Raw genomic sequence first — 57394 nt, forward strand, 5'->3', positions numbered from 1 at the left:
GCACCGAGCATCAGGCCCTGATCGCTCCGACAAGTACGCCACCGTCGCAGCACCCGCCGCCAGGTACTGATCAGGCCGATCACCGCGCGCCGCGTCCCGACCAGCAGCGTCGACCACGGGCGAACGGGCGTGATCGGCGATCGACCGACCACCGTGTGCCGTGATCGACGCAGCGTCCGCGGCGCGGGCCGTGACCGACTCGGCAACAGACCCATCTGTCGTGCTCACACCACTCCTGGCGGTCACCCCGGCGAGGCGGTGCGCGAGAAGCACGTGAGCGTGGTGGCAAGGACCCTGACGTGCGGATCGCACCGACCAACCGTACGAACGTGGAGAACGCGCCCGTGTCCGCAGCGAACGCCGGCAACGCTGGGCGGCCCCGCGCCGCCTGATCGGACGTGGCGGACGTACGTGGTCAGCGCACCGACGTGGAGGCCTCCGTGCTCACGCCTGCTGCTCCGCGGGTTCGGGCTCGAGCAGCTCCTCCACCTCTGCGAGGGGCAGCCCGGCGAGCCGGGCCAGCTGCGCCGGGCGCAGGCCGGCGGCGGTGAGCCTGTGCAGGACGTTGCGGAGCACGCCGCGCTCGTGGCGCACGGCTTCGGAGAGTCGGTCCAGTTCGCGGAGGCAGTCCTCCAGCTCGACGGCCGCACCGACGGCCCGCTCCGGGTCGTTCAGGAGCACCCCGAGCAGCCGGTCCCGCGCGTCGGCCGCAGCCGGGCGGGCGGGCGACGCGGCACCGTCCTGCCCGGAACGCGGCGGCGGGACGACCTCGTCGTCCCGAACCGGTTGGGCGGGCACGAATGCGGCAGGCGCAGCCGGCTCCGGTGGTGCGTCGCCGTTCGTCCCGACCGGTGACCACCCGTGGTCGTCCACGACCGGTCGCGCCGACTCGAACGCGGCCGTACCCGGAAGCTCCTGCCCGGCGGGGGGCGTCGCGTCATCCGTGGCGCCGCTCGCTGGAGGCGCGTCCTGCACGACCGGCGAGGAGTCGGTCGCCCAGGCTACGGCCGGTGCGGCCGCGGCCGGTGCGGGGTCGGTCGGCGCGACCACGGTCGGCGCGGGGTCGGTCGGTGCGGGGTCGGTCGGCGCGGGGTCGGTCGGCGCGGGGTCGGTCGGCGCGGGGTCGGTCGGCGCGCGGTCGGCCGGCGCGGACGGCGCAGGCAGCGCCTCATCCACGACCGGCGTGCGGTCGGCCGGCCACGCCGCAGCACGCGGCGCCTCGTCCACGACCGGCGCGTGGTGGGTCGGCCACGACGCGGCCGGCCGCTCCTCCTCCACGGTGGGCGCCGCGGCGTCCGCCCCAGGCGCGGGCTGCGGCGCACGGACGGGATCGCCGCGCCACTGGTCCGGCATGCGGGACGGGGGCCCGCCGGCCCGGCTCGCGGCGGCACGGACGGCGAACGCCTGGGCGACCGCTGCGGCAACGGTCCGGCCCGAGCCGGTGTACTGCGGCGATGGAGGCGGCGGAGGCGGCGCAGCAGCCGGTGTGGGCACCTGCACGGGCATCACCGGCTCGGCAGCAGCCGCCGGCGCGGCCACGGGAGGAGCCGGAGGGAGCGCCTCGGCCGGCGAGGGCCCGGGTGATCCGGTCGGGGCCGCCTGCACCGGAACCTCCAGGGTGTTCCCGACCGCATCGCACACGGGCCGCGCCGGGGGGAACGGGTCGGCCACCGGGGCGGCCTGCTCACCCGCGGCGGCCGGCAGCGGCGACGCGGCAACCGGCATCCGTTCTGCACGGGTGCCCGAGCCCCGCGCCGCGGGCGCCGCCTGCGCGCGCCGGCGCACGGCGATCACTACGAGGATCAACACACCGATGATGACCGCGCCCACACCCACTGGGACCAGCGCGGACGCCGACAGCAGCTGCATGGCTGCGCACCGTACGCGCAATCAGCTCACGGTGCGCAGTAAGGATCACCCGGAGCGTGACGCCGACGGCGAGCGGGTGGCGTGCTCAGGACCGTTCGCCCCGGCGTTGCCGCCGCGCTCGGAGCCCTGACGGCCCGCCTCGCCGGTCGCGTCCTTCTCCTCAGGGCGGGCACCGTCCGGTGCCGGGCCCGAGCCCGGACGCCCTGCGTTGACCTTGGCCGCAGAGTCGATCCCGCCGTTGGACGGCTGATCCGCCGGACGTTTCGGCGGCCCGAGCGGCGGCTGGACGGTGGGCACCAGGGCGGTGCGGTCCCCCGGCTGCCCGGGCTCCGCCGGCCGGCCCGCAGCCTTCGGATCGGCGTCGCCGCGCTTCGCCTGATCGGATGACGGGCGGAAGAGGTCGCCGGCCTCCGGTTCCGCATCCGGGCGGGGCCGCGACGGACCCGGCTTCTCGGCGGGTGGCGGGTAGGCACTCCCCTGCCGGCGCGGAGGCTGTGGCCCGGCAGTCCCGCGGTCGGTGGGCTGCGCAGGTGCGGCGTTCCCGCCCGGGCGCGGCTCGCTGCCCCGGGATCCGCCCGGCTGCGCGGGTCCGGCGTTCTGGCCCTTCCCGTTCGCACCCGAGCCACCCGACGGCGGACGGCTCGCACCGGGGCCTCCGGGCTGCGGCCGATTCGCACCGGGGGCATTCGCACCGGGGCCGTTCACACCCGGACCGTTGCCCCCAGGACCGTTCCCACCAGGGCTGTTCGCGCCAGGCCCGTTCCCGCCGGACCTGCTCGAACCTGCGCCACTCGCACCGGAACCACTCGCACCGGAACCGCTCGGAACCGGAACGTTCGTGCCTGGGCCGTTCGATCCGGGGCCGCTCGAACCGGATCGGTGACCGCCCGGGCCATTCCCGCTCGTGCCCTTCCCACCGGGACCGTTCGAACCGGGGCCGCCCGAACCCGGGCCGCTCCCGCTGGGGCCGCTCCCGCTGGGGCCGCTGCCACTCGGGGCGTTCGAACCGACCCGGCTCGAGCCAGGGCCGTTCCCACCCGAGCCACTCGAACCCGGCCCGTTCGCGCCGGGACCGTTCGAACCCGGGCCGCTCCCGCTGGGGCCGTTGCCACTCGGGCCGTTGCCACCGGGGCCGCTGCCACTCGGGCCGTTCGAACCGACCCGGCTCGAGCCAGGGCCGCTCGAACCCGAGCCGTTCCCACCCGAGCCACTCGAACCCGGCCCGTTCGCGCCGGGGCTGTTCGAACCCGGGCCACTCGAACCCGGCCCGCGGGGGCCCGGCCGGTTGGGCCCTTGCGGACCAGGAGTGGACGCGCCCGGGCCGGGCGGGGCGGGAGCCGGCTGGGCCGACCCGCCCGGTGCGCCCGGCTTCGAAGGGCTGCGGCCGGATCCGGGTGCCGGCGACGTACCTGCGGCACCCGACGGGGAGCCCTGCTGAGGAGCCGGCGCTGTGGGCGGCGCGTGTTGCGCGGCGCGTGCGGCGTCCGCCTGGTGCGCGCGATCCGGCTGTGCCGCAGGGCGGGAGGGGCCGCTCGGTGCGGGCGCGTTCTGGACACCCTTGCCTGCGGGCGCCGCGTCCGGCGCGGGACGAGCCGGTTGCGGGCCGCCCTGTCCCTCGGCGGGGCCACCTGCGGAAGGCCGCGGTCGCGGAGTGGGGGTGGCCGAGGGTCGGGCACCGGACGGTGGGGGCGCCCCTGGACTCGGCTTACCGGGCGATGGCGAGGGCGACGGCGGGCGGGCGGACGCTGCGGTGTCGGCCTGGGAGAGGTTGATGCGCCCGGTCGGGGCCGCGAGCATGCCCTCGAGCTGGCCACGCATCCTCGTGAGCTCGGTGAGCAGGGCGTCGCGCTGACGCACGAGGTCGGCGAGCTGCGCGCGGACCCGTTCCTCCTCGGCGCGGGCAGAGGCGCGGGCCTTGTTGCGGATCTCCGCGGCCTCCTCCTCCGCCGCCTGCAGGATGCTCTGCATCCGATCGGTGAAGCTGCCGACGACGTCGGGCGACTCCCCGCCCTGCGCGGCGGGCATGCCGGGCCGCGGGCGGGGCGTGGGCCGGGGACGTGCGCCGGGCTGACCGGGGATGCCACCGGGAGGGGACTGGACGACGGGGATCGGTTGGCTGCGCGCCATCTCCAGATCGGCGCGCATCCGGGATACCACCCGCTGGAGGCGGCCCACGTGCTCGTCGACCTGTTTGCGGTCGTAGCCCCGGAGGACGACGTCGAAATTCGGGGCGCCGAGGGCGCCCGCATCACTCGTCATCCGTCGTCCCTCCCGAGCGCGAAAGCCCCTTCACCCCGCCGAGGGTAGGTAGCCCCAGGCGATCAAACCTGGTCGTTCACCCTGACGGAGCATACCGGCGCGGCCCGTTCCTCGGGTAACGGCGCGGCGCAACCCCTGGTGCGGCACGCCTCGGACGTCGAGAACGCCTACCATCGATCCGGTGGAGACCCGCCCGGCACCTGCGCCGACGGCCGAGCCTGCCGACCAGGGGCCATCCGCCCTCCGTCGCACGCTGCACCAGCGCGGGCTGCGGATGACACCGCAGCGCCAGCTCGTGCTCGACGCCGTCCGCGAACTCGGCCACGCCACCCCGGAGCAGATCTGCACGCGAGTGCAGAGCGCCGCCCCGGCCGTCAACATCACCACCGTGTACCGCACGCTCGACCTGCTGGAACGCATCGGCCTGGTCCGGCACACGCACCTGGGCCACGGCGCACCCACCTACTCGGAACAGGAACACCAGCACGTCCACCTGGTCTGCCACTCGTGCGGCAGGGTCACCGAGTCACCCACCGACCTGATGGACGGGCTCGCCGCGCGCCTGCTCGCCGAGTCCGAATTCGTGCTCGACCCGTCACACGTCGCGCTGTCCGGCCGCTGTCGCGGCTGCCGCGACGAAGAGGAGGAACAGTCGTGACGGAAGCCCCTGACCAGGCGGCACCCGAGCAGACGCTGCCCGGCGCGGACGCCGACCCGACCGTGCCTGCCCACCGGGGCGACCCGCTGGCCGAGCAGCGCGCGATGGCCCGCGGAGCCGCCGTGGTCGACCGCAGCCACCGCGGCGTGATCACCGTGACCGGCGCCGACCGGCTGAGCTGGCTGCACCTGCTGCTCACCCAGCACGTCAGCGAGCTGCCGGCGGACACCGGCACCGAGGCGCTCGTCCTCGACCTCAACGGGCGCGTCCTGCACCACATGGTGGTCGCGCACACCAGCGACACCGTCTTCCTCGACACCGAGGCGGACGACGTGCCCGAGCTGCTCGACTACCTGCAGAAGATGGTGTTCTGGTCCGACGTGCAGCCGCGGGACGCCACGGACGGGTACGCGCTGCTGAGCCTCGTCGGCCCCGACACCCCCGAGGTGCTGACCGCGGCGGGCGTCCCCGTGCCCGAGCGCCCGCACGGTGCGCTCGCCCTGCCCGGGGGCGGGCTCGTCCGGCGGATGTCCTGGCCCGGCACCGACGCCGCCGACCTGCTGGTCCCCCGCGACGCGCGGGACGCATGGTGGGAGCGGCTCACCGCGGCCGGCGCCCGGCCTGCGGGCACGATGGCGTTCGAGGCGCTGCGCGTGGAGGCGCTGCGGCCTCGCCTGCGCGTCGACACCGACGAGCGGACGATCCCGCACGAGGTCGGCTGGATCGGCTCCGCCGTGCACCTGACGAAGGGCTGCTACCGGGGCCAGGAGACGGTGGCGCGGGTGGCCAACCTGGGCCGTCCGCCGCGTCGGCTGGTGTTGCTGCACTTCGACGGCGGCGACGAGACCCTGCCGGTCCCCGGCGACCCGGTGGTGCGCGACGGTCGCACCATCGGCCGGGTCGGCACGGTGGCGCTGCACCACGAACTCGGCCCGGTGGCTCTCGCGCTGGTGAAGCGCTCGGTCCCGGTGGACGCCGAGCTGGTGGCCGGCACCGAGGACCGCGCCGCCCCCGCAGCGATCGACCCGACGTCGGTTCCGGAGGAGGACGGCGCGCCGCCCCCCGGCCGCGCCGCCCAGATCCGCGGCGGCCTGCGCGGCTGAGCCGCACTTCGCGGCGATCTCAACATGTGGACGCCGGGTCCCACCCTTCGGTACCTCGGCTTAGGGTCGCCCCATGGGTGCGGCGCTTCGGTATCGGTGGGTCGTGCTCGTCGTGGGCACCGCCGCACAGGCCTCCACCGCCTACTTCCTCGGCCTCGCTGCCGTCACGCCCGCGCTGCGCGCGCACTTCGGGCTGGGTGTCAGCGGGGTCGGGGTGCTCATCGGACTCGCGTCCGCGGGGCTGATCCCGACGTTGATCCCCTGGGGCAGCGCAGCGGACCGGTTCGGGGAGCGCTGGGTGATGGCCATCGGGCTCGTGGGTGCGGCCGGGGCGCTCGGGGGCATCGCGCTCGCCGACGACGCGGTGTCCGCCGGCGTGCTGCTCGTCGTGGCCGGCGCCTGCGGGGCGAGCGTGAACGCGGCGAGCGGGCGGGCGGTGATGACCTGGTTCCCCGCCGCGGGCCGCGGCACCGCCATGGCCATCCGCCAGACCTCCGTGCCGGTCGGCGCGGCACTGGCCGCCGTCGCCCTGCCGCCGATCGCTGACGCCGGTGGCGTGCCGGCCGTGTTCGTCGCACTCGCCGTGACGTGCGCGGCCGCCGCGCTGGCCGTCGCCGTGTGGATCCGGGAGCCCCCCGGCAGCCGCGCCCGGTCCGCACGCCCCACCGCCGGCGCCCGCGCGGTGCTGGCCGATCCTCGCCTGCAGCGCCTGAGCCTCGCCGGCTTCCTGCTGGTGGTACCGCAGTTCCTCGGCTCCGTGTTCCTCGTCGAGGTACTGCACGAGGGCTCCGGTGTCTCCCTGGCGGTCGCCGGCGCGCTGCTCGCCGTCACCCAGGTGCTGGGAGCGCTCGGCAGGCTCGTCAACGGCGCCTGGTCCGACCGGGCGGGGAGCAGGCTCGGTCCGCTGCGGATCGTGGCCGCCATGGTGGCGGCGGGCTTCGCGCTGGCGGCGCTCCTGCGGCCCGCACCCGCGCTGCTGCTCGCCGTCGTACTGGTTCCGGCCGCAGCGCTCGCGATCAGCTGGAACGGGCTCGTGTTCACCACGGCGGGCGAGCTGGCGCCCCCGGGACGCGCCGCCACGGCGATGGCCGTGTCCAACACCGCCAACTACGTCGCCGCCGCCGGCGCCCCCGCGCTCGGTGGTCTGGTGGCCGAGCTCGCGGGCTGGTCGGCGATGCTGGCGCTCGGCGCGCTCGCAGCCGCCGCCGCGCTGCTCGCGCTGCGCCACCTCGCCGAGCCGGTCGCCGCGCCACTGCCCGGGTGAGGGCGGCCACGACCGAGAGTGCCGGGACCGGCGCCGGCAACACCCGATCGGGTGCACGGACCTGCGGGTACCCGTCGAGCGGGCGCGGTACGAGGCCACCGCGGCACCAGCCCAGCGGGTGACCTCCACCGCGTGCGGCGTCACATTGCCGGTGCCACGTCGCACTCCCGGGCGTTCGCAAGGTACGGTGAACACCACGAGATTGTTGAGATGAATGGGGCCGCCGAGACATCCGGCCGCCCCTTCCCTGTTGTAAGGGGGACCAGCCATGGGGCGCGGACGAGCCAAGGCCAAGCAGACGAAGGTGGCTCGAGAGCTCAAGTACAGCTCCCCCACCATGGATCTCGACGCGTTGCAACGCGAGATCGGGAGCCACGAGATCGGGAGCACGGCGCCCGGCCACGGTGGTGAGGTGGAGGACGACTACGCCGACCCCTACGCTCCCGACGGCGACGACGACGAGGTTCCGCAGCGCCGCTACCGCTGAGCTGCGGGTCACCGCGGCTGCGTGGGGGTGCCGTGGGGCTGACCTCGTTCAGCTGGAGAGCGTGAGCGCGATGGAGTAACGGCTCGCGCGGTAGATGTGCGAGCCGTACTCCACGGCCCGGCCGCTCGCGTCCCACGCGGTGCGCGTCATCGTGAGCACGGCGGCGCCGCGCGCGTCTCCGAGCAGCCGGGCCTCCGCGGCCGTCGCGGCGCGGGCCCCCACCACCTGGTCGGCCATCCGAGGCACGTATCCGGCGGCTCGCAGCAGTTCGTAGAGGCCGCGCTCCTCCAGGTCGGACGCACGCAGGCGGAGCACGTCCACCGGCACGGCGTTGTGCATCAACGCCAGCGGTTCGCCGGCGGCGAACCGGAGCCTCTCCAGCCACGTCACCTCGGTGCCCGCCGGGACGCCGAGCGCCTCGGCGACGTGATCGGGAGCCGGACGGACCTCCACTGCCCTGATCCGGGTGGTCGGGCGCTGGCCGGACTTGGCGAGGTCGTCGTAGAGGCTCGACAGCTCCACTGGCCTGCGCACCTTGGGATGCACGATCTGGGTGCCGATCCCGCGCTTGCGCACGAGCACACCGCGCTCGACGAGGTGCTGGACCGCCCTGCGCATCGTGGCCCGGGAGACTCCGAGCCGCTCCGCCAGCTCCACCTCGTTGTCCAACCGGCCCCCGACCGGCATCTCCCCGCTCTCGATGAGCTGTTCGAGCTTGCCCGCGGCCTGGAAGTAGAGCGGGACGGGGCTGCGGCGGTCCAGCGCCGCTCCCGGGGCCGGGGTGTCCATGCCTGCTCCCGTGCGCTCGACGTCAGCCAGTTTGTCCTGACAAAGTGTTGACAGGTGCGGCTGGCCAGAGTACACCTGGGCCACGCAGCCGGGGTGCGTCCGGCGCGGACCGGAGGGAACGCGATGGGGCCGGGAGCCGGGCGCGAGCACGCCCTCGACGTACTCACGATGGGCCGCATCGGTGTGGACGTCTACCCGCTGCAGACCGGGGTGTCGCTGCGCGAGGTGCAGACGTTCGCCAAGTACCTCGGCGGCAGCGCCACGAACGTGGCCGTGGCCGCGGCCCGACACGGCCGGCGCAGCGCCGTGATCAGCCGGACCGGGCAGGACCCGTTCGGCGAGTTCATCCACGACGCCCTGCGCGGCTTCGGGGTGGACGACCGGTACGTCACGCCGGTGCCCCACCTGCCCACGCCGGTGACGTTCTGCGAGATCTTCCCGCCCGACGACTTCCCGCTGTACTTCTACCGCTTCCCCAAGGCGCCCGACCTCGAGATCCACGCCGACGAGCTGGACATGGACGCCGTGCGCGCAGCGGGCGTGTTCTGGGTGACCGGTACGGGCCTGTCACAGGAGCCGAGCAGGGACGCCACGCTGCGCGCACTGCAGGCCCGCGGGAAGCGCGGGATCACCGTTCTGGACCTGGACTACCGGCCGATGTTCTGGGAGTCGCGCGAGGCCGCACGCGCCGCGATGCAGGAGGCCCTGCCGCACGTCACGGTGGCCGTCGGCAACCTCGACGAGTGCGAGACCGCGGTCGGCGTGCGTGAGCCGTACGTCGCAGCGGCGGCACTGCACGCAGCAGGCGTGCAGCTCGCGGTGGTGAAGCAGGGGCCGGCAGGCGTGCTCGCCTCCGAGCTGTCCGCGCACCCGGGCCCGTCGGCGCAGGTGGAGGTCCCGCCCGTGCCCGTCGAGGTCGTCAACGGGCTGGGCGCGGGCGACGCGTTCGGCGGCGCGCTGTGCCACACGCTGCTGTCCGGCTGGGATCTGGAACGGGCGATGCGGTTCTGCAACGCCGCCGGTGCGATCGTGGCGGGCCGGCTGGCGTGCGCCGAGGCCATGCCCACCACCGACGAGGTCGATGCGGTGGTGCAGGAGGCCGTCGGTGCGAGCTGACCGGTTGCAGGAGCTCGTCGACGTGCGGGTGCGCCGCCCGGAGGCGGTGGCCGAGGCCGCGCAGCGCCGGCGCAGGCCCGGCTCGCTGCTGGCCGGGCACGGCCGGCTGATGATGATCGCCGCCGACCATCCGGCGCGAGGAGCGTTGCGCGCCGGGGAGCGGCCCCTCGCGATGGCCGACCGCGCCGACCTGCTCGACCGGTTGTGCCTCGCCCTCTCGCGGCCCGGGGTCAACGGCGTGCTCGGCACCCCGGACGTCCTGGAGGACCTCCTGCTGCTCGGTGCCCTCGAGGACAAGGTCGTGGTGGGTTCGATGAACCGCGGCGGCCTCGCGGGCACGGCCTTCGAGATCGACGACCGGTTCACCGCCTACGACGCCTCGAGCCTCGCGGCCGCCGGCTTCGAGGGCGGGAAGATGCTGGTCCGCATCGACCCGGAGGACCCGGCCACCGCGGCCACGCTCGAGTCGTGCGGCCGGGCGGTGAGCGACCTCGCGGACCACCGGTTGATGGCGATGGTCGAGCCGTTCATCTCGCACCGCGTGGACGGCCGGGTGCGCAACGAGCTCTCGGCCGAGGCCATGGTCCGTGCCTCCACGGTGGCCGCAGGCCTCGGCACGACGTCCGCCCGCACCTGGCTCAAGGTCCCGATCGTCGACGAGATGGAGCGCGCCATGTCCGCGACCACCCTGCCCGCACTGATCCTCGGCGGGGAGGTGGCGCGGGACCAGGACGCGACGTTCGCGAGCTGGAGCAAGGCGCTGGCGCTGCCCACCGTCCAGGGCCTCGTGATCGGGAGGAGCCTCCTGTACCCACCGGGCGACGACGTGGCGGCAGCGGTGGACGCGGCGGTGGGGCTGCTGTGACCGAACACGTGATCCGCAGCGGCGAGACCGCCGACGGTCCCTTCTCCCTCGTCGTCACCCCGGAGAGCGCCGGGTGGGGCTACAGCTCGCTGCGGGTGCTCGAGCTGGCTGCCGGGGGCAGCGCCTCGTTCGAGACCGGGCCGGACGAGATGGTGGTGCTGCCGCTGTCCGGGGGCTGCCGCGTCGAGTGCGACGGGGAGGCGTTCGAGGTCACCGGCCGACGTAGCGTCTTCTCCCGCGTCACCGACTTCGCCTACGTGCCCCGCGACGCCCAGGTCACCGTGTCGTCCGCGGGCGGCGGGCGGTTCGCGCTGCCGGCCGCCCGGGCCACGCGGCGCCTGCCCGCGCGCTACGGGCCGGCCGAGGGTGTGTCGGTGGAGCTGCGCGGCGCCGGGCAGGCCAGCCGGCAGGTCAACAACTTCTGCAACCCGCAGACGTTCGACGCCGACAAGCTCATCGCCGTCGAGGTACTCACCCCGGGCGCGAACTGGTCGTCCTACCCGCCGCACAAGCACGACGAGGAACGCGACGGCGAGGCGCGGCTGGAGGAGGTCTACTACTTCGAGGTGGACCGCGACGGCCCCGCCTACCAGCGCGTCTACACCTCCGGGCCGGGCCGGGAGATCGACGTCTGCGCCGAGGTGCGCAGCGGCGACACCGTGCTCATCCCCCACGGCTGGCACGGCCCCTCGATGGCCACCCCCGGCTACGACCTCTACTACCTCAACGTCATGGCCGGGCCGGGTCCCGACCGCGCCTGGCTGATCTGCGACGACCCGGCGCACGCCTGGGTGCGCGGCACCTGGGACGAGCAGGACGTCGACCCGCGGCTCCCGCTGACCACCATGGAGGAGAAGTGAGGCTGACGGTCGCCCAGGCGCTCGTGCGGTTCCTCGCCAACCAGTACAGCGAGCGCGACGGCGTCACGCACCGGCTGATCCCCGGCTGCTTCGGGATCTTCGGGCACGGCAACGTGGCCGGCGTCGGGCAGGCGCTGCTGGAGGCCACGCAGACCGGCGTCGACCTGCCCTACCACCTGGCGCGCAACGAGCAGGGCATGGTGCACAGCGCCGTCGGCTACGCGCGGATGCGCAACCGGCTGCAGCTCATGGCGTGCACGGCGTCGATCGGCCCGGGCTCGACGAACATGGTCACCGGCGCCGCCCTGGCCACCACCAACCGCATCCCGGTGCTGCTGCTGCCCTCGGACGTGTTCGCCACCCGCGTGGCGAGCCCGGTGCTGCAGGAACTGGAGGACCCCCGCACCTACGACGTGTCGGTCAACGACGCCTTCCGGCCGGTCTCGCGCTTCTTCGACCGGGTCTGGCGGCCCGAGCAGCTGCCCTCGGCGCTGCTGGGCGCGATGCGCGTGCTCACCGACCCGGCCGAGACCGGCGCCGTGACGATCGCGCTGCCGCAGGACGTGCAGGCCGAGGCGTACGACTGGCCCGACGAGCTGTTCGCGCCCCGGGTCTGGCACATCCCGCGCGCGGTGCCCGAACCCGCCGCGCTGGCCCGGGCCGTGGAGCTGATCCGTTCCGCCGAGCGCCCGCTGGTCGTCGCCGGCGGCGGCGTGCACTACAGCGAGGCCACCGACGCGCTGCGCCGCTTCGCCGAGGCCACCGGCATCCCGGTCGGCGACACGCAGGCCGGCAAGGGCGCGCTGCTGTGGGACCACCCCCAGGCCGTGGGCGGGGTCGGATCGACCGGTTCCCCGGTCGCCAACGCGCTGGCCCGCGAGGCCGACGTCGTGATCGGCGTCGGCACCCGCTACAGCGACTTCACGACCGCGTCGCGCACCGCGTTCCAGCACCCTGGCGTGCAGTTCGTGAACCTCAACGTGGCGGCGTTCGACGCGGCAAAGCATGCGGGCGAGGTGCTCGTGGCCGACGCCCGCGCGGGCCTGGAGGCCCTCACCGAGGCGCTCGACGGCTACCGCGCCCGCTCGACCTGGGACGTCACGGCCTGGAACGACACGGTCGACGCGTCCTTCCGGCTGGGGAACCAGCCGCTCCCGGCCCAGACCGAGGTGCTCGGGGCGCTCAACGAGGAGATGGCCGCCACCGACGTCGTGGTGCAGGCGGCGGGGTCGATGCCCGGGCAGTTGCAGGCGCTGTGGCGTGCGCGGGACCCGAAGCAGTACCACGTGGAGTACGCCTTCTCCTGCATGGGCTACGAGATCGCCGGCGCGCTCGGGGTGAAGATGGCGGCCCCGGAGCGCGAGGTGTTCGCGCTGGTCGGCGACGGGTCGTACCTGATGATGGCCAGTGAGATCGTCACCGCGGTGTCGGAGGGCACCAAGCTCAACCTCGTCATCGTGCAGAACCACGGGTTCGGCTCGATCGGCGCGCTGTCGGAGTCGGTGGGCTCCCAGCGGTTCGGCACCTCCTACCGCTACCGGAACCCGGAGACCGGCCTGCTCGACGGCGCGACGCTCCCGGTGGACCTCGCCGCCAACGCCGCGAGCCTCGGCGCCGACGTCATCCGGGTGCGCACGATCGAGGAGTTCCGCGCGGCGATCGCCCGCTCCCGGGCGTCCGAGCGCACCACCGCGATCCACGTCGAGGTCGACCCGCTCGCCCCCGCGCCGGACTCGGAGAACTGGTGGGACGTGCCGGTGGCCGAGGTCGCGCAGCTCGACAGCACCACCGCCGCCCGCAAGACCTACGAGGCGCACAAAGCCGACCAGCGCCCCCTGATCGGAGGCAACCCGCGATGAGGACCGTCACGCACTGGATCGGGGGGAAGGCCGCCTCCGGCGAGTCCACCCGCACGGCGCCGGTCTGGAACCCGGCCACCGGTGAGCAGCAGGCCGAGGTGCTGCTCGCGAGCCGGGCGGACGTCGACACCGCCGTGCAGGCCGCGGCCGCGGCGTTCCCGGCCTGGTCGCAGGCGTCGCTCTCGCAACGCACCAAGATCCTGTTCAACTTCCGGGAGCTGGTGAACGCCCGCACCCAGGAGCTCGCGGAGATCGTCTCCGACGAGCACGGCAAGGTCGTCTCCGACGCCCGCGGCGAGGTGCAGCGCGGGCTCGAGGTGATCGAGTACGCCTGCGGCATCCCCACGCTGCTCAAGGGCGAGTACTCCGACCAGGTGTCGGGCGGCGTCGACCTGTTCTCGTTCCGCAGCCCGCTGGGCGTCTGCGCCGGGATCACCCCGTTCAACTTCCCGGTGATGGTCCCGATGTGGATGCACCCGGTGGCGATCGCGTGCGGCAACACGTTCGTGCTCAAGCCGAGCGAGCGCGATCCGAGTGCGTCGCAGCTGGTGGCGCAGCTGTGGGCGGAGGCGGGGCTGCCCGACGGCGTGTTCAACGTGGTGCACGGCGACAAGGAGTCCGTCGACGCCCTGCTCGAGCACGACGAGGTCGTCGCGGTGTCGTTCGTCGGGTCCACCCCGATCGCCCGCTACATCCACGAGCGCGGCACCGCGAACGGCAAGCGCGTGCAGGCCCTCGGCGGGGCGAAGAACCACGCCGTCGTGCTGCCGGACGCCCCGATCGACTACGCCGCCGACCACATGGTCGCCGCCGCGTTCGGCTCCGCGGGCGAGCGCTGCATGGCGATCTCGGCGACGGTGGCCGTGGGCGAGGCGGCCGACGAACTCGTCGCGGCCGTCAGCGAGAAGGCCCGTGCTGTGAAGGTCGGCCCCGGGCGCGAGCAGGACAGCGAGATGGGCCCCGTCGTCACGGCGGCCGCGAAGGAGCGGATCGTCGGCCTGATCGGCAGCGGCGCCGAGCAGGGCGCCGACCTCGCCGTCGACGGGCGCGGGCTCACCGTCCCCGGCCACGAGAACGGCTTCTTCGTCGGCCCGACGGTGATCGACCGGGTGCGTCCCGAGATGGACGTCTACCGCGAGGAGGTCTTCGGCCCCGTGCTGTCGGTCGTCCGGGCGGACGACGTCGACGCCGCCATCGCTCTGGTCAACGCCAACCCGTACGGCAACGGCACCGCGATCTTCACCTCGTCCGGCGAGGCCGCACGACGGTTCCAACGCGGCGTGAACGTGGGGATGATCGGCGTCAATGTGCCGATCCCGGTGCCGATGGCCTACTACTCCTTCGGCGGCTGGAAGGACTCGCTGTTCGGCGAGCACCACATCCACGGCCCGGAGGGCGTGTCGTTCTACACGCGCGCGAAGGTCGTGACGTCGCGATGGCCGCACGTGGCCTCGCGGAGCGAAGGCGGAGCGAGCACCAGCACTGCCGCCAGCGGCGCCAGCTACCACTTCCCGACGGCGACCTGACCATGGCCGCCCTGGAGAAGCTCACCCTCGGCACCGCGCCCGACTCGTGGGGCGTGTGGTTCCCGTCCGACCCGCACCAGGTGGGCTGGCAGCAGTACCTCGACGAGATCGCGCAGGCCGGCTACGTCTGGACCGAGCTGGGCCCGTCCGGCTTCCTCCCGCAGGACCCGGAGCGGCTGCGCCACGAGCTGGACGCCCGCGGCCTGCGGGTCAGCGGCGGCACGATATTCGCGGGCCTGCACCGCGGCGGTGAGGCGCTCGACGAGGCGGTCGAGGCGTGCGGCCGGGAGTCGCGGCTGCTCACCGCGCTCGGCGCGCGCCACCTCGTGCTGCTCCCGGAGCAGTACACGGACATGCACACCGGCACGTCCACGCAGTCCGGCGACATCGACCCCGAGCAGTGGAAGAACCTCACGACCGGCTACGACCGGCTCGGGAGGCTCCTGCTCGAGGAGTTCGGCGTCGACCTGGTCTTCCACCCGCACGCCGACACCCACGTCGACACGCAGGAGCGCGTGGAGCGGTTCCTCGCCGACACCGACCCGCGGTACGTGAACCTGTGCCTGGACACCGGGCACATCTCCTACTGCCACGGCGACAACCTTGCGATCATCGAGCGGTTCGGTGAGCGGATCCGCTACGTGCACCTGAAGCAGGTCGACCCCGCCGTCCGCGACCGCGTCCGCACCGAGAAGCTCTCGCTCGCCGAGGCGGTGCCGCTGGGTGTGATGGTGGAGCCGCCGTACGGGGAGCCGGCGATGCCGCCGCTGCTCGACGCGCTCGACCGGCTCGACACCGACCTGTTCACCGTGGTCGAACAGGACCTGTACCCGGTCGAGCCGCACATCCCGCTGCCGATCGGTGCCCGCACCGCCGGTTACCTGCGCGGCTGCGGGCTCGGTCCCGTGCGGCGCTGGCCCTACTGATGGGGCCCTACTGATCTGACCCAGCCCGCCGCTGCGGCCGGCTGTGCACTGGAAGGAGACTCAACGGTGAGTACCAGGAAGACGATGCGCACGCTGGCGGTGACCGCGGTCCTGGGCCTCGGCCTGGCGGCGTGCAGCAGCCAGGGCGGAGCACAGCAGGAGCAGGGCGGTGGCGGCGGGGGAAGCGGCGGCACGGTCGACACCGAGCGCTTCACCATCGCGATGGTCACGCACGAGCAACCGGGCGACACGTTCTGGGACCGGATCCGAGCCGGCGCCGAGGACGCCGCGGCCGCCCACAACATCGATCTGAAGTACTCGAACGGCGCCCAGGCACCCGAGCAGGCCACCCTGGTGCAGAACGCGATCGACAGCCAGGTCGACGGCCTCGCGGTGACACTCGCCCAGGTGGAGCAGGTCGGGCCCGCGGCGAAGGCGGCGGCCGACGCCGGCATCCCGGTGGTGGCGTTCAACGCGGGGAAGGACGAGTACTCGCGGTTCGGCGCGAAGATGTACTTCGGGTCGGACGAGACGATCGCCGGTCAGGCCGCCGGGCAGCGCCTCGCCGAGGACGGAGCCCAGAAGGTCCTCTGCGTGGTGCAGGAGCAGGGCCACGTCGCGCTCGAGGCGCGCTGCGCCGGCGTGGCGGCGAGCTTCCCGAACACCGAGAACATCTACGTCCAGGGCACCGACCTGCCGTCGGTGCGCTCGACGATCGGGGCGAAGCTGCAGGAGGACCCGGCGATCACGCACGTCATCGCGCTCGGCGCACCGTTCGCCCTCACCGCACTCGAGTCCGTCACCGACGCCGGGAGCCAGGCCAAGGTCGCGACCTTCGACCTGAACGTCGACGCGGCCCGCGCGATCCAGGAGGGCCGCATCCTGTTCGCCGTCGACCAGCAGCCCTACGTGCAGGGCTACATGTCCGTGGCGTCGCTGTGGCTGAACCTCACCAACGGCAACGACCTGGGCGGTGGCGGCCCCGTGCTCACCGGACCGTCCTTCGTCGACTCCACCAACATCGACCAGATCGTCGACTACGCGCAGAACAACACGCGCTAGAACCCCTCCGGGGGGAGCCGGCGGTCCCGGCTCCCCCCGGGCCATCAGACCCTCCCCTGGAGCGGGCCATGTCCTCACCCGTCGCGACCCAACCGTCCCCACCGACGCCGTCCCCCGCGGTCGAGCGCCCGAAGAAGCCGCTGCTGTCCACCCTGCTCACCCGCCCGGAGGTCGGGTCGTTCGCGGCGGCGATCGCGATCTTCATCTTCTTCTCCGCGATCGCCGAGCCGTTCCGCAGCCTGCCGGCGCTGTCGACCGTGCTGTACGCGAGCTCGTCGATCGGCATCGTCGCCGTCGGGGTGGCCCTGCTGATGATCGGCGGCGAGTTCGACCTGTCGGCCGGTGTGTCGGTGGTGACCGCCGCGCTGACGGCGTCGATGATCAGCTACCAGTTCAGCGCCAACCTGTGGGTCGGCGTGTTCCTCAGCCTGATCGTCATGCTGGCGGTCGGGTTCTTCAACGGCTACCTGGTCGTGAAGACCGGGATCCCGAGCTTCCTCATCACCCTGGGCTCGTTCTTCATGCTCGGAGGCATCAACCTCGGCGTCACCAAGCTGGTCACCGGCACGGTGGCCACCCAGAACGTCGCCGACATGGACGGGTTCGCCTCGGCGCGCGCGGTTTTCGCGTCCGAGTTCGCCGTGGGCGGGGTGACGATCCGCATCACCGTGCTCTGGTGGATCTTCTTCGTGGCACTGGCCACCTGGATCCTGCTGCGCACGCGCCTCGGGAACTGGATCTTCGCGGTCGGCGGGAACGCGGCCAGCGCCCGCGCCGTCGGCGTCCCCGTGGACAAGGTGAAGATCGGCCTGTTCATGGGCGTGGCCCTCATGTGCTGGTTCTACGGGATGCACCAGCTGTTCGCGTTCAACACCGTGCAGTCCGGCCAGGGCGTCGGCAACGAGTTCCTCTACATCATCGCCGCGGTGGTCGGGGGCTGTCTGCTCACCGGCGGGTACGGCTCGGCGATCGGCGCCGCGGTCGGCGCGTTCATCTTCGGCATGACCACGCAGGGCATCGTGTTCGCCGGCTGGGACCCGAGCTGGTTCAAGTTCTTCCTCGGCGCGATGCTCCTGCTCGCGGTCATGCTCAACCTCTACGTCAAGAACTACGCCCTCAACCGGAGGAGCTGAGTGCCGTGACCGACACGATCGTGGAGCACGCGGACCGGAACCTCGAGGTCGGCACCCCGCTCGTCGAGATGGAGGGCGTCGGCAAGGCCTACGGCGCCATCCGAGCGCTGGAGGGCATCGACCTCACGGTCAACGCCGGCGAGGTCACCTGCGTCCTCGGCGACAACGGCGCGGGCAAGTCCACCCTCATCAAGATCATTTCCGGGCTGCACCCGCACACCGAGGGCACGCTCAAGGTGGATGGGAAGGAGGTGCACCTCGGCTCGCCGCGCGAGTCGCTCGACCACGGGATCGCCACGGTCTACCAGGACCTCGCCGTCGTCGGGCTGATGGAGGTGTGGCGCAACTTCTTCCTCGGCTCGGAGATGAGGAAGGGTCGCTACCCGCTCGCCCCGCTGGACATCAAGGGCATGCGGGAGATCGCCGACGCCGAGCTGCGCAAGATGGGCATCGTCGTCAAGGACATCAACCAGCCGATCGGCACGCTGTCCGGTGGCCAGCGCCAGTGCGTGGCGATCGCCCGGGCCGTCTACTTCGGCGCGCGGGTGCTCATCCTCGACGAGCCGACCGCGGCGCTCGGCGTCAAGCAGTCGGGCGTGGTGCTCAAGTACACCGCCGCCGCCCGGGACGCCGGCCTCGGCGTCGTGTTCATCACGCACAACCCGCACCACGCGTTCCTCGTCGGCGACCACTTCATCATCCTCAAGCTCGGTCGCCGGGTGCTCGACAAGAAGCGCTCCGAGGTGACGCTCGAGGAGCTCACCGCCGAGATGGCGGGCGGGCAGGAGCTCGCCGAGCTGTCGCACGAGCTCAAGCGCTGAGCGGAGCTTGCGAAGCGAACAGACGGCGCTGAGCGGAGCTTGCGGAGCGAACAGACGACGCAGGAAGGGATCCCCCGTGACACTCAACGTCGGCGTGATCGGCACCGGCATGATCGGTCAGGACCACATCCGGCGGCTCACCCACGTCCTGAACGGGGCGCGGGTCGCCGCCGTCACGGACGTGGACCTCGAGCGCGCCCGGACCGTCGTGGACGACCTCCCGGGCGCGGTCGTCCACGAGACCGGCCAGGACCTGATCGTGGATCCGGGCGTCGACGCCGTCGTCGTGACGTCGTGGGGCCCGACGCACGAGGAGTACGTGCTCGCCGGCATCGCGGCCGGCAAGCAGGTGTTCTGCGAGAAGCCGTTGGCCACCACCCGGGAGGCCTGCGACCGGATCGTCGAGGCCGAGGTCGCGGCGGGCCGGCGGCAGGTGATGGTCGGGTTCATGCGCCGGTTCGACCCGCAGTACCGGGCGATGAAGTCGGCGGTCACCGGCGGGGAGATCGGGGCGCCGCTGCTCATGCACGCGGCGCACCGCAACCCGTCGGTGCCCCCGCACTTCACCAGCGAAATGATCATCAACGACTCCGCGGTGCACGACATCGACGTCGCGCGGTGGATGTTCGACGACGAGCTCGCGGCCGTCACCGTGCTCAAGCCGCGGACGAGCAGCAAGGCCGCGGCGGGTTTCCACGACCCGCTGCTCGTGCTGCTGGAGCTGCGCGGCGGCGTGCTCGTCGACGTCGAGGCCATGGTGAACGCCGGCTTCGGCTACGACATCCGCGGCGAGGTCGTGTGCGAGGACGGCGCTGTCGAGCTGTCGGAGAGCGCAGGCGTCGTCGTCAAGCGGGCAGGCCGGCACTCCGGGCGCGTGCCGGAGAACTGGCGCGAGCGGTTCGTCACCGCGTTCGACCTGGAGTTCCAGGCCTGGATCGACGCGGTGACGGCCGGCGGCACCACCGGTCCCAGCGCCTGGGACGGCTACGCCGCCACCGTCGCGTGCGAGACCGGGCTGGCCGCGCTGCACAGCGGGCAGCGGATACCGGTCGTGCTGCGCGAGCGGCCCGACCTGTACGCGAAGTCGGCCGCCCAGGAGGAGGTGGCGCCGTGAAGCTCGCCGTCGACCCGTACATGCTGCGGAAGACGCCCCTGCTCGAGCTGCCCGGCGTCGTCGCCGAGCTGGGCTACCGCCACATCGAGCTGTCCCCGCGGGATGACTTCCTCCCGTTCTTCGTCCACCCGCGGGCCGGGCGCGACCAGATCGCCGCGTTCCGGCGCGAGCTGGCCGCGGCCGACGTCGAGCTGGCCTCGGTGCTGCCGCTCTACCGCTGGTCGGGCCCGGACGAGGACGCCCGCCAGGCCGCGGTGCGGTACTGGAAGCGGGCCGTCCAGGTCACGGTCGACCTCGGCTGCGACGTCATGAACTCCGAGTTCAACGGGCGGCCGGAGGCCGCGGAGGCGAGCGAGGCGCAGTTCTGGCGGTCGCTGGAGGAGCTGCTGCCCGTCTTCGAGCGCGAGGGCGTGCGGCTGGTGCTGGAACCGCACCCGGACGACTTCTGCGAGGACGGCCGGGCCGCGGTCGACCTCGTGCGCGGGATCGACTCCGACCTGGTGACGTTCCTGTACTGCGCGCCGCACACGTTCCACCAGGGCGGCGACCTGGCCGGCGTCATGCGCCACGCCGGGCCGCTGCTCACCCAGCTGCACATCGCCGACTCGTTCGACCACACCGGGTCCTCGGGCCTGCGCTACATCGTCAACCCGCCCGGCTCCACCGCGCGCGTCCACCAGCACCTCGACGTCGGGCAGGGCGAGGTCGACTGGGACCTGTTCTTCGCCACGCTCGCCGAGGTCGGCTTCGACGGGATCGCGACGGTCTGCGTGTTCGCGTGGGAGGAGCGCGCGCGGGAGTCGCTGGTCGCCAACCGGGAGAAGGTGCAGGAGTACATGCGCAAGCACGGGCTCGACTCGTGAGCAAGCTCGGGATCGGACTGGCCGGGGTCGGCCGGATGGGCCGCATCCACGCCACGAACCTCGTCGCCCGCTGCGCGCGGGCCGGCCTCGCGTGCGTCTACGACGCCGACGCGGCCCGGGCGAAGATCCTGGCGTCCCAGCTGGACGTGCCGGTGGCGGCGAGCTTCGACGAGCTGCTGGAGCGGTCGGAGGCGGTCGCGATCGCCACCCCCACCGGGACGCACGCCGAGCTCTCGGTCACCGCCGCGCGCGCCGGGATGCCGGTGTTCTGCGAGAAGCCGGTGTCGCTGGACCGCGCCACCACGGTCGCGACGATCGAGGCGGTCGAGGCCACCGGCGTGGTGTTCCAGGTGGGCTTCCACCGCCGCTTCGACCCGGACTGGGTGGCCGCCGCGGACCGGATCGCCGCCGGCGAGCTGGGCGAGGTGACGCTGCTGCGCACCTCGCTCCGGGACATGAACCCGCCCGACCCGGCCTACCTCGCCGGCTCCGGCGGCTTCTTCGTCGACGTCACCGTGCACGACCTCGACGTCGCCCGCTGGCTGGTGGGCGAGGTGGTCGAGGTCAGCGCGCACGGCGCCGCCTCCGACCCGGCGTTCGCGGAGCTGGGCGACATCGACACCGCCGTCGTCGTCCTGCGCTTCGCGAACGGCGCGCTCGGCGTCATCGACAACAGCCGGGGCGCCCGCTACGGCTACGAGTGCTCCACCGAGGTGATGGGCACGCTCGCCACCGCCCGGATCGACGCCCCGCACCGCCGCGGGCTGGAGTGGCGCACGCCCGGCACCGCGTCCCGCGACCTCGTGCGCGACTTCGAGGAGCGCTACCCGCACGCCTACGCCGCCGAGCTGGACGCGTTCGCCGAGTGCGTGCGCACCGGCGCCCCGCCCCGCGTCACCGGCCGGGACGCGCTCGCGGCGTTCGACCTGGCCGCCGCGGCCGACACCTCGTGGCGGACAGGCCGCCCCGTGACCCTCTCCCAGGAGGTTTCCGCATGACCGCTGACCGGATCGCAGGCGCACCCATCTCGTGGGGCGTGTGCGAGGTCCCCGGCTGGGGCTACCAGCTGCCGCCCGCGCGGGTGCTCGCCGAGATGCGCGACGTCGGCCTCGCCGCCACCGAGCTCGGACCCGACGGGTTCCTGCCCGCCGACCCCGGCGCCACCGCGGACGTGCTCGCGCGCCACGACCTGCAGGCGATCGGCGGCTTCACCCCGCTGCTGCTGCACGTCCCCGGCCAGGACCCGGTGCCCGACGTGGAGGAGCTGCTGAAGACCTACGCGGCGACCGGTTCGGACGTGCTCGTGCTCTCGGCCGTCACCGGCCTGGACGGCTACGACGAGCGCCCCGAGCTCGACGCCGACGGCTGGGCGACGCTGCTGGGCAACCTCGACCGGCTGCACGTGCTCGCCACCGCGCACGGTGTGAAGGCGGTCCTGCACCCGCACGTCGGCACGATGGTGGAGAACGGCGCCGAGGTGCAGCGCGTGCTCGACGGCTCGTCGATCGCGCTCTGCCTCGACACCGGGCACCTGCTCATCGGCGGCACCGACCCGGCCGAGCTCACCCGCCAGGCCCCGCACCGGATCGCGCACACCCACGTCAAGGACGTCGACCTCGGCCTCGCGCAGCAGGTGCAGTCCGGGCGGCGCACCTACACCGAGGCCGTCCGCGAGGGCGTCTACCGGCCCGTCGGGCAGGGCGATGTCGACTTCGCCGCGATCGTCGGACACCTGCGCGACGAGGGCTACACCGGCTGGTACGTGCTGGAGCAGGACACGATCCTCACGGAGGAGCCACGAGGTGAGGGCCCGCTGACCGACGTGCGCACGAGTGTGGAGGAGTTGCGCGCGCTCCTGGGGAACCATTCCACGACAGAGTGACGCAGGCCTCACCCGGAGGTGACACGCTCCGGACCGCTGGGACGATAGTCCGCAGAGCAGCCGGGATCCGAACGCCGAAGGGGGCGACCACCATGATCAATATCTCCGTGTCCTCGCGATCGTTGGCAGCCGCCCGCCGGGTGGACCCGAACGTCTCCCCCGCCGCCGTGCACGCGGCCGTGGAGGCGGCGATCGCCGAACACGCACGCGAGCAGCGCAGACGCCCGGTGACACCGCCGGAATCAGCCGACGCGACGGACGCGTAGCGACCCGGGCCGGGTCAGCGCGGAGGGGCCGTCGTTCCGCGAACGACCAGGCGCGGGGTGAGCACCACCTCGACGGGCTCGGTGCGCTCCCCGTCCAGGCGTTCCACCGCCGCCGCCACCGCGCGACCGGCCTGCTCGGCGGCCTCCTGGCTCACCGTCGTCAGAGCGATGTGGGCGAGGCGCGCCAGCTCGCCGTCGTCGTAGCCGACCACCGACACGTCCTGCGGCACCCGCACGCCCGCCCGCAGGAACACGTCGAGCAGGCCGATGGCACAGCGGTCGTTGGCCGCGAAGACCGCGGTCGGCAGCTCCGGCCCGGCCAGCAGCTCGCGCGCGGCGTCCGCGCCTGCCGCCTCCACGTAGCCACCGGCGAGCACCCGGCCCGGGCTCAGGCCGTGCCGGCGCAGGGCGGCGTGGAAGCCCGTCCTGCGGTCGGCGGCCATGGCCGCCGACCCGCCGTCGACGTGCACGATCCGCCGGTGCCCGAGCCCGACGAGGTGCTCGACCACCTCGGCGACGCCCGCCTCGTCGTCCACCCGCACCACGTCGAACCCGTCCGGGCGCACCCGCCGCCCCACCACGACAGCCGGGACGCGCGACGCGAGAGCGGCGAGTGCCGCGGCCGGGTGCTCGGGCGCCAGCAGCAGGACTGCCTCGCAGCGCATGTCGAGCAGCGTGTCGACGACGCGCTCCTCGCCGGAGGCGGCGGTGACGGCGCCCAGTGCCACCGCGTACCCGCGCGCGTCGGCGGCGAGCTGCACCTCCTCGGCCAGCTCGGCCCGGAACGCGTCGCGCAGCATGACCGGGACGCCGAGCAGGCGGGTGCGGCGGCGCGCGAGCATGCTGGCCGTGCGGTCGGCGCGGTAGCCCAGGCGGGCGGCGGCCGCGAGCACCCGCTCCCGGGTCTGCGCGCTCGGGCCCGCCACGTCGCGCAGGACGAGGGAGACGGACGCGGTCGAGACGCCCGCCTCGGCGGCGACGTCCTCCAGGCGTGGTCTCCGGTTCACGGCACCCCCTTGACACTCTTCGCGACCGGGAGGATCGTACCTGATGGCTAAAGCGCTTTAAAACGCTGCAACGGGAGCCTCCATGGCAACGACGCACGCCCCCGACACCCCCTGGTCCGAAGCCGCCTGCCGGCTCGAGGACCTGCTCGCGGTGCTCGCCGAGCACACCGATCCACACGACCACCCGCTGGCGGCAGACGTCGTCGACGAGGTGCTGGTCTACGACGCCGACCGACTGCTCGCCGCGCGCGGTGACGCGGTTCGGGCCGATCTGGTCCGCGCGTTCACCGACGGGCCCGGGGTCGTGGTGGTGCGCGGCGCCTACCCCGACGCAGGCGTCGTCGACCGCGCCACCGCCGCGTTCGAGGAGATGATCGCCGAGCAGCGCGCGAGCGGCACGACAGCGGGCGACCACTTCGCGAAGCCCGGTGCGAACGACCGCGTCTGGAACGCGCTCGAGAAGCTCGCCGTGCGCGCGCCCGAGGTGTTCGTCGACTACTACGCCAACCCCGTTCTCGCGCTCGTCGCGGACGCCTGGCTGGGCCCCGGCTACCAGGTCACCTCACAGGTCAACGTGGTGAACCCGGGCGGGGAGGCGCAGGTGGGGCACCGCGACTACCACCTCGGGTTCCTGTCGCCGGCGCAGATCGAGCGGTACCCGGCGCACGTGCACCGCCTCTCCCCCGTGCTCACGCTGCAGGGTGCGGTGGCGCACACCGACATGCCCGTCGAGAGCGGGCCCACGATGTACCTGCCGCACTCGCAGAAGTACGGGCCCGGCTACCTCGCGACCGGGCGTCCCGAGTTCGCGGAGCACTTCGCACGTCACCACGTCCAGCTGCCGCTGCGTAGGGGCGACGCCGCGTTCTTCAACCCCGCGGTCATCCACGGCGCCGGGCACAACCGGTCCGCGGACGTGCGGCGGGCGGCCAACCTGCTGCAGGTCTCGTCGGCGTTCGGGCGGGCCATGGAGAGCGTCGACCGCGACCGGATCTGCCGCGCCGTCTACCCGGCCCTGCGCGCGCACCCCGCGCCCGAGCCTGCCGTCGCCGCGGCCGCCGAGGGCTACCCGTTCCCCACGAACCTCGACCGAGACCCACCGGTCGACGGGCTCGCCCCGGCGAGCCAGGCCGACCTCGTCCGGCAAGCGCTGGCACAGGGCCTCGAACCCGCCGAGTTCGAGGCCGCGCTGACCGCGCACTCCGACCGCCGCCGGACCACCTGATGCCCCTTCTCCACGACAAGGTGCTGCTGGTCAGCGGCGGAACGCAGGGCGTGGGCGCCGGGGTGGCGCGGGCCGCCGCGCGCGAGGGCGCCCCCGTGGCCGTGTCCGGGCGGCGACGGGAGCCGGGCGAGGAGCTCGTCGCCGAGCTGCGCGCCGCCGGGGCCGAGGCGCTGTTCGTGCCGGCCGACGTCGCGGACGTCGCGCAGGCCCGGGCCTCGGTCGCCGCCGTCGTCGAGGCGTTCGGGCGGATCGACTGCCTGGTCAACGCGGCCGGCCTGACCTCGCGGGGCACGCTGCTCGACACCACGCCCGAGCTGTTCGACGCGCACGTGGCGATCAACCTGCGAGCGCCGTTCTTCCTGATGCAGGCCGCCGTGCGCGACATGCTCGGCCGCGGCGCGCCCGGCACGATCGTCAACGTCATCTCCTCCTCGGAGCTGGGCGGGCAGCCCTACCTGGCGCCCTACGTGGCCGCCAAGGCCGGCCTCGCCGGGCTCACCCGCAACGCCGCGCACGCCCACCGCTTCGACCGGGTCCGGATCAACGGCCTCGACATCGGCTGGACCGACACCGAAGGCGAGGACGCCACCCAGCGGCGCTTCCACGACGCCGACGACGGCTGGCGCGAACAGGCGGCGCAGCGGCTGCCGATGGGCAAGCTCGGGCAGGTCGACGAGATCGCCGACTTCGTGGTGCTGCTGCTGTCCGAGCGCAGCGGCGTCGTCACCGGCTCGGTGATCGACTGGGATCAGAACGTCTTCGGAGGGTTGGACTGATGCGCCTCGGACTCGTCGGGCTGGGCCGGATCGGCGCGTTCCACGCGCGGACGCTGGCCGACCTGCCGGCCGTCGACTCGCTCGTCGTCACCGACGCGCTGCCGGCCACCACGAAGGAGGTGGCTGCGCGCGTCGGCGCCGAACCGGTCGACTCGGTGGCCGAGCTGCTGTCCGCGGGCGTCGACGGCGTGCTCGTCGCGGCCGCCACCGACACGCACCCCGAGCTCGTGCTCGCGGCCGTCGAGGCCGGGTTGCCGGTGTTCTGCGAGAAGCCGCTGGCCCGCGCCGTCGGTGACGCCGCGGCGGTGGCGCGGCGGGTGCAGGAGTCGGGCGTGCCCGTGCAGGTCGGGTACCCGCGCCGGTTCGACCCGGCGTTCCTGGCCGCCCGCGCGGCCGTCGAGGGCGGGGAGCTCGGCGGGCTGCACACCGTCCGCTCCACCACGCTCGACCCGGCGCCGCCGCCCGCGGCGTACCTCGCCGGGTCCGGCGGCATCTTCCGCGACTGCGCCGTGCACGACTTCGACGCGGTGCGCTGGGCGACCGGACGGGAGGTCGTGGAGGTGTACGCCACCGGCTCGGACCGCGGCGACCCGCTGTACGCCGACATCGGCGACGTGCACACCGCGGCCGCCATCCTGACGCTGGACGACGGCACGCTCGGCGTCGTCTCGAACAGCCGCGGCAACCCGCGCGGCTACGACGTGCGCCTGGAGCTGCACGGCACCGCCGACAGCGCCGCCGCAGGCCTCGACGACGGGCTGCCGCTGCGCTCGCTGGAGCCGGGCGTCACGTTCCCGGCCGGCCCGCCGCACAGCTTCTTCATGGACCGCCTCGCCGCGGCGTTCCGCGCGGAGCTGGCCGCGTTCACCGAGGTGGTCGCGGGCACGCGCCGGTCCCCCTGCACGGTGCAGGACGCGCTGGAGGTGGCATTCATCGCGGAGGCCGCCGCACTCTCGCTGCGCGAGCACCGCCCGGTCCACGTGGCGGAGCTCCATCCCTGAGCAACGAACGGCACTTTCGTCGATACCTAGCTGACGAGAGTGCCGTTCGTCGCCCGAAGGGGTCCCGCGACGGACGCCGAGTGATCGACATCGGGTAGCGTCAGGCCGACGAGAAGTCGGGAGGACGATGCGCGGCAACCTGTTCGCGGTAGCGGTGGACCTGGTGGTGCTCACCGTGCGGGACGGCATCCTGTGCGTACTGCTGCGGGAGCGGCAGGCCAAGCCGTTCGCCGGGGAGCTCGCGCTGCCCGGTGGGTTCGTGCAGGGTCGCGAGGACCTGCTCGACGCCGCAGGCCGCGAGCTCGCCGAGACCGGCCTGGCGATCCAGGGCCACCACCTCGAGCAGCTCGCCGGCTACGCGGCCCCCGACCGGGACCCGCGCGGGCGCGTGCTGAGCGTCGGGCACCTCGCGCTGGTGCCGGACCTGCCCGAGCCTCCCGGTGAGGGCACCTGGTGGCCGGTGGTGAAGGTCGACGCCCTGGCGTTCGACCACCTGCAGATCCTCGCCGACGGCGTCGAGCGCGCCCGCGCGAAGCTCGAGTACACGACGCTTGCCGCCGCGTTCTGCCCGCCGGAGTTCACGATCTCCCAGCTGCGCCGGGTCTACGAGGCCGTCTGGGACACCACTCCCGACCCGCGCAACTTCTCCCGCAAGGTCACCAACACCGAAGGCTTCCTGGAGCCGACGGGGACAAAGGTCAGCGGCGGCCGAGGACGCCCGGGCCAACTCTTCCGCCGAGGCAAGGCGACGGCTCTGCACCCCCCGATGCTGCGCGAGGCCCCCTCCACACGTACGAACGGCGCATTCGTCCGATAGAGCAGGACGAAGGTGCCGTTCGTACGGTGTCAGATCGTCGGCACGTACGCGGCCAGACCGTCGAGCAGCATGCCGCTGCCCTGCTCCGATCCGTCCCGCGCCTCGGGAGTGGCACAGGACTGCGACACGGTGATGCGGGTCCGCTGCCCACCGAGGTCGGTGAACTCCATGGCCATCACCGTGGAATCCCCGTCCGGGAGGTCCATGGCGACGTCCAGGCGCCGGTTCTCGACCACCTCGCCGTAGGAGCCCGTCAGCGGGAACTCGGAGCCGTCGGGAGCGGACATCGTGGCCTGCCAGGCGCCGCCCGGGCGGACGTCCATCCGGAGGGAGGACCGCACCGCGCCGGACCACTGCGCGTAGTGGTCGGGCTGCGTCCAGGCCGCCCACACGTTCTCGACCGGAGCGTCGAGCTCACGGGTGAGGGTGTAGGAGTAGCTGGAGGTCGTGGTCTCGCTCATGTCCATCTCCTTCGAGTGGTGCGCTCCGTGGTGGAGCCGACAGGAGGATGGACCGGCCAGGACGGCGGAACTGAGCGGTGGCCGGAGAAGATCCGCAGTATCGGTTGCCCATTGTCGTGATCACAGCAATGGACAACCGATACTCGCGATCATGGTGGGTCAGAAGCGGGGGTGATCGCCCTTCATGTGCACCTTCCGCCCGGGCCGGCTCTTGCCGCGGCGCACCTCGCCCAGCACCCACGCCGGCACGTGGCGCGCGGTGAGCACGGCCAGGGCGCGGTCGACGTCGTCGGCCGGCAGGACGGCGACCATGCCGACGCCCATGTTGAACGTCTGCTCCATCTCCGCGCGCTCGACGCGGCCGCGGGTGGCGATCATCTTGAACACCGGCGCCGGGGTCCAGGTGCCGCGTTCGACCACCGCGTCCACGCCCTCGGGCAGCACGCGTTCCAGGTTGCGGGCCAGCCCGCCGCCGGTGATGTGCGAGAACATCCGCACGCCGGTCTCCGCGGTGAGCGCGAGGCAGTCGCGGGCGTAGATCCGGGTGGGGGCGAGCAGCTCCTCGCCGAGGGTGTGCCCGAACTCCTCGACGTGGCCCTCCAGCGGCAGCCGCGCGATCTCCAGCAGGACGTGCCGGGCCAGCGAGTAGCCGTTGGAATGCAGACCCGACGAGCCGAGGGCCAGGAGCACGTCGCCGGGGCGCACGCGGTCCGGGCGCAACATCGCGTCGGCCTCCACGATCCCGACGCCGGTGCCCGACACGTCGTACGCGCCGGCCTCCATCAGCCCGGGGTGCTCGGCCGTCTCGCCCCCGAGGAGGGCGCACCCGGCCTGCTGGCAACCGTCGGCGATGCCCTTGACGATCGACGCGATCTGCTCGGGCACGACCTTGCCCACCGCGATGTAGTCCTGCATGAACAGCGGCTCGGCCCCGCAGACGACGAGGTCGTCGACGACCATCGCGACCAGGTCGAGCCCGATGGTGTCGTGCTTGTCGAGGGCCTGCGCGATCGCGACCTTCGTGCCGACGCCGTCGGTGGAGGAGGCCAGCACGGGCTCGCTGTAGCGGCTCGACTTGAGGGCGAAGAGCCCGGCGAACCCGCCGATGCCCCCCATCACCTCGGGCCGGCCCGCCTTCTCCGCGTGCGGGCGCAGGGCGTCGACCGCGCGCTCCCCGGCGTCGATGTCCACCCCGGCCGATGCGTAGCTCGCACCTGCCCCCTCGGGTTGTGACGTGCGGGTCCGGGGCATGGTCGTCGCGCTCCTGGCGGTCGGGGTCGGCGGGCGCACCGCCGGGGATCGGGTAGGGCCTGCTACCGGGTCAGGGCCGGCCGAGCGCATCGGCGGCACCGTAACCGACGGCGAGCGGGCCCGGGTCACCGGACGCGGCACCGGTGACGTCGCTCGGTACGACCAGCTCCTCGAGCAGGTGCTTGCCGAGCCGCGCCTCGTCGGGCAACGCGATCGGGTACTCGCCGGTGAAGCACGCAGCGCACAGGCGGCTGCGGGGCTGCTCGCTGGCCGCGATCATCCCGTCGACGGAGACGTAGCCCAGGGAGTCGGCGCCGATGGAGCGGCGCACACCCTCGGTGTCCAGACCGCTCGCCACGAGCTCGGCGCGGGTGGCGAAGTCGATGCCGTAGAAGCAGGGCCAGCGCACCGGCGGGGAGGCGATGCGCACGTGGACCTCGAGGGCGCCGGCCTCGCGCAACATGCGCACGAGCGCGCGCTGGGTGTTGCCGCGCACGATGGAGTCGTCGACCACGACGAGCCGCTTGCCGCGGATGACCTCGCGCAGCGGGTTGAGCTTGAGCCGGATGCCCAGCTGCCGGATGGTCTGGCTGGGCTGGATGAAGGTGCGGCCGACGTACTGGTTCTTCACCAGGCCCTGGCCGTAGGGGATGCCGGCGCCCTGCGCGTAACCGATGGCCGCCGGGGTGCCGGACTCGGGCACCGGGATCACCAGGTCCGCCTCGGCGGGGAACTCGGCCGCGAGCCTGCGGCCGATCTCGACCCGGGCGGCGTGCACGGAACGCCCGGAGATGGTGGTGTCCGGCCGGGCCAGGTACACGTACTCGAACACGCAGCCCTTCGGCTCCGGCGCGGCGAACCGCGAGCTGCGCAGCCCCTCGGCGTCGATGGCCAGCAGCTCGCCGGGCTCCACCTCGCGGACCATCGACGCGCCGACGATGTCCAGCGCCGCGGTCTCGCTCGCCACCACCCAGCCGCGCTCGAGGCGGCCCAGCACCAGCGGCCGGACGCCGTGCGGGTCGCGCGCCGCGTAGAGCGTCTGCTCGTCGGCGAACACGAGCGAGAACGCCCCGCGCACGCGCGGGAGCAGCCGCAGCGCCGCCTCCTCCACGCCGGTGTCGGCCGCGGAGGCGGCCAGCAGCTCGCTGATCAGGTCGGAGTCGGTGCTGGCCGGGATCGCGCCGCGCTGCCCGCGCGGGGTGCCCTCGCGCAGGGCGATGACCTCGTCGCGCAGCTCGGCGGTGTTGACGAGGTTGCCGTTGTGGCCGAGCGCGATCCCGCTCCCCGTGGCGGTGGTGCGGAACGTGGGCTGCGCGTTCTCCCACGAGGTGGAGCCGGTGGTGGAGTAGCGGCAGTGCCCGACGGCGAGGTGGCCCTTCAGCGAGGAGAGTACCTGCTCGTCGAAGACCTGGCTGACCAGCCCGAGGTCCTTGAACACGACCATGCGGCGACCGTCGGAGACGGCGATGCCGGCGGCCTCCTGGCCACGGTGCTGCAGGGCGTAGAGCCCGTAGTAGGTGAGGTTGGCGACGTCCTCACCCGGCGCCCAGACCCCGAAAACGCCGCACTCCTCGCGGGGGGCCGGGTCGTGGGCCTCCGGGTCGAGCTCGGGTTCCGGGTTGCGTCGGGTCGGCTGCTGGTTCCTGGCGGAACTCGGGCCCACAACTCGCTCCTTGCGCAGACGGCGGCTCAACGGCCGATGCTACGCCGCTGGAGGCCCGGGACCCAGCCTCCGGGACCGGCGTCACCGAACCACCGGCCCTGCCCGAGGTCGCAGCCGAGCTCGGCGAGGCGCTGCGCCTGCACGGCCGTCTCCACCCACTCCGCGGTGACCTCGAGACCGAGGGCGTGCGCGAGCTCCACCAAAGCCCGGACGATCGAGGAGTCTGTGGGGTCGGCGGACGGGTTGCGCAGCCCGTCGATGAAGGACCCGTCGATCTTCAACCCGTGCACCGGGAGCCTGCGCAGCCAGGCGAGGCTCGAGTAGCCGGTGCCGAAGTCGTCCAGCGCGATCCGGACGCCCGCCTCCCGCAACGCGCCCAGCGCGTCGAGGACCACCACCTCGTCACGGAGCACGGCCTGCTCGGTGATCTCCAGCTGGAGCAGGTGCGGCGGCAGGCCGGTGGCGGCCAGCACCCCGGTGACCTCGTGCACCCACGCCGGTTCCGCCAGCTGCACCGGGGAGACGTTCACGCTGACGAACGGCGCGGCGTCGCCCAGCTCGTGCCACCAGGCCGCGGCCTGGGTGCACGCCGCCTCCAGCACCCACCGGCCGAGCGGCACGATCGCGCCGCTCTGCTCGGCGAGCTCGATGAACCGGTTGGGCCCGACGAGCCCCTGCTCGGGATGCTGCCAGCGCACGAGCGCCTCGGCGCCCCGCACATGGCCGTCGGCCAGCCGCACGAGGGGCTGGTAGACCAGCCGGAACTCCCCGCGGTCGATCGCCCCGCGCAGCCCGGAGAGCAGCGCGAACCGGGCGGCCTCCGCGGCGTCGCGCTCCGAGTCGAACACGACGCGCCGCCCGCCGCCCAGCGCCTTCGCCCACGCGCGGGCCACGTCGGCGGCCCGCAACAGCTCCGCGGCACTGCCCTGCGCGGTCGCCGCCTCGGCCACTCCGATGCTCGCGGACACGACCAGGGTGTGGTTGTCGATCCGGAACGGCGTGGCCAGCGCCGCCTGCAGGCGGTCGGCGAGCCTGCTCACCTCGGCCGCACCCGCGGGATCGGCCACGAGCACCGCGAACTCGTCGGCGCCCGTCCGGCACACGACGTGGTCACCGGCCGCCAGCTGCAACCTGCCCGCGACACCGAGCAGCAGCCGGTCACCGACCTGCTGGCCCAGCTCGTCGCCGATCGGGTGGAACCCGTCCAGATCGAGCGCGCAGACGCCCACGTTCTCCGGCCCGTCCCCGGCGAACGCGCGCTCCAGCCACTGGTCGGCCACCGCCTCGTTCGGCAGGCGCGTGAGCTGGTCGGAGAAGGACGCCTCGTGCAGCCGCGACCAGAGCCGGTGGCGTTCCGAGACGTCCTCGACCACGGCCATGAGGTGCGACGCGCTGCCGTCGTCGCCGAGCACCCGCGAGGCCGTGGCGTGCACCCACCGCACCCGCGAGTCGGCGCGCACGAGCCGCAGCTCCAGGCGCATGACCTCGGGCTCGCCGCGCACGAGCCGCTGCAGCCGCTCGACGACGTCCACCATGTCGTCGGGGTGCACGAAGTCCGACACCGGACGCGGCTGGTCGAGCGGACCTCCCAGGCCGACGATGTCCGACAGCGCCGGGTTGAGGTCCAGGACCTGGCCGTCGAGGGCCAGGATCGCGATCCCCACGGCGCCCTGCTCGTAGACCGCGCGAATGTGCCAGTCGAGGACCGTCGGCGCCCGGCCCCGCACCGGGGCGGCGGGGCGCTGCCGGTCGCGGTAGGCACCCACCGCGCCGGCCACCAGCTCATCCAGCACCGCGGCGAGACGCAGTTCGCCGTCGCGCCCGTCCAGGCCCAGCGCCGCGGGCGCGTCGCGGCGCAGCAGCCGGAGGCTGGGCACGATCACGTCCCCGAACTCGTCACCGAGACCGCTCGGGCGACGGCACGCTCCGATGGGCACAAGCTGCGCTCCGATGCTCCGCGCGGCCAGCGGCCAGAACGGCTCGGCGTGCACCGTGGCGGCGAGCTGGCGCAGCACCGTGGCGAAGTGGCCTGCCGCGCTCGGGTCCCCGTCGTGGATCAGTTGGGACCACCGGGCCGCCACCGACTCGATGCGCCCGTGCTCGGAGGCACGGGGTGGGCGGGCCGGCGAGCCGGGCGCGGGGATCTCGGCGGGACCGGGAAGGCTGCGCGGAGCGACCACGCGCCCACCTCCTGTCGCCCGTCCGGTTCGACCCGCCCCTGATCGGATCAATCTTCCGTCCCTCACCCGAGTTCGCGCCACCACGACGTGTGCGCATTCACCGAAGCGAGCGGCACGCTAGTGTCCCCCGCCGGAAGCTCGCCGAACAATTCGGCGGCCCAGCTCCACGCCTGGGTCCACCGACTTACCCGGCGGGGGACACTAGTCGCTCACAGGAGCGGCAGCAGCCGGGAGACTTCCGCGCTCCGGCTCCCCGACGCCAGCAACGAGCCTGTGCTCAGCGCGGCGTCCCACGTCAGGCGGCCGGCCACCAGCGCGAGCCATGTTCGCGCGTCGGACTCCACCACGTTCGGCGGGGTGCCACGGCCGTGTCGCGGCCCGCTCACGCACTGCACCGCGCCGAAGGGCGGGATCCGCACCTCGACGCTGTGCCCCGGCGCCGCGGCGGCGAGGGCGGCGAGACTGTCCTTCACCGCTGCGCGCAGGACCGGCCGATCCGGCGCCGCCCCACCGTCCAGCCACTCCAGCACCGCGGCGTCGACGGCCGTGCCGCCGGATCCTCCTCGCACGTCGGGGACGGTAACCGATTCGGCACGGACCTGACCGTTCGGAGAGGTGATCACCCGAACGGCTCGCCCCCGCTCAGCCCAGAGATCGCTCCGCAAGCTCCGCTCAGCCCCGATGATCGCTCCGCAAGCTCCGCTCAGCCCCGATGATCGCTCCGCAAGCTCCCCGCTCAGCCCCGATGATCGCTCCGCAAGCTCCGCTCAGCCGAACAGCGCCGGCAGCGTCCCCTCCCACGCCGCGCGCAGCGTCGCGAGCGGCAGCTCCGGGAGACCCTCGACGGTCAGCGCGGAGCCGCCCGTGGTCCCCAGCACCCCGGAGGGCACCCCGGCCTCCTCCGCGTGGGCCAGCACCTCGTCCACGCGGTCGGCCGCCACGGTGACGAGCACCCGCCCCGCCGACTCGGAGAACAGCGCGACGAACGGGTCGAGCGGCGGGAGCGTCACAGCCGCCCCGTGCCCCCCGACCAGGCACGCCTCCACGAGCGCCTGGGCGAGCCCGCCGTCGGACAGGTCGTGCGCGCCGGTGAGCAGTCCGTCGGCGGCCGACCGCGCGAGCAGCGCGGCGAGCCGGGCCTCCGCGGCCAGGTCGACGGCGGGCGGGCGGCCCCCGAGGTGCTCGTGCACGACGTGCGCCCACTCGCTGCCGCCCAGCTCGTCACGCGTGTCGCCGAGCAGCACGACCGCGTCACCATCGCGGCGGAACCCGGACGGGACGCGGGTGGCCACGTCCTCGAGCACGCCGAGCACGCCGACCACCGGGGTCGGCAGGATCGCGCGGTCGCCGGTCTGGTTGTAGAAGCTGACGTTGCCGCCGGTGACGGGGATGCCGAGCTGCGCGCACCCGTCGGCGAGGCCGCGCACGGCCTGCTGGAACTGCCACATGACGTGCGGATCCTCGGGCGAGCCGAAGTTCAGGCAGTTGGTGACGGCGAGCGGCACGGCCCCGCTGGTGGCCACGTTGCGCAGGGCCTCGGCCAGCGCGAGCTGCGCACCCGAGTACGGGTCGAGCGCCACGAAGCGGGCGTTGCAGTCGGTGGCGACGGCGATGCCGCGGCCGGTGCTCTCGTCGATCCGCACCACTCCGGCGTCCGCCGGCTGGGCGGAGGCGGTGTTTCCGCGCACGTAGCGGTCGTACTGGTCGGTGACCCACGCGCGGCTGCACAGGTTCGGGCTGGCCGCCATGCGCAGGATCTCGGCGTGGAGCTCGCTCGGCGCGGCCGGGCGCGGCAGCCGGTCCGGGGCGTCGGCGATCAGCAGGTCCTGCCGGTCGGAGCGAGCCACCGGCCGCCGGTAGACCGGGCCGTCGTGGGCCACGGTGCGCGGCAGGACGTCCACCACGGTGTCGCCGTGCCAGTCGATCACGAGGTGATCCCCGTCGGTGACCTCGCCGATCACGGTGGCGAGCACGTCCCACTTGCGGCACACCTGCAGGAACGCGTCGACGTCCTGCGGGCGCACCACGGCGCACATGCGCTCCTGCGACTCGCTGGACAGGATCTCGGCGGGCGTCATCCCCGTGGCGCGCAGGGGGACGGCGTCGAGGTCGACGTGCATGCCGCCGTCACCGGCGCTCGCCAGCTCCGAGGTGGCGCAGGACAGGCCCGCACCGCCGAGGTCCTGGATGCCGACCACCAGGCCCGCGTGGAACAGCTCCAGGCAGCACTCGATGAGCACCTTCTCGGTGAACGGGTCGCCCACCTGCACCGACGGGAGCTTCTTGCGCCCGCCGCCGGTCTCGTCGCCGGCGAAGGTCTCGCTGGCGAGCACGCTCACGCCGCCGATGCCGTCCAGGCCGGTGCGGGCGCCGAACAGGATGATCTTGTTTCCGACCCCGGAGGCGAACGCCAGGTGCAGGTCCTCGGTGCGCATCGCGCCGACGCAGAGCGCGTTGACCAGCGGGTTGCCCAGGTAGCCGGGGTCGAACACGACCTCCCCGCCGATGTTGGGCAGCCCGAGCGAGTTGCCGTAGCCCCCGACGCCCGCGACCACGCCGGGCAACACGCGCGCGGTGTCCGGAGCGTCCGCGGGGCCGAAGCGCAGCGGGTCGGCGACGGCGACCGGGCGCGCGCCCATCGCCATGATGTCGCGGACGATCCCGCCCACACCGGTGGCCGCACCCTGGTAGGGCTCGACGTAGGACGGGTGGTTGTGCGACTCGACCTTGAAGGTCACCGCCCAGCCGTCGCCGATGTCGACGACACCGGCGTTCTCACCGATCCCGGCCAGCATCCGCTCGCGCATCGCGTCGGTGGTGGTCTCGCCGAAGTACGCCAGATGGACCTTCGAGGACTTGTAGGAGCAGTGCTCGCTCCACATCACCGCGTACATCGCCAACTCGGCATCGGTGGGCCTGCGGCCCAGGATCTCGCGGATGCGCGCGTACTCGTCGTCCTTGAGCCCCAGCTCGCGGAAGGGCTGGGGGTGGTCGGGGGTGGCGGCGGCATGCTCGACGGAGTCGGCCGCCTGCACGGCTGGTGTCCCGGCTGATGTCACGGCTGGTCAGCCTACGTCTCGCCGTCACGGTCCGGGCCGTCGGCCGCGTCACGCCCGCCATCCGCGCTCACACACCGACTTCTGCGCCGAGACACCGACTGCAGTCGGTGTGCGAGGTCAGGAGTCGGTGCGTGAGCGATCAGGGTCGCTCCGCCGCGCCGGGTCAGGACTTGCGCGTGTCGGTCGGCAGCTGCACGACGCTCACGAAGAAGTGGTCGATCTGCTTGATCGCCTCGATGAAGCCCTCGAAGTCCACGGGCTTCGTGACGTAGGCGTTGGCGTGCAGCTGGTAGCTGCGCAGCACGTCCTCCTCGGCCTGCGAGGTGGTCAGCACGATCACCGGGATGGAGGCCAGGTTCGGGTCGGCCTTGACCTCGCGCAGCACCTCACGCCCGTCGCGACGGGGGAGGTTGAGGTCGAGCAGGATCAGATCCGGGCGCGGGGCGTCCGCGTAGGGCTCCTCCCGGTGCAGGTACGCGAGCGCCGCCTCGCCGTCGCTGACCACGTCGAGCCGGTTGTGCAGGTACTCGTCGAACGCCTCGCGGGTCATGAGCACGTCACCGGGATCGTCCTCGACCAGCAAGACGTTGATCGTCTTGGCCTGCGGATCGCTCATTCGTCGGCCTCCTCGGGAAGTGCGGGCAGGGTGAAGCGGATGGTCGTGCCGGGGCCGGAGCCGGACACCAGACCGATCCGGCCCCCGTGGAACTCGACGATCTTCTTGCTGAGCGCGAGGCCGATCCCGGTGCCCGGGTAGACCTCGCGGCCGTGCAGCCGCTGGAAGATCACGAAGATCTTCTCGCCGTACTCGGGCTCGATGCCGATCCCGTTGTCGGAGACGGTGATCTCCCAGGTCGCGCCGTCCCGGCGGGCCTGGGCTCGGACGACGGGTGGCACGTCCTCGCGGCGGAACTTCAGGCCGTTGCCGAGCAGGTTGGCCAGCAGCACCTGCAGCAGGCCGGGGTCACCGGAGACGGTCGGCAACTCGTCGATCACGAGCTCGCCGCCCGCCTCCTCGCGCACCGACTCGAGCTGCGCGGCCGCCGAGGCTGCGACGCCGCTGAGGTCGACGGTGCGGAAATCCTCGGTGCTGCGCCCGACGCGGGAGAACGCGAGCAGGTCGTTGATCAGCCGCTGCATCCGCTGCGCGCCGTCGACGGCGAACGCGATGTACTGGTCCGCCCGCTCGTCGAGCTGACCGGAGTACCGGCGCTGCAGCAACTGGCAGAAGCTGGACACCTTCCGCAGCGGCTCCTGCAGGTCGTGGCTCGCGACGTAGGCGAACTGCTCCAGGTCCTGGTTGGACCGCGCCAGCTCGCGGGCCTGCTCGTCGAGCCGCCGGTTGACGGCCTGGGCGTCGTCGAGGTCGCGCAGGATGTGTCGGCGCATCGCCTCCACGTCCTCGCCCAGCTCGCTGATCTCCCGCGGTCCGCCGACGCGCACCGGCCGCTGGACATCACCCGACACGACCTCACGCACCTTGTGGGCCAGCTCCGAGAGGGGCCCCAGCACGCCCCTCGCCAACCCGATACCCGCGGCGACCAGGAACGACGCCAGCACCGCCGAGATCGCGACACCGACACCCACCAGGAACGATGACGCGTCGTCCATGCGGTCGTAGGCCGCACCCCGCTGCGCCTCCAGGTCCGCCACCAGCTCTCGCGTCGCGGCTCGTACCTCGTCGAACAGCGCCAGACCGGTCTCCGGTGCCGGGGCGTCCGACGCGGCACCGATCACGGGCTGGGCGTACTCCGCGCGCCACCGCTGCTCGGCGGCGCGCACCGCAGCGAGGTCGGGGGCGATCTCCTCGAGCCCGCGGTCGACGGCCGCCTCCAGCGCAACGACGGCCGCGTCCTGGGCACCGATCCCGCTCCAGTAGGGCTCGAGGAACTCGGGCCGGCCCGCGAGGTCGAACCCGCGCACGCCGGTCTCCTGGTCCACCAGCGCCACGGCCAGCTGCTGGGCCGACACCAGCGCCGGGCTCGCCACGTCCACCAGGCCGGACCGCGCGTCGGCGAGCCGCGACAGGGCCACCGCACCGAGCGCGATCGCGGCCAGCGCGATGAGGGCGGCGAGAGACGCGCCGACCGCGAACACCCGCGACAACGGCCAGCGCTGACCGCTCTCCTCGCTGCGGCGGCTGCGCAGGGCGCGCCTGCGCGGCGGCCGCGTGAGGTCGACGTTCACCCCGGCTGCCCCGTGGTGGCGCCGTGGGCGGCTTGCGGCGCACCCGCGGGCGTGTCGTCCGAGGAGAGCACCAGGATCGCGACGTCGTCGGAGAGGGCCCCGCCGTTGAACCCCTGCGCGCGTTCCACCAGGCGGGCGGGCAGCCCGTCGAGATCGACGTCGCGCTCCTCGGCGAGCAGGTCCAGGAGCCCTTCCTCCCAGAGCGGCTCGCCCTCGACCGGGCCGTGTCCCTCGATCAGGCCGTCGGTGTAGACCATCAGCACCCACCGCGGGTCCAGGGACACCGAGAGCGCGTCCCACGTGGCATCCGCCGACACGCCCAGCGGGAGGCCGACGGCGGGGGTGGCCGGGCGCGGTTCGGGATGTAGCGACACCGGCGGCGGATGGCCGGCGAGCCGGACGAGCGCGTCCGCCGTGCCCCCGGGACCCGTGCGGATCGCCACCGTGCACACGGTCGTGAACAGCGAAGGGTCGTGCCGCTCGCTCACGAGCACCTGCTGCAGCTTCGGCAGCAGCTGCGGCTCGTCGACCCCGGCCAGCACCAGCGCACGCCACGACACCCGCAGCAACGCGCCCAGCGCCGCCTCGTCGGGACCATGGCCGCACACGTCCCCGACGATGGCGTGCACCGTGCCGGTCGGGCCGAGCACGGCGTCGAAGAAGTCACCGCCGATCAGCGATCGGGTGCGCCCCGCCTGGTAGAACGAGCGCGCCCGGACGGCGCTGCCCGCCAGCAGCGGGGATGGCAGCAGCCCGCGCTCCAGGCGCACCGACTCGGCGGCGGCCAGCTCCTCCTCCCGCAACCGCAGCAGGCTGGTCTCGGCCCGCCGCCGCTCGACGGCGTAGCGCACCGCCCGGATCAGGACCTGCCCGTCGACCTTGCCCTTGACCAGGTAGTCCTGGGCGCCGGCCGCCACCGCCGCCATCCCGAGATGCTCGTCGTCCAGACCGGTGAGCACGCAGACCGCGGCCGTGCCGTGCGCGCGCAGGATCTGGCGCAGGCCGTCGAGCCCGTGGGTACCGGGGAGGTTGAGGTCGAGCAGCACGCAGTCCGACCGGCGCAGCAGATCACCCGTGACGACGTCGGCCACCGACTCCGACACGACCACGCGCAGCGCCGGATCGACCTCGGCGAGCAGCTCCTGCACGAGGAACGCGTCACCCGGATCGTCCTCCACCAGCAGCACGCTGCGCGGGGCTGCGGGAACGAAACCGGTCATGCGGGTGCTTCTCCTCGCGGGACCCGCGCTGTGGCGGAACGACGGAACGCGGCAGCCTAGATCGGAGAGTGGGCCTACCGCAGGTCGGGACTCAGGCGGCGGACACCGCGGCCTGCAGCACCGACGTGAAGAGCGCGAGCCCGTCGGCGGACGGGCCGGTCAGCAGGTCGATCGCGTGCTCGGGGTGCGGCATCAGCCCCACCACCCGACCGTCGGCCGAGGCGATCCCGGCGATGGCCGCCATCGACCCGTTGGGGTTCTCGCCCGCGTAGCGGAACACGACCCGGCCGTCGCCTTCGAGCCGCGCGATCGTCTCCGCGTCGGCGACGAAGCGGCCCTCGATGTTCTTGATCGGAACGAGGATCTCCTGGCCGGCTTCGAGGCCGCTGGTCCACGCCGTGGTGACCGAGTCGACGCGCAGCCGCTGGTCGCGGCAGATGAAGTGCAGCCCGGCGTTGCGCACCATGGCGCCCGGCAGCAGGCCGGCCTCGCAGAGGATCTGGAACCCGTTGCAGATGCCGAGCACGGGAACGCCCCGCCCGGCCGCCGCGACGACCTCGGTCATGATCGGCGCGATGCTGGCGATGGCTCCCGCGCGCAGGTAGTCGCCGTAGGAGAACCCGCCGGGAACGACGATCGCGTCGACGCCATGCAGGTCGTGGTCCCCGTGCCACAGCGACACGGGCTCCCCGCCCGCGTACCGCACGGCGCGGGCCGCGTCCACGTCGTCCAGGGTGCCCGGGAAGGTGATGACCCCGATCCTCATGCCCGTGTCACCACCCAGTCCTCGATCACGGGGTTCGCCAGCAAGGTGGCGGCCACCCGCTGCAGCGTCTCGTCGTCCACAGAGTCGTCCACCTCGAGCTCGAAGTGCTTGCCCTGCCGCACGTCCCCGACGCCATCGACACCGAGCCGCGCGAGCGCACCCGCAACAGCCTGCCCCTGCGGGTCGAGGATCTCCGCCTTGGGCATCACGTCCACCACGACCTTCGCCACGCGACCAGCCTACGGTCACCTGCGCGGCCCCCTCCCCCGACCGCCCGTGACCCTCCTCCCAACCGCCCGCGACCAGCCCCGGCACCTTCCGTCCGTCCCGCGCACGGGCACCTCCGGTGGCAGGATGAGCGTCCGTGCAGATCACCCACTACGGCCATTCCTGCGTGCTGCTGGACACCGGTGCGGCCCGGCTGCTCATCGACCCCGGCTCGTTCTCGGCCGGGTTCGAGTCGGTGCGCGGGCTCGACGCGGTGCTCGTCACCCACCAGCACTTCGATCACCTCGACGCCGACCGGCTCGGCCCGCTGCTGGACGCCAACCCCGACGCCAGGCTCGTCGTGGACAGCGGCACCGCGGAGCAGCTCGACGCCGTCGCGCACGAGGTCGTCGCTCCCGGCGCGACCGTGGAGATCGCCGGTGCCCGCGTCGACGTGCTGGGCGGGCGGCACGCCGTGATCCACCCCGACATCCCGGTGATCGCCAACAACGCCTACCTGGTGGACGGCACCCACCTGCACCCCGGCGACGCGTTCACCCCGCCGCCGGCACCGGTCGAGGTGCTGTTCCTGCCCACCGGCGCACCGTGGCTCAAGGTCGCCGAGGCGGTCGACTACCTCCGGGCCGTCGCGCCCCGGACCGCCGTCCCGATCCACGAAGCCGTCCTCGCCCGCCCGGCGATGCACTACGGGATGTTCGAGAAGCTCGGCCCGCAGGGCACCGCGATCCGCGTGCTGGACCGCGAGACGCCCACGGACCTCTGACCCGGCCGCGACACCCGCGCACGCAGACCGCGACTCGCGTGCAGTGGGAGCCCGACTCGCGCGGGTTGGGCTCCCCCACTCCGCGAGTCGGGGTGTGGGGGTGCGTGTGTCGCGTCAGGCGGCGCGGGCGGGGGCCCCGAGGTGGTACGTGGCCGGGCCGGCGCCGAGGGAGAGTGCCGCGTCCACCGCGGCGAGCACGGCGGTCCGACGGGGCGCGCGCTTCAGGTCCTTGGCCCGCACGTTGATCCGCACGAGGCCACCGCGCCGGACGGTGCGGACCACCTCCGCGGCCAGCACGCGGCAGCGCCATGCCTCGGCCGCCCGTCGGTCGTCGGCGACGGGGCGGCGCTCGCCGGACACCCGGAAGCCGAGCACGCGGGCCCTCAGCAGCACGCCTTCCCGGAGGAACCGCACGCCGTGCTCGTCGGCGAGCATCCCGAACCCCTGCTCGCGCAGGGCCGTGGCGGTGCCGGGCGACGCGAGCCAGCGCGGTGGCACGAACAGGTCGGTGCGCAGCCCGACCGCGGTCAGGGCCCGGCGGGCGGCCGTGAGCCGCAGGCCGGCCTCGTGCGGGGGCAGGGCGGCGAACTCGGCGCGGCGCCCCACCCTCGCCAGCGAGGAGCCCATCGGCTCCGGTGTGTGATCGAACCCGTGCAGCACCAACGCGTCGCCCACCGCGCGCCGCTCGTGCAGGAAGCGCACCAGCGGCGCGCCGTCCGGCACGCCCGCGGGTCGGAACAGCTGCGACAGCGGAACACCGCGCGCGTCCAGCTCGCCGGCGAAGTCGACGGCTCGGGCGAGCGCCTCGGGGGCGTCGTGGGTCAGCCCGGAGAGCGAGACGACCAGGTGTGAGACGGCCACGCGGCTATGGACTCATGCCGGCGTGAACAGCGGTTGACCAGGCCGTGAGGGGCGGATGGTGACTGAGCGCCATTCACAGGTCGCGGCCGGTGATCCGTTCGTAGGCCTCGACGTAGCGGGCGCGGGTGGCTGCCACGACGTCGGCGGGCACCTCCGGCCCCGGCGGGGTGCGGTCCCAGTCCAGGGTCTGCGACCACTCGCGCACGAACTGCTTGTCGAACGCGTACTGGGGCCGGCCCGGCTCCCAGGAGTCGGCCGGCCAGAACCGCGACGAGTCCGGGGTGAGCACCTCGTCGGCGAGCACGATCCGCCCGTCCCCGTCGACACCGAACTCGAGCTTGGTGTCCGCGACGATGATCCCGTTGGTCGCCGCGGTCTCGGCACCACGCGTGTAGACGGCCAGAGTGAGCTCGCGCAGCCGCGCGGCGGTGTCCGCCCCGACGAGGGCGACGACGTCGTCGAACGTCATGAACTCGTCGTGCTCGCCGACCGCCGCCTTCGTGGTGGGGGTGAAGATCGGCTCGGGCAGCTTCGACCCTTCGACGAGGCCGTCCGGGAGCGGCACCCCGGACACGGTGCCCTGCTTGCGGTACTCCTCCAGCCCCAGCCCTGCGAGGTAGCCGCGCGCGATGCATTCCACGGGCAGCATCTCCAGCCGCCGGCACCGGACGGCGCGGCCGGCGAACTCGGCCGGCACGTCGGTGCCGGAGACCACGTGGTGCGGGACGAGGTCGGCGAGCCGGTCGAACCACCACAGCGACAGCTGGGTGAGCACGCGCCCCTTGTCCGGGACGGGCGTGGGCAGCACCACGTCGTAGATCGACACTCGGTCCGACGCCACCAGGACGAGGTCGTCCCCGTCGAGGTAGACGTCGCGGACCTTGCCCGAGTGCAGCAGCTTCACAGGATCGCTCCGGGGGTGTAGGTGGCGGCGTTTGGGTGCGCCTCGGCGATCTCCCGCACGCGGTCGGCGACGGCGGCGACCTGCGCGGTGGCGGCGCCGGTGAACCGCAGCGGGTCGGTGAGCAGCCCGTCGAGCGTCCCCGCGGGCAGCCCGAGGCGCTCGTCACCGGCGAGCCGGGCGACGAGGTCGTTGTCGGCCTGGCCCTTCTCGCGCATGGCCAGCGCGACACCCACGGCGTGCTCCTTGATCACCTCGTGTGCGGTCTCCCGCCCGACCCCGGCGCGCACGGCGGCCATCAGCACGGCCGTGGTGGCGAGGAAGGGCAGGTAGCGGTCGAGCTCACGTGCAACGACGGCCGGGTAGGCGCCGAACTCGTCGAGCACCGTCAGCGTCGTTTCGAACAGGCCGTCGAGGGCGAAGAACGCGTCGGGCAGCACCACGCGGCGCACCACGGAGTCGGAGACGTCGCCCTCGTTCCACTGGGAGCCGGCCAGCTCGGACGCCATCCCGGCGTAGCCGCGCAGCAGCACCAGCATCCCGTTGATCCGCTCCGCGGACCGGGAGTTCATCTTGTGCGGCATCGCCGACGACCCGACCTGGCCGGGTTGGAACCCCTCCGTGGCCAGCTCTGCACCTGCCATCAGCCGGATCGTGGTGGCCAACGACGACGGCGCGGCGGCCAGCTGGACGAGCGCGCTCACGACGTCGAAGTCGAGCGAACGCGGGTAGACCTGCCCGACGCTTGTCAGCACGCCGGCGAACCCGAGGTGCCCGGCCACCCGCTGCTCCAGGTCGGAGAGCTTGGCCGCGTCGCCGTCGAGCAGGTCGAGCATGTCCTGCGCCGTTCCGACCGGGCCCTTGATCCCGCGCAGCGGGTAGCGCCCGCGCAGGTCCTCCAGCCGCGCGTAGGCCACGAGCAGCTCGTCGGCGGCCGAGGCGAACCGCTTTCCGAGCGTGGTGGCCTGCGCCGCGACGTTGTGCGAGCGCCCGGCCATCACCAGCTCGGCGTGCTCACCCGCCCGGCGGGCCAGCCGTGCGAGGACGGCGACGGTGCGGTCGCGGACGTGCTCCAGCGACAGCCGCACCTGCAGCTGCTCCACGTTCTCCGTGAGATCCCGGCTGGTGAGGCCCTTGTGGACGTGCTCGTGCCCGGCGAGCGCGTTGAACTCCTCGATCCGCGCCTTCACGTCGTGGCGGGTGACGCGCTCCCGCGCGGCGATCGAGGACAGGTCGACCTGCTCGATGACGCGCGCGTAGTCCTCGACCACGCCGTCCGGGACGTCGATGCCGAGCGCGCGCTGCGCCTCGAGCACCGCGATCCAGAGCCGTCGCTCCAGAACGATCTTGTTCTCCGGCGACCAGATCCGGACCAGCTCCGGGCTCGCGTAGCGGGCAGCCAGCACGTTGGGAATCACGTTAGGGCAGCTTACGGCTGCGGGCCCGCACCGCCGCGCCCGCACCGTCCTCGCGACACACACGCACCGAGACCCCGACTCGCGGGACTTGAGCCCCGACTCGCGGGGCCCCCGCGAGTCGGGCCCCCCTGCACGCGAGTTGGGGGTCAGAGGGTGCGTAGGAGGACTTCGCGGCCGACGGCGCGGGGGTCGGGGTCGGACTCGATGAGCGCGCTCACCACCGCCCCGTCGACGAGCGAGACGAGGTCGCGCACCTCGACCGGGTCCCGCGGCCGCCCGGATCGGGAGAGGATCTCGGCGACCAGGCCGTCGAACTCGTCACGCAGCCGCCGCATCAGCGGCGCGAGGTAGGGCCGCCGCCCGGCGCCGACGAGCCGCTCGTAGCGCAGCAGCGCCGCGTCCAGGCCGCCGGACCGCGACTCCGGCCCGATCAGCTGGTCGAGCACCAGCTCCACCAGCTCGCTCGTGCCGGGCACGCCGTCGGGCAGCGCGTCGAGCTGCTCGCGGATCTCGGCGAGCTCGTCCCGGCCGGTCCGCTCGACGGCGGCGGTGACCAACTCATCGAGCGAGGAGAAGTAGTACGTGGTGGACGCCAGCGGCAGCCCGGCCCGTTCCGCCACGGCCCGGTGCCGCACGGCGTCGAACCCGCCGGAACGCAGCAGCGCGGCGGCAGCGGTGACGAGCTCCTGCCGCCGCCGCTCCCCCTTGCTGGTGCCGCCCACGCCCCCATCCTCCCCTCCCCTCTCCGCGTGGGTCAGAGGCGTGGTGACAGGTGGTTCGCCAGGCCGTCCAGGCGGTCGGCGAAGGGGGCCTGCGTGCCCGGGCCGTCGCCCCTGCTGCTGACGACCACCGTGCCGCCCGAGGCGGTCGGGGCGACGACGGCGCCCTCCACGGGTTCTGGCTGCGCGCCGGGCGGCAGGTACTGGACGGTCAGCAGGCCGGTGGCCTCGCCGTCGCGGACCTCGACGTTGACGCCGCGCTCACCACCGGGGCGGCACTCCATCGTGGTGGCCGCCTCCGGCGCACCGGCCACCTCCGGCAGGAACTCCTCCACGATCGCGCGCAGCGCCGGGTCGTGCCGGTCGGCGCAGTCGGTGCGCCCCGGGCCGAGGGGAACGGGGCCGCCGTAGGCCTCCGGTGCCCGCGCCGCGTCCGGAGCGTCCCCGGCCGCCGGTGGCGGCGGCTCCTGCGCCGCGTGCGGGTCGGCGGGCGAGGGCGCCTCCTGCGCGTCGGCGGGCCCCGGCGCCTCCCGCGCCGCGCGCGGCGCTGCCCCCTCGGGCGCCGGGGCGAGCATGGGTGCGGCGACGGTCGTGTCGGCCCCGCTGTCGGACGGCTCCGGCAGCACGAGGGTGCCGCCGATGCCGAGCACCGCGACCAGCGCGAGGCCGGCCCCGGTGACCGCGGTCCGCCTGCGGACCGTGGCCCGCCGGGAGGCCCGCACGACACCCTCGTGGTCGAAACCGGGCGGGGGCGTGGATCCGCCTGCGGCGGCACGGAACAGCTCCCCCAGCCGCTCGTCGTCGACGTCGGTCATCTCCCCACCTCCCTATCCGGCCGGTCTCAGGTCGTCGAGCGCGTCGCCGAGCACGGCGCGCAGCGCCGCGAGCCCGTGCGAGGTCTGGCTCTTGACGGTGCCCTCGGAGCACCCGAGCGCCGCGGCGGTGCCGGCGACGTCGAGCCCGTCGAGGAAGCGCAGTACGAGCACCGCGCGCTGCCGGGCCGGCACCGAGCGCAGGCCGTCGACGAGCACGTGCCGCGTGGCCACCGCGTCGGACGCCGACGGCACCCCGTCGTTCTCCGGCAGTTCAGCGGTGAAGCGTTCACGGCGCCACGGCCGCCGCGACTCGTCGACGACCGCGCGCACGAGCGTGCGGCGCACCCAGGCGTCGAGCGCCTTGCGGTCGCGGATCCGGCGCCAGTGCCGGTGCAGGGCCACGAAGGCCGCTTGCGCGTGGTCGTCGGCGCGGTGCCAGTCACCACACATCAGGTACGCCGTGCGACGCACGGCGTCACGGCGCGCGCGGAAGTACTCGGCGAACTCCCGCTCGCTGGCATCGTCCACGCGGCCGCTCCTCCTCTCCTGCGGCGGTCCGTCGACGAGGGGACGCGACGGGAGGCCCTTCCGGTTGCACCGCGCGCCGAGATTGCCCCGAACGGCCTAACACTGTGATCGTTCCGTGACCCTCCCTCCACCAGACCGTCTCCTCCTGGTTGAATCGGTGCCTGTGCGATCCACACGAGTCCGGCGGGCACCGGCGCACGACGGCCCCGTCGACCTCCGCTCCGACACCGTCACCAAGCCCACGAAGCAGATGCGGGCCGCGATGGCCGCCGCCGAGGTGGGGGACGACGTCCTCGACCGCGACCCCACGATGCGCGAGCTCGAGGAACGCGTCGCCAACCTGCTGGGCGCGGCCGACGCGCTGTGGACGCCCAGCGGCTCGATGGCGAACCTCATCGCGCTGATGCACCACCTCGAGCGCGGCGACACGTTCCTCACCCCGGCCGGCGCGCACGTCCTCGACAACGAGCTGGGCACCGCGGCCTGGCTGGCCGGCGGCATGCCGCGGCCGTTGGAGCACGACGCGGGCCCCGGCAAGGTCTCGCCCTCCGCGGTCCGGCGCGCGGCCGCCGGAGGCGGTCCCTACTTCACGCTGCGCACCACGCTGCTCTGCCTGGAGAACACCCACAACGCCGCGGGCGGCACGGTCACGGCCCCTGACGAGCACGCCGGCGTCGTGGCCGCGGCGCGGGCCGCGAAGCTGAAGGTGCACCTCGACGGGGCCCGCCTCTGGCATGCGGCGGTGGCTCTCGGCCTGCCGCCCGGTGCGCTCACGGTCGGCGTCGACACCGTGCAGGTCTGCCTCAGCAAGGGCCTCGGCGCCCCGGTCGGCTCGCTCGTCGCGGGCTCGGCCGAGTTCGTCACCGAGGCGCGGCGGTTGCGGAAGATGCTCGGCGGCGGGGTGCGCCAGGGCGGCGTCCTGGCGGCCGCGGGCCTCGTGGCGCTCGACCGGATCGACCGCCTCGCCGAGGACCACGACCGCGCCCGCAAGCTCGTCGCGGGGTTGCGCGAGCGCGGCTGGCAGGTGGGCTCGCCCCAGACCAACATCGTGCTCGTGGCGGTCGCCGACCTCGCCGGCACCGTGGCGCGGTTCGAGGCGGCGGGGGTGCGCGCCTCGACCATGTCGGGACAGGTCCGCCTGATGACCCACGCCGACCTCACCGACGCCGACATCGCCACGGCGCTCGACCGGATCGGACCGGTGGAGCAGTCGAAGCCAGGCAACGGGGGCTCGTCCGGCGCGCGCCTGCGGGTGGGCCGGGACCGTCCGACCGTCCGTCCGGCGGGGGCCTGACCGGCACCGGCGTCAGGGCGCGGGGCGCTCCAGCGCCTCCAGGCGGGCATTGATCTCGCGGAGCTCCGTGAGCACGGCGGCGAGCTGCGCCTCCGTGCGCCCCACGTCGGCCGACACCTCACCGAGCTCCCGTTCCACCGCGGACCCGCTGCGCCGCAGGTTCTCCACGAACCACGATGCGATCGAGGCCGTCACCACACCGAGCAGCGCGATGCCGGCGACCATCAGCGACGCCGCGACCAGCCGCCCCTCGATGGTGACCGGGTAGCGGTCGCCGTAACCGACGGTCGAGATGGTCGTGATCGTCCACCACACCGCGTCACCGAACGTCGTGATCGACGCCTCCGGTGCGTCGCGCTCGGCGTCCAGCACGGCGAGGGAGGCGACGAAGCCGATGAGCGCGACGCTGCCGACCACGTAGAACACCACGCGGCCCCGCACGTCGTCACGCAGCTGCCGGTTCAGCACGGACACCGCCGTGATCACCCGTAGGGCGCGCAGCTGCCGGAACATCGGAAGAACGAGGATCGCGAGGTCCAGCAGGTGCGTGCCGATGAAGTGCCAGCGTCGCCGCGCCAGCGCGATCCGCACCAGGTAGTCGACCCCGAACAGCACCCAGGTGCCGGTCAGCACTCCCTCCAGCAGCGCCTGCCCGCCCGGCCCGAGCGACGTGTCGAGCACCTGCCAGGCGAAGGCGACCAGGAACACCACCGCGAGGCCGGTGAGCCACCAGTCCACGCGGCGGTCCCACGCGGCGATCCGGGGTTCGTCGGCGAAGGCGGGCGAGACCATGCGCGGAGCGTATTGGGGCTCCGAGGACGTCTCAGCGCGGGCGGACCTCGACGTCCCCGCTGCCCACCTCGACCCGCACCACAGCGGCCGCCGCTGCGTCGACGGGCACGGCCACCCGCTCGTCCCCGGAGTCGGTCGCGGCCTCCACCCGGTAGGACCCCGCGGGGAGCGCCACCTCGACGTCCCCGCTGCTCGCCACGATCGCGACCTCCCCGGGTGTGCTCGCGAAGTCGGCCCTCACCTCGCCGGACGACGCCGTCGCGGAGAACGACGGCGTGTCCAGCCGCTCGCCGACGACGTCCCCCGAGCTCGCCTCGACCACGATCGGACCGCGGAGGTCGGCGAGGTGGACCGCTCCGCTCGACACGCGGACGTCGACCGCCGCCGCCGCGAGCCCACCCAGCGTCACGTCGCCCGAGCTCGTGCGCACCTCGAGCGCCACATCGTCCGGGACCCGGACGTCGTAGTCGACGGTGCACGACGCGCCGAACGCCCACGGGCACTCGGCCGCCAGCCGCACCCCCTCGGCGGAGGACTCCTCCTCGAGGCGCGGCTCCACGCCGCGGCTGCGCACGGTCCGCCGGACCTCGACGCGGTCGCCATCGGCACGGTGAAGCGTGACCGCACCGGAACCGACCTCGACCGCCAGCCGCGGGGCCTGCAGGTCGAACGCGAGCGTCTCCTCCGTGGCCGGACCGGGCAGCGCCGCCCGCGCGGCAACGATCCCCCCGGCGCCCAGCACCACGGCGATGCCGAGCACGCCGAGCGCGCGCACGGCGCGCGATCCACGCTTCGGTCGCGCCTGAACCGGTTGCCCCATGGTTATTTCCCCTCCGGCCGCATGCGCGGCTCGGGAGGAAGCTACGTGCCGGCGGACGCGGGCAGCATCCGCCTTCCGCCGCGCCCTCGTCGGCGACTACGCGCCCCCGGGGTCGGCGAGGAACCACCGATCGACGCCGCGGCGTCGGCGAGCGCCCTCAGGAGGGCGGTGGTGGCCGGCGGGTCGGGCGGTTCACCGTAGGTCGCCGCATAGACGTGCTGGCGAGACCCGGGCAACTCACTCGCCACGACGCCCTCGGCGTGGTGGGCGCGCAGGGCCAGCCCCGGGCTCGTCGTCACGCCCAGCCCGGCGACGACCAGCGCCTGCATGACGACCATGTCCTCGGAGACATAGCCGATCCTGGGATCGAAGCCGTGGTCGGCGCACAGCGACAGCAGGTGGCCGCGGCATCGCTCGCAGCCGGCGATCCAGGTGGCATCGCGCAGCGCGGGCAGCGTCTGCCCGGGGCTGGTGGACAGCAGGTACAGCGGGTCGTCGAGCAGGTGATGCAGGCGCACACCGGGCGGTTCGGGTTCGGTGTCGTCGTAGCGGAAGATGATCGCCACGTCGATCTCTCCGGTGCGCAGCAGTTCCAACGCCTCCGGCGGCTGCGTGCCGGTCAGGCCGATCTGCAGCCCCGGATGCCTCTCGGTCAGCGCCGCCACCGCCCGCGGGATGAGCGAGCCGGTCACGGACGAGAAGCTGGCCACGCGCACCCGCCCGGCGCTCAGGCCCACGTGCGCGGACAGTTCGGCGTCGGCGGCGTCGATCCGCCCGAGGATCTCGGCCGCCCGGGACGCCAGCAGCTGCCCGGCGGGGGTGAGCCGGATCCCACGCCCGGCCCGCTGCAGCAGCTGCGCACCGGTCTCGGCCTCGAGCCGGGAGAGGTGGTGGCTGACCGTCGGCTGCGTGTAGTGCAGCTCCTTCGCCGCCGCGGTGACCGAGCCGAGCCGCGCGAGCGCGTCGATGACCCGCAGTCTCGTGACATCCAGCATTCATCGACCCCATCTATGGAGCTGCATCAACATTGACATTAGACGTATGAGTCGATCAACTGCAGGCTCAACGGCATGACCACGACACTCCCCGGGCCACTCCCCGGACCACCGCCCCAGCACGCCGACGGGTTCGCCGTCCTGGTCGAGGGCGTCCGGGCCGCCGTCGCCGCCGGCGCCGGCTGGGCCGACACCGCCGCACTCGTCGCCGGGGAGCTGCGCGCCCACCTCCCCGGCCCGGACGTGCTGACCGCCGAGCAGCGCCTCGGTTCGCCCGACGACTACTGCGCCCACACCCTGCACGTCGAGCCGGACGGATCGTTCTCGATCGTGGCCCTGGTCTGGCGGCCCGGTCAGATCACCCGGATCCACGACCACGTCACCTGGTGCGCGCTCGGCGTCGTCCAGGGCGTCGAGCACGAGGAGCTGTTCGACGCCGACCTGAACCTGATCGGCCGCAACGAGAACGACGTCGGTGCCGTCAGCGGATTCGCGCCCCCCGGCGACATCCATCGTGTGCGCGGCACGGGCGGCACGACGGCGATCTCGATCCACGTCTACGGGACCGACATCACCCGGCTCGGCTCGAGCGCCCGCCGCTACTACGACTGACCACCGAGCCGACCGACCACCGAGAAGGAGCATCAGACATGGCACTCGTCCGCGTCCACAACTTCGCCATCTCCCTCGACGGCTACGGCACCGGTGAGGGCCAGAGCGCCGATGCGCACTTCGGCCACGCCGGAGACCGACTGCACCGGTGGATGTTCACCACCCGCTGGTGGCAGCCCGGCGGGAGCACCGGCGTCGACGACGCCTTCGTCCAGCAGCACGACCCGCGGATCGGCGCCGAGATCATGGGAGCCGGGAAGTGGGGCCATCCCGGATGGCACGAGGATCCGGAGTGGAAGGGCGCGTGGGGCCCCAACCCGCCGTTCCACACGCCGGTCTTCGTCCTCACCCACCACCCGCGCCCGTCCATCGAGATGGAGGGCGGCACCACGTTCCACTTCCTCGACGCGTCGCCCGCCGAGGCGCTGGAAGCCGCCCGCGAGGCCGCGGGCGAGCTGGACGTCCGCCTCGGCGGCGGCCCCACCGTGGTCCGCGAGTTCCTCGCCGCCGGGCTCGTCGACCACATGCACGTCGCGGTGGTGCCGATCCTGCTCGGCCGGGGGGTGCGGCTCTGGGACGGGCTGGAGGGCCTCGAAGAGGACTACCGGGTCGAGGCCACCTCGGCACCCAGCGGCGTCACCCACGTGACGTTCACCCGGAAGGGGTGACGGGAGCGTCGGAGCCCGCGCTGCGCCGGACTCCGGCTAGGCCGGTAGCCAGGCGGCGAGCCGCCGCAGCGCCTCCTCGACGTCCTCGCCCGTTCCCGCGAACGAGAGCCGCACGTACCGGTTCCCGCCCACCGGGTCGAAGTCGACGCCCGGCGCCACGGCCACGCCGGTGTCGGCGAGCAGCCGGTAGGTGAGGTCCATCGAGTCCGCGGTCAGGTGCGACACGTCGGCGTAGACGTAGAAGGCACCATCCGCGGGCGCCAGGCGGTCGATGCCCATCCGCGGCAGGCCGTCGAGCAGGAGCGCACGGTTGGCCGCGTAGCGCGCGACGTGCGCGTCCGCCTCCGCGTAGGCGGACTCGTCGAAGGCACCCAAGGCCGCGCGCTGGGCCAGTGCGGGCGGGCAGATCGTGAAGTTGCCGGTGAGGCGGTCCGCGGCGCGCAGCAACCGCGGCGGCAGCAGCAGCCAGCCCAGCCGCCATCCGGTCATCGAGTAGTACTTCGAGAACGAGTTGACGACGATCGCCTCGCGGGAGCTGCTCCACGCCGACGACGTGGCGGGGGAACCGGCGTAGGAGATCCCGTGGTAGATCTCGTCGCTCACCAACTGCACGCCGTTGCCCTCGCAGTAGGTGGCGATCGCGGCGAGCTCGGCGGGATCGAGCACGGTGCCGGTCGGGTTCGCCGGGCTCGCGACGATCAGGCCCTGCACGGGCTCGTCGAGGGCCTCGAGCATCGCGACGGTGGGCTGGTAGCGGGTCTGCGGCCCGCACGGCAGGTCGACGACCTCGCAGCCGAGCGCAGTGAGGATGTTGCGGTAGCAGGGGTAGCCGGGGCTGGCCAGCGCCACCCGGTCGCCGACGTCGAACGCCGCGAGGAACGCGAGCAGGAACCCGCCCGACGACCCCGTGGTGACCACCACCTGCTCGGGCGACACCTCGAGCGCGTACCTGCGGGCGTAGTGTCCCGCGATCGCGTGGCGCAACTCGGGGATCCCGAGCGCGACCGTGTAGCCGAGCACGTCGCCGTCCAGGGCCGCCGCAGCGGCCGCCCGTACCGCCCGGGGCGCCTGGGTGGAGGGCTGCCCCGCGGAGAGGTTGACGAGATCGCCGTGGGTGCGCTGGCGCTCTGCAGCCGCCGCCCAGACGTCCATGACGTGGAACGGCGGGATCGCCGCCCGTTCAGCGACGGCGAGGCGGGAGGACGAGGCGGGCTGGATCGACACGACCCGAGCTTAAGGTGCGACGGCGGCCGCCCCACTTCCGTGAGACGGCCGCCGGTTCGCAGACGTGCAGTGCCGGACGCGTCAGAGAATGCCCGCAACCAGATCGGTGGCCGAGAAGCGGTCGCCGCCGCTGTCGGAGTCGGAGTCCGAGTCCTTGCCGGAGTCCTCGTCCGAGTCCTCGTCGGAATCCGAGTCCTTGTCCGAGTCGGAGTCCTTGTCGGAGTCGGAGTCGGAGTCCTTGCCGGAGTCCTCGTCCGAGTCGGAGTCCTTGTCGGAGTCCTTGCCCGAGTCGTCCGAGTCCGACTCGTCGGACGACGACTCGTCACGGTCCGACCCGCGGTCCGAACCGCCGCCCAGCAGGCCACCCAGCAGGCCGCTCGAACGGCGCTCGTCGCCGGAATCCTCATCGGAGTCGGAGTCCTCGTCCGAGTCCTCGTCGGAACCCTTGTCCGAGTCGTCCTCGTCGGACACCGACTCGGTGCGGTCCGAGCCGCGGTCCGAACCGCCACCGAGCAGCCCACCCAGCAGGCCGCTCGAACGGCGCTCGTCGCCGGAGTCCTCATCGGAGTCCTCGTCCGAGTCCTCGTCGGCGTCGGAGCCGCGCTCCGAACCGCCACCCAGCAGCCCACCCAGCAGGCCGCTCGAACGGCGCTCGTCGTCGGAATCCTCGTCGGAGTCCTCGTCCGAGCCGCCACCCAGCAGGCCGGTGAGCAGGCCACCGGAGCGGCGCTCGTCGTCGTCGGAGTCCTCGTCGGAGTCGCGATCCGAACCGCCACCCAGCAGGCCGGTGAGCAGGCCACCGGAGCGGCGCTCGTCGTCGTCGGAGTCCTCGTCGGAGTCGCGATCCGAACCGGCACCCAGCAGGCTGGTGACCAGGCCGGCGGAACGGTCCTCGCCCGAGAGGCCCAGGGGCAGGTCGAGCCCCAGGCCCTCGTCGCCGACCAGGTCGGAGACCGTGTGGACGACGTCCAGGTCGGTGAGGCCGTCGACGTCCAGGTCCTCGAGCGCGACCGGCAGCTCGTCGATGTCGAGGTCCTCGAGCGCGGCCGGCAGCTCGTCGACGTCGAGGTTCTCCAGATCGAGGTCCGCGAGCGCCTCGCCCAGCTCGACGTTCTCCAGGACCGCCGGGATCCGCTGCAGCTCGACGTTCTCCAGGGCGGCCGGGAGCTCGTCCAGGTCGAGGTCCTCCAGCGCGGACGGGACGTCGTCCAGGTCGAGGTCCTCGAGCACGGATGCGAGGTCGCCCAGCTGGACGGTCTGCAGGTCGGCGGGGAGGTCGTCGAGGTCGAGGTCCTCCAGCTCCGACGGCAGATCGTTCAGGTCGAGCTCTTCGAGAACAGCGGGCAGGACCCTCAGCGTGTCGGCCTTGACCGCGGTGCCCTCGTCCTCCTCCGCGGTCTGCGCGAGGTCCTCGACCACCGGCAACTGCGGCAGCGCACCGATGACGGGCAGCGCGGTGAGTGAGGTGGCGCTCGGCAGCGCCCCGGGGGCGGGCAGCGACGGCAGGTCGCCGACCAGCGGGAGGACGTCGGCGCCCGGCAGCTCCGGCACACCCTGGCCCACCTCGAACAGGTCGAGACCGACTCCCGTGAACGGCACACCGTCGGTGGGCAGGCCACCGGGGGTCACCGCGTCGAGCGGGAGCTGGCCGACTCCGAGCGTGTCGAGCCCCGGCAGGACGGCCTCGGCCACGGACAACCCGAGGTCCGTGCCGGTGTCATCGTCGGCGGCTTCCACGTCCGCACCGGCCGCGGCGGCCGGCCCGGCGACGGCGAACATCGCGATCGGCGCTCCAAGGACGCCGATCGCGGCGCGCCCGGCGATCTTCGACGCGCGGCTCGGGGCTGCGTGTCGAGGCCGTGCGTTCTTCGTCATGCGAGTCCTCAAGTTGTGTCGGGGAGCGAACTTGGACCCGGTGTGATCACAGTGGGGAACCGTCGTGGGGAGCGACGACGACCGCGATCACTCCAGGTGCGCAGACCCTGGCGTTCCACCCGTTCGGACGCAAGTCGCTGACGGCGACGGTGGAACAGAGCCCCGAACCACGAACGGGGCAATGAGCTTGCGCTTCACGGCGGGGAGGCTACCGCAGGCGATCACGAATGTCACCTGATCGGGCGACACTGATTTCACGAAGGGGCGGGTACAGCGATCTCGCCCTGAGCGGCCCGCAGCGCGATGTCGGTGCGGTGGTGCGATCCGGCGAGGTGGACGCGCTCCAGGCGCTGGTAGGCCTCCTGCCGGGCCTCGACGAGGTCGGCGCCGGTACCCAGGACCGACAGCACGCGGCCACCCGTCGAGACCACCGCTCCGTCGTCGCGCCTGCGGGTGCCCGCGTGCAGCACGCCCTCGCCCTCGGCGCCGGTGATCACGTCACCCACGCGCGGCGGGCCGGGGTAGCCCTCGGCCGCGACGACGACCGTCACCGCGGCGCCGTCGGCCCAGTGCAGAGCCGGCTCGCCCGCCAGCTCGCCCGTTGCCGTGGCGTACAGCAGGGAGGCGAGCGGGCTGCGCAGCAGCGCCAGCACCACCTGGGTCTCCGGGTCCCCGAAGCGGCAGTTGAACTCGATCACCGCGGGGCCCGCGGACGTCAGCACCAGTCCGGCGTACAGCAGCCCGCGGAAGGGCGTCTCCCGCCGGACGAGCTCCGCGGCGACCGGCGCCACGACGGTCTGCACCAACTCGTCCGCAAGGGCCGGTGATGCCCACGGCAGCGGCGCGTAGGCCCCCATCCCGCCGGTGTTCGGCCCGGAGTCGTCGTCGCCCACGCGCTTGAAGTCCTGCGCCGGCAGGAGCGGGACGACGGTCTCGCCGTCGACGAAGCAGAAGAGGGAGACCTCGGGGCCGTCGAGGTAGGACTCCAGCAGAACCGGGTGACCGCCGTCGAGCAGCGTGCTGGCGTGCGCCCTCGCGACATCGAGGTCGGAGCTCACCACCACGCCCTTGCCGGCGGCGAGCCCGTCGTCCTTCACGACGTAGGGCGGCGCGAAGCGCGCGAGCCCGGCATCCAGGTGCGCCGGGTTGTCGACGACGAGCGACGTGGCCGTGTTGACGCCGGCGGCGACCATCACGTCCTTCGCGAAGCTCTTCGACCCCTCGATCCGCGCGGCGGCGGCGCTCGGCCCGAAGCAGGCGATGCCGGCGGCCCGGACGGCGTCGGCCGCGCCCGCGACCAGCGGCACCTCGGCGCCGATCACCACGAGGTCGGCGGGCCAGTCGAGCGCCAGGGCCGCCACCGCCGCGGGATCGACCGCGTCGAGCCCGAGCTGTTCGGCCACCGCGGCGGTTCCCGCGTTGCCCGGCGCGCAGGCCAGCGCCGTGACATCGGGGTCCTGCGCCAGGGCGAGGACGATGGCGTGCTCTCGAGCACCGGACCCCACGACAAGAACTCGCACGTCACGGAATCGTAGATGCCGCCTCACGGGACGAGCAGCGCGGTCGTCGCCTCCGGGCGTTCCTCGTGCGGGAAGTGCCCGGTTGCGGGCAGGACGTGCAGGCGGTGGTCCGGGCCCGCCCACGGCGCCGACGCCGCCGCCGTCGAGACCAGCAGGCAGGGGTCGAGCGCGCCGTGCACCTGCCGCACCGGGACCGCCGGGGGCCGGGCGACCGCAGCGGCGAACCGGTGTCCCTCGATCCGGAACTGCGAGCGCAGCGCCCAGCGGTAGTACTCGAGCGCGCTGTGGACGGTGCCGGTCACCCGGATCGCTCTCCGGTAGTGACCTGCGGCCTCGGTGAAATCGTCGGATGCCGGCCAGTCGGGGCCCGACCAGCCGCGCAGGATCCGCTCGACCCGGGCGCCGCGGTCACGCCGCAGCGACCGTTCGGGCCAGCGCGGGAGCTGGAAGGCCGCGGCGTAGCGCGCCGTCGCCCGGCCCTGCCCGCCCGGGTGGCGCACGATCTCGGCACGCACGGCCAGCGGGTGCGGCGCGGCCACCGCGGTGAGGGAGAGCACCAGCCGGGGGTGCAGCGCGGTCACCGTCCAGGCGATGAGGCCGCCCCAGTCGTGCCCGACGAGGTGGGCGCGCGGCTCGCCGAGCGCCCGGATCAGCCCGGCGACGTCACCGGCGAGCGTCCACAGGTCGTAGCCGCGGGGCGGCTTGTCGGAGCCGCCGTAGCCGCGCAGGTCGACGGCCACCACCCGGTAGCCGCGATCGGCGAGCGCCGGGAGCTGGTGGCGCCACGACCACCAGAACTCCGGGAAGCCGTGCACCAGGACGACGAGCGGCCCGCCGCCGTCGCACTCGGCGACCTGCAGGCGGATCCCGTTGGCGGACACCCCGCGGTGCGTCCATGGACCGGGCAGCCGGAGCGCGGACGCGTCAGTACCCGCCCGGCGCACCGCTGTCAGCGGCTGCCGACGTCCTGCCGGGACCCCAGCTCGGGCGCGCTGCCCTGCCCGTTCCCGTCGTGGCCCCGGTGCG

Annotated in this window: 53 protein-coding genes (1 of these 53 only partly in view); 25 read left to right on the forward strand and 28 right to left on the reverse strand. The window is 73.6% G+C overall.

Going from position 1 to position 57394, the window contains the following annotated elements:
• Nucleotides 1-444: 444 nt before the first annotated feature.
• Complete coding sequence (locus CFP66_RS47840; RefSeq protein ID WP_158228040.1) at nt 445-1869, reverse strand: hypothetical protein; 1425 nt, start codon at nt 1867-1869, stop codon at nt 445-447.
• Nucleotides 1870-4402: 2533 nt separating this feature from the next.
• Here CFP66_RS47840 and CFP66_RS06975 point away from each other — a divergent pair.
• The 4 genes from CFP66_RS06975 (at nt 4403) to CFP66_RS06990 (ending at nt 7640) form a co-directional block, all read left to right on the forward strand.
• Nucleotides 4403-4786 (forward strand): Fur family transcriptional regulator, encoded by a 384-nt coding sequence (locus CFP66_RS06975; protein ID WP_094921658.1) that lies wholly within the window; start codon nt 4403-4405, stop codon nt 4784-4786.
• On the forward strand, nt 4783-5889 hold the full coding sequence (locus tag CFP66_RS06980) for a folate-binding protein YgfZ (protein ID WP_369804967.1): 1107 nt from the start codon (nt 4783-4785) through the stop codon (nt 5887-5889). The genes CFP66_RS06975 and CFP66_RS06980 overlap by 4 nt, the downstream gene beginning before the upstream one ends.
• 73 nt (nt 5890-5962) lie before the next feature.
• Entirely contained in the window at nt 5963-7153 is a 1191-nt protein-coding gene (locus CFP66_RS06985) for an MFS transporter (protein WP_094921180.1), read from the forward strand.
• 268 nt (nt 7154-7421) lie between these two features.
• Complete coding sequence (locus CFP66_RS06990; RefSeq protein ID WP_094921182.1) at nt 7422-7640, forward strand: DUF3073 domain-containing protein; 219 nt, start codon at nt 7422-7424, stop codon at nt 7638-7640.
• Nucleotides 7641-7688: 48 nt separating this feature from the next.
• Here CFP66_RS06990 and CFP66_RS06995 read toward each other — a convergent pair whose 3' ends face one another.
• A complete protein-coding gene (locus tag CFP66_RS06995) occupies nt 7689-8429 on the reverse strand; it encodes a GntR family transcriptional regulator (RefSeq protein WP_094921183.1) in 741 nt (246 codons plus the stop codon).
• A 123-nt stretch (nt 8430-8552) separates the two neighbouring features.
• Here CFP66_RS06995 and iolC point away from each other — a divergent pair, with 123 nt between their 5' ends.
• From iolC to CFP66_RS07060, 13 genes are all read left to right on the forward strand, one after another.
• Nucleotides 8553-9545 (forward strand): 5-dehydro-2-deoxygluconokinase, encoded by a 993-nt coding sequence (gene iolC / locus CFP66_RS07000; protein WP_198961260.1) that lies wholly within the window; start codon nt 8553-8555, stop codon nt 9543-9545.
• Nucleotides 9511-10410 carry an aldolase gene (locus tag CFP66_RS07005; protein ID WP_198961261.1) on the forward strand — a complete coding sequence of 300 codons (900 nt, stop codon included), beginning with the start codon at nt 9511-9513 and terminating at the stop codon, nt 10408-10410. Before iolC ends, CFP66_RS07005 begins: the two co-directional genes overlap by 35 nt.
• Complete coding sequence (gene iolB / locus CFP66_RS07010; RefSeq protein ID WP_094921186.1) at nt 10407-11270, forward strand: 5-deoxy-glucuronate isomerase; 864 nt, start codon at nt 10407-10409, stop codon at nt 11268-11270. Before CFP66_RS07005 ends, iolB begins: the two co-directional genes overlap by 4 nt.
• The gene (iolD, locus tag CFP66_RS07015; RefSeq protein WP_094921188.1) at nt 11267-13129 is read left to right on the forward strand and encodes a 3D-(3,5/4)-trihydroxycyclohexane-1,2-dione acylhydrolase (decyclizing); all 1863 of its coding nucleotides are present in this window, start codon (nt 11267-11269) and stop codon (nt 13127-13129) included. The genes iolB and iolD overlap by 4 nt, the downstream gene beginning before the upstream one ends.
• Complete coding sequence (locus tag CFP66_RS07020; protein ID WP_094921189.1) at nt 13126-14655, forward strand: CoA-acylating methylmalonate-semialdehyde dehydrogenase; 1530 nt, start codon at nt 13126-13128, stop codon at nt 14653-14655. Before iolD ends, CFP66_RS07020 begins: the two co-directional genes overlap by 4 nt.
• 2 nt (nt 14656-14657) lie before the next feature.
• The gene (locus CFP66_RS07025; protein ID WP_094921191.1) at nt 14658-15581 is read left to right on the forward strand and encodes a TIM barrel protein; all 924 of its coding nucleotides are present in this window, start codon (nt 14658-14660) and stop codon (nt 15579-15581) included.
• 66 nt (nt 15582-15647) lie between these two features.
• Entirely contained in the window at nt 15648-16643 is a 996-nt protein-coding gene (locus CFP66_RS07030; RefSeq protein ID WP_233159188.1) for a substrate-binding domain-containing protein, read from the forward strand.
• A gap of 68 nt (nt 16644-16711) precedes the next feature.
• Complete coding sequence (locus tag CFP66_RS07035) at nt 16712-17776, forward strand: ABC transporter permease (protein ID WP_094921194.1); 1065 nt, start codon at nt 16712-16714, stop codon at nt 17774-17776.
• 68 nt (nt 17777-17844) lie between these two features.
• On the forward strand, nt 17845-18597 hold the full coding sequence (locus tag CFP66_RS07040) for an ATP-binding cassette domain-containing protein (RefSeq protein WP_198961299.1): 753 nt from the start codon (nt 17845-17847) through the stop codon (nt 18595-18597).
• Between the two features lie 76 nt (nt 18598-18673).
• Nucleotides 18674-19711, forward strand: a complete 1038-nt coding sequence (locus CFP66_RS07045) for a Gfo/Idh/MocA family protein (protein WP_094921198.1) — start codon at nt 18674-18676, stop codon at nt 19709-19711.
• Complete coding sequence (locus CFP66_RS07050; RefSeq protein WP_094921200.1) at nt 19708-20574, forward strand: sugar phosphate isomerase/epimerase; 867 nt, start codon at nt 19708-19710, stop codon at nt 20572-20574. The genes CFP66_RS07045 and CFP66_RS07050 overlap by 4 nt, the downstream gene beginning before the upstream one ends.
• Nucleotides 20571-21572 (forward strand): Gfo/Idh/MocA family oxidoreductase, encoded by a 1002-nt coding sequence (locus CFP66_RS07055; RefSeq protein WP_233159189.1) that lies wholly within the window; start codon nt 20571-20573, stop codon nt 21570-21572. The genes CFP66_RS07050 and CFP66_RS07055 overlap by 4 nt, the downstream gene beginning before the upstream one ends.
• On the forward strand, nt 21569-22456 hold the full coding sequence (locus tag CFP66_RS07060) for a sugar phosphate isomerase/epimerase (protein WP_094921201.1): 888 nt from the start codon (nt 21569-21571) through the stop codon (nt 22454-22456). Before CFP66_RS07055 ends, CFP66_RS07060 begins: the two co-directional genes overlap by 4 nt.
• A gap of 280 nt (nt 22457-22736) precedes the next feature.
• Here CFP66_RS07060 and CFP66_RS07065 read toward each other — a convergent pair whose 3' ends face one another.
• Nucleotides 22737-23729: a LacI family DNA-binding transcriptional regulator gene (locus CFP66_RS07065; RefSeq protein ID WP_094921203.1), complete on the reverse strand. Its 993-nt coding sequence runs from the start codon at nt 23727-23729 to the stop codon at nt 22737-22739.
• A gap of 82 nt (nt 23730-23811) precedes the next feature.
• Between CFP66_RS07065 and CFP66_RS07070 the strand changes: the two genes are divergently transcribed.
• From CFP66_RS07070 to CFP66_RS07085, 4 genes are all read left to right on the forward strand, one after another.
• The gene (locus tag CFP66_RS07070; RefSeq protein ID WP_094921204.1) at nt 23812-24954 is read left to right on the forward strand and encodes a phytanoyl-CoA dioxygenase family protein; all 1143 of its coding nucleotides are present in this window, start codon (nt 23812-23814) and stop codon (nt 24952-24954) included.
• Complete coding sequence (locus tag CFP66_RS07075) at nt 24954-25730, forward strand: SDR family oxidoreductase (protein WP_094921206.1); 777 nt, start codon at nt 24954-24956, stop codon at nt 25728-25730. The genes CFP66_RS07070 and CFP66_RS07075 overlap by 1 nt, the downstream gene beginning before the upstream one ends.
• On the forward strand, nt 25730-26731 hold the full coding sequence (locus CFP66_RS07080) for a Gfo/Idh/MocA family oxidoreductase (protein WP_094921207.1): 1002 nt from the start codon (nt 25730-25732) through the stop codon (nt 26729-26731). The genes CFP66_RS07075 and CFP66_RS07080 overlap by 1 nt, the downstream gene beginning before the upstream one ends.
• Nucleotides 26732-26858: 127 nt before the next feature.
• A complete protein-coding gene (locus CFP66_RS07085; RefSeq protein WP_094921209.1) occupies nt 26859-27548 on the forward strand; it encodes an NUDIX domain-containing protein in 690 nt (229 codons plus the stop codon).
• A gap of 29 nt (nt 27549-27577) precedes the next feature.
• On the opposite strand, the gene CFP66_RS07090 is transcribed toward CFP66_RS07085, so the two are convergent.
• The 11 genes from CFP66_RS07090 to purS all read right to left on the reverse strand — a co-directional run bounded on the left by CFP66_RS07090 (nt 27578) and on the right by purS (nt 40565).
• Entirely contained in the window at nt 27578-28009 is a 432-nt protein-coding gene (locus CFP66_RS07090; RefSeq protein WP_198961262.1) for an SRPBCC domain-containing protein, read from the reverse strand.
• A gap of 159 nt (nt 28010-28168) precedes the next feature.
• Nucleotides 28169-29260: a phosphoribosylformylglycinamidine cyclo-ligase gene (gene purM, locus CFP66_RS07095; RefSeq protein WP_094921212.1), complete on the reverse strand. Its 1092-nt coding sequence runs from the start codon at nt 29258-29260 to the stop codon at nt 28169-28171.
• Between the two features lie 70 nt (nt 29261-29330).
• Nucleotides 29331-30923, reverse strand: a complete 1593-nt coding sequence (purF, locus tag CFP66_RS07100; protein ID WP_094921213.1) for an amidophosphoribosyltransferase — start codon at nt 30921-30923, stop codon at nt 29331-29333.
• Nucleotides 30924-30949: 26 nt separating this feature from the next.
• Nucleotides 30950-33103 carry a bifunctional diguanylate cyclase/phosphodiesterase gene (locus CFP66_RS07105; RefSeq protein WP_143517148.1) on the reverse strand — a complete coding sequence of 718 codons (2154 nt, stop codon included), beginning with the start codon at nt 33101-33103 and terminating at the stop codon, nt 30950-30952.
• Between the two features lie 209 nt (nt 33104-33312).
• Complete coding sequence (locus CFP66_RS07110) at nt 33313-33672, reverse strand: sterol carrier family protein (RefSeq protein ID WP_094921664.1); 360 nt, start codon at nt 33670-33672, stop codon at nt 33313-33315.
• Between the two features lie 198 nt (nt 33673-33870).
• Complete coding sequence (gene purL / locus CFP66_RS07115; RefSeq protein ID WP_233159190.1) at nt 33871-36162, reverse strand: phosphoribosylformylglycinamidine synthase subunit PurL; 2292 nt, start codon at nt 36160-36162, stop codon at nt 33871-33873.
• A gap of 163 nt (nt 36163-36325) precedes the next feature.
• Entirely contained in the window at nt 36326-36778 is a 453-nt protein-coding gene (locus tag CFP66_RS07120; protein WP_094921218.1) for a response regulator, read from the reverse strand.
• Nucleotides 36775-38349: an ATP-binding protein gene (locus tag CFP66_RS07125; RefSeq protein ID WP_094921219.1), complete on the reverse strand. Its 1575-nt coding sequence runs from the start codon at nt 38347-38349 to the stop codon at nt 36775-36777. The genes CFP66_RS07120 and CFP66_RS07125 overlap by 4 nt, the downstream gene beginning before the upstream one ends.
• Nucleotides 38346-39569 carry a PP2C family protein-serine/threonine phosphatase gene (locus CFP66_RS07130; protein ID WP_094921221.1) on the reverse strand — a complete coding sequence of 408 codons (1224 nt, stop codon included), beginning with the start codon at nt 39567-39569 and terminating at the stop codon, nt 38346-38348. The genes CFP66_RS07125 and CFP66_RS07130 overlap by 4 nt, the downstream gene beginning before the upstream one ends.
• Nucleotides 39570-39660: 91 nt before the next feature.
• Nucleotides 39661-40335 (reverse strand): phosphoribosylformylglycinamidine synthase subunit PurQ, encoded by a 675-nt coding sequence (purQ, locus tag CFP66_RS07135; protein WP_094921222.1) that lies wholly within the window; start codon nt 40333-40335, stop codon nt 39661-39663.
• On the reverse strand, nt 40332-40565 hold the full coding sequence (purS, locus tag CFP66_RS07140; protein WP_094921224.1) for a phosphoribosylformylglycinamidine synthase subunit PurS: 234 nt from the start codon (nt 40563-40565) through the stop codon (nt 40332-40334). Before purS ends, purQ begins: the two co-directional genes overlap by 4 nt.
• A 134-nt stretch (nt 40566-40699) precedes the next feature.
• Here purS and CFP66_RS07145 point away from each other — a divergent pair, with 134 nt between their 5' ends.
• Nucleotides 40700-41326 (forward strand): MBL fold metallo-hydrolase, encoded by a 627-nt coding sequence (locus CFP66_RS07145; RefSeq protein ID WP_094921225.1) that lies wholly within the window; start codon nt 40700-40702, stop codon nt 41324-41326.
• Between the two features lie 114 nt (nt 41327-41440).
• On the opposite strand, the gene CFP66_RS07150 is transcribed toward CFP66_RS07145, so the two are convergent.
• The 6 genes from CFP66_RS07150 to CFP66_RS07175 form a co-directional block, all read right to left on the reverse strand.
• The gene (locus tag CFP66_RS07150) at nt 41441-42187 is read right to left on the reverse strand and encodes a DUF2334 domain-containing protein (protein WP_094921227.1); all 747 of its coding nucleotides are present in this window, start codon (nt 42185-42187) and stop codon (nt 41441-41443) included.
• A 73-nt stretch (nt 42188-42260) separates the two neighbouring features.
• On the reverse strand, nt 42261-43091 hold the full coding sequence (locus tag CFP66_RS07155) for a phosphoribosylaminoimidazolesuccinocarboxamide synthase (RefSeq protein ID WP_094921228.1): 831 nt from the start codon (nt 43089-43091) through the stop codon (nt 42261-42263).
• Nucleotides 43088-44506: an adenylosuccinate lyase gene (gene purB / locus CFP66_RS07160; protein ID WP_094921230.1), complete on the reverse strand. Its 1419-nt coding sequence runs from the start codon at nt 44504-44506 to the stop codon at nt 43088-43090. The genes CFP66_RS07155 and purB overlap by 4 nt, the downstream gene beginning before the upstream one ends.
• Nucleotides 44507-44652: 146 nt before the next feature.
• On the reverse strand, nt 44653-45228 hold the full coding sequence (locus CFP66_RS07165; protein ID WP_094921231.1) for a TetR/AcrR family transcriptional regulator: 576 nt from the start codon (nt 45226-45228) through the stop codon (nt 44653-44655).
• Nucleotides 45229-45260: 32 nt separating this feature from the next.
• Nucleotides 45261-46040 (reverse strand): hypothetical protein, encoded by a 780-nt coding sequence (locus CFP66_RS07170; protein ID WP_094921233.1) that lies wholly within the window; start codon nt 46038-46040, stop codon nt 45261-45263.
• Nucleotides 46041-46052: 12 nt separating this feature from the next.
• Entirely contained in the window at nt 46053-46568 is a 516-nt protein-coding gene (locus tag CFP66_RS07175) for a SigE family RNA polymerase sigma factor (RefSeq protein ID WP_094921234.1), read from the reverse strand.
• 250 nt (nt 46569-46818) lie between these two features.
• Between CFP66_RS07175 and CFP66_RS07180 the strand changes: the two genes are divergently transcribed.
• Nucleotides 46819-47862, forward strand: a complete 1044-nt coding sequence (locus CFP66_RS07180) for a low specificity L-threonine aldolase (RefSeq protein ID WP_094921666.1) — start codon at nt 46819-46821, stop codon at nt 47860-47862.
• A 12-nt stretch (nt 47863-47874) separates the two neighbouring features.
• Here the strand turns inward: CFP66_RS07180 and CFP66_RS49875 are convergent, their stop codons facing one another.
• The 3 genes from CFP66_RS49875 to CFP66_RS07195 all read right to left on the reverse strand — a co-directional run bounded on the left by CFP66_RS49875 (nt 47875) and on the right by CFP66_RS07195 (nt 50469).
• Complete coding sequence (locus CFP66_RS49875) at nt 47875-48654, reverse strand: potassium channel family protein (protein WP_094921236.1); 780 nt, start codon at nt 48652-48654, stop codon at nt 47875-47877.
• Nucleotides 48655-48685: 31 nt separating this feature from the next.
• Complete coding sequence (locus CFP66_RS07190; protein WP_094921237.1) at nt 48686-49429, reverse strand: DUF4097 family beta strand repeat-containing protein; 744 nt, start codon at nt 49427-49429, stop codon at nt 48686-48688.
• A gap of 86 nt (nt 49430-49515) precedes the next feature.
• Nucleotides 49516-50469: a LysR family transcriptional regulator gene (locus CFP66_RS07195; protein ID WP_094921239.1), complete on the reverse strand. Its 954-nt coding sequence runs from the start codon at nt 50467-50469 to the stop codon at nt 49516-49518.
• 75 nt (nt 50470-50544) lie between these two features.
• On the opposite strand from CFP66_RS07195, the gene CFP66_RS07200 reads away from it, so the two are divergent.
• Nucleotides 50545-51081, forward strand: coding sequence for a cysteine dioxygenase family protein (locus CFP66_RS07200; RefSeq protein WP_094921240.1), 537 nt, complete (start codon nt 50545-50547; stop codon nt 51079-51081).
• A 38-nt stretch (nt 51082-51119) separates the two neighbouring features.
• The gene (locus CFP66_RS07205) at nt 51120-51749 is read left to right on the forward strand and encodes a dihydrofolate reductase family protein (protein ID WP_094921242.1); all 630 of its coding nucleotides are present in this window, start codon (nt 51120-51122) and stop codon (nt 51747-51749) included.
• A gap of 36 nt (nt 51750-51785) precedes the next feature.
• Here the strand turns inward: CFP66_RS07205 and CFP66_RS07210 are convergent, their stop codons facing one another.
• The 5 genes from CFP66_RS07210 to CFP66_RS07230 form a co-directional block, all read right to left on the reverse strand.
• Nucleotides 51786-52901 carry a pyridoxal phosphate-dependent aminotransferase gene (locus tag CFP66_RS07210; RefSeq protein WP_094921667.1) on the reverse strand — a complete coding sequence of 372 codons (1116 nt, stop codon included), beginning with the start codon at nt 52899-52901 and terminating at the stop codon, nt 51786-51788.
• Nucleotides 52902-53054: 153 nt separating this feature from the next.
• The gene (locus tag CFP66_RS50145; RefSeq protein ID WP_094921243.1) at nt 53055-54848 is read right to left on the reverse strand and encodes a hypothetical protein; all 1794 of its coding nucleotides are present in this window, start codon (nt 54846-54848) and stop codon (nt 53055-53057) included.
• A 254-nt stretch (nt 54849-55102) separates the two neighbouring features.
• Complete coding sequence (gene purD / locus CFP66_RS07220) at nt 55103-56368, reverse strand: phosphoribosylamine--glycine ligase (RefSeq protein ID WP_094921245.1); 1266 nt, start codon at nt 56366-56368, stop codon at nt 55103-55105.
• Nucleotides 56369-56391: 23 nt separating this feature from the next.
• Nucleotides 56392-57249, reverse strand: coding sequence for an alpha/beta fold hydrolase (locus tag CFP66_RS07225; RefSeq protein WP_233159191.1), 858 nt, complete (start codon nt 57247-57249; stop codon nt 56392-56394).
• A gap of 68 nt (nt 57250-57317) precedes the next feature.
• On the reverse strand, nt 57318-57394 hold the end of the coding sequence (locus CFP66_RS07230) for a phage holin family protein (protein WP_094921248.1). 442 nt of this gene lie beyond the right edge of the window; only the last 77 of its 519 coding nucleotides appear in the window; its start codon lies off the right edge, out of view — the gene reads right to left on this strand; the stop codon is at nt 57318-57320.

Origin of the sequence: Pseudonocardia sp. MH-G8, assembly GCF_002262885.1 — a bacterium.
In the GTDB taxonomy this organism is placed as follows: domain Bacteria; phylum Actinomycetota; class Actinomycetes; order Mycobacteriales; family Pseudonocardiaceae; genus Pseudonocardia.

Bases quoted from the DNA above. Each gene is read 5' to 3' on its own strand.
- CFP66_RS47840 (WP_158228040.1), bottom strand. From the start codon at position 1,869: ATGCAGCTGCTGTCGGCGTCCGCGCTGGTCCCAGTGGGTGTGGGCGCG.
- CFP66_RS06975 (WP_094921658.1), top strand. From the start codon at position 4,403: ATGACACCGCAGCGCCAGCTCGTGCTCGACGCCGTCCGCGAACTCGGC.
- CFP66_RS06985 (WP_094921180.1), top strand. From the start codon at position 5,963: ATGGGTGCGGCGCTTCGGTATCGGTGGGTCGTGCTCGTCGTGGGCACC.
- CFP66_RS06990 (WP_094921182.1), top strand. From the start codon at position 7,422: ATGGGGCGCGGACGAGCCAAGGCCAAGCAGACGAAGGTGGCTCGAGAG.
- CFP66_RS06995 (WP_094921183.1), bottom strand. From the start codon at position 8,429: ATGGACACCCCGGCCCCGGGAGCGGCGCTGGACCGCCGCAGCCCCGTC.
- iolC (WP_198961260.1), top strand. From the start codon at position 8,553: ATGGGGCCGGGAGCCGGGCGCGAGCACGCCCTCGACGTACTCACGATG.
- CFP66_RS07005 (WP_198961261.1), top strand. From the start codon at position 9,511: ATGCGGTGGTGCAGGAGGCCGTCGGTGCGAGCTGACCGGTTGCAGGAG.
- CFP66_RS07020 (WP_094921189.1), top strand. From the start codon at position 13,126: ATGAGGACCGTCACGCACTGGATCGGGGGGAAGGCCGCCTCCGGCGAG.
- CFP66_RS07025 (WP_094921191.1), top strand. From the start codon at position 14,658: ATGGCCGCCCTGGAGAAGCTCACCCTCGGCACCGCGCCCGACTCGTGG.
- CFP66_RS07035 (WP_094921194.1), top strand. From the start codon at position 16,712: ATGTCCTCACCCGTCGCGACCCAACCGTCCCCACCGACGCCGTCCCCC.
- CFP66_RS07040 (WP_198961299.1), top strand. From the start codon at position 17,845: ATGGAGGGCGTCGGCAAGGCCTACGGCGCCATCCGAGCGCTGGAGGGC.
- CFP66_RS07060 (WP_094921201.1), top strand. From the start codon at position 21,569: ATGACCGCTGACCGGATCGCAGGCGCACCCATCTCGTGGGGCGTGTGC.
- CFP66_RS07070 (WP_094921204.1), top strand. From the start codon at position 23,812: ATGGCAACGACGCACGCCCCCGACACCCCCTGGTCCGAAGCCGCCTGC.
- CFP66_RS07075 (WP_094921206.1), top strand. From the start codon at position 24,954: ATGCCCCTTCTCCACGACAAGGTGCTGCTGGTCAGCGGCGGAACGCAG.
- CFP66_RS07080 (WP_094921207.1), top strand. From the start codon at position 25,730: ATGCGCCTCGGACTCGTCGGGCTGGGCCGGATCGGCGCGTTCCACGCG.
- CFP66_RS07085 (WP_094921209.1), top strand. From the start codon at position 26,859: ATGCGCGGCAACCTGTTCGCGGTAGCGGTGGACCTGGTGGTGCTCACC.
- CFP66_RS07090 (WP_198961262.1), bottom strand. From the start codon at position 28,009: ATGAGCGAGACCACGACCTCCAGCTACTCCTACACCCTCACCCGTGAG.
- purM (WP_094921212.1), bottom strand. From the start codon at position 29,260: ATGCCCCGGACCCGCACGTCACAACCCGAGGGGGCAGGTGCGAGCTAC.
- CFP66_RS07120 (WP_094921218.1), bottom strand. From the start codon at position 36,778: ATGAGCGATCCGCAGGCCAAGACGATCAACGTCTTGCTGGTCGAGGAC.
- CFP66_RS07130 (WP_094921221.1), bottom strand. From the start codon at position 39,569: ATGACCGGTTTCGTTCCCGCAGCCCCGCGCAGCGTGCTGCTGGTGGAG.
- purQ (WP_094921222.1), bottom strand. From the start codon at position 40,335: ATGAGGATCGGGGTCATCACCTTCCCGGGCACCCTGGACGACGTGGAC.
- CFP66_RS07170 (WP_094921233.1), bottom strand. From the start codon at position 46,040: ATGACCGACGTCGACGACGAGCGGCTGGGGGAGCTGTTCCGTGCCGCC.
- CFP66_RS07180 (WP_094921666.1), top strand. From the start codon at position 46,819: ATGCGGGCCGCGATGGCCGCCGCCGAGGTGGGGGACGACGTCCTCGAC.
- CFP66_RS49875 (WP_094921236.1), bottom strand. From the start codon at position 48,654: ATGGTCTCGCCCGCCTTCGCCGACGAACCCCGGATCGCCGCGTGGGAC.
- CFP66_RS07195 (WP_094921239.1), bottom strand. From the start codon at position 50,469: ATGCTGGATGTCACGAGACTGCGGGTCATCGACGCGCTCGCGCGGCTC.
- CFP66_RS07200 (WP_094921240.1), top strand. From the start codon at position 50,545: ATGACCACGACACTCCCCGGGCCACTCCCCGGACCACCGCCCCAGCAC.
- CFP66_RS07205 (WP_094921242.1), top strand. From the start codon at position 51,120: ATGGCACTCGTCCGCGTCCACAACTTCGCCATCTCCCTCGACGGCTAC.
- CFP66_RS07210 (WP_094921667.1), bottom strand. From the start codon at position 52,901: ATGGACGTCTGGGCGGCGGCTGCAGAGCGCCAGCGCACCCACGGCGAT.
- CFP66_RS50145 (WP_094921243.1), bottom strand. From the start codon at position 54,848: ATGACGAAGAACGCACGGCCTCGACACGCAGCCCCGAGCCGCGCGTCG.